A 42717-nucleotide genomic window follows, 5' to 3' on the forward strand; every position below is an offset into this window, starting at 1 on the left:
GCCAGCGGGATCATTTCGCCGAGGTTGTTGCGTACCTTCAGCTGGCCGATCTGTTCGGCATCGAGGCGGAACTGCTGTTCGGCCTGGACATTGACCTGGTAGGTACGGCCAAAGCGGTTGAAGTCGTTGGTGTACAGCGAGCCCAGGTAGACCTGCAGGGTATCGAAGATATCGGTGATCGCCACGCCATGGGTCTTGGCCTTTTCCCGGTCGATGGCCGCATCCACCTGCGGCACGTTGACCTGGTAGCTGGTGAACAGGCCCGCCAGCTCCGGCACGTTGCGGCTCTTGGCGATGATGTTCTGGGTTTCCTTGTACAGCGCTTCGTAGCCCAGGTTGCCGCGGTCCTCGATCTGCAGGCGGAAGCCGCCAATGGTGCCCAGGCCTTGTACCGGTGGTGGCGGGAAGATCGCGATGTAGGCGTCCTGGATATCGGCGAACTGGGCATTCAGCGCTGCAGCGATCGCAGCGGCCGACTGGCTCGGGTCCTTGCGCTCGTCGAACGGCTTGAGCGGGGTGAACACAATGCCGCTGTTCGGGCTGTTGGTGAAACCGTTGATCGACAGGCCAGGGAAGGCTACCGAGTCGGCCACGCCAGGCTGCTTCAGGGCGATTTCACTCATGCGCTTGATCACCGCCTCGGTGCGGTCGAGGCTGGCCGCGTCAGGCAACTGGGCGAAGGCTACCAGGTACTGCTTGTCCTGCGCCGGCACGAAGCCGGTCGGGGTGGACGCGAAGCCCAGGTAGGTCAGGCCCATCAGGCCGGCATACACGAACAGGGCGATACTGCTGGAGCGGATGACCCGGCGCACGCCACCGACGTAGCGGTTGGAAGCACGGTCGAAGAAGCGGTTGAACGGCGCGAACAGCCAGCTGCCCAGCAGCTTTTCCAGGAACCGCGAGAAACGGTCCTTGGGCGCATGGTGGTCCTTGAGCAGCACCGCTGCCAGGGCCGGCGACAGGGTCAGCGAGTTGAAGGCCGAGATCACCGTGGAAATCGCGATGGTCAGGGCGAACTGCTTGTAGAACTGCCCGGTGAGGCCGGAGATGAACGCGGCAGGCACGAACACGGCGCACAGTACCAGGGCGGTGGCGATGATCGGGCCGGTCACTTCGCTCATGGCCTTTTGCGTGGCATCCAGCGGCTTGAGGCCCAGGCCGATGTTGCGCTCGACGTTTTCCACCACCACGATGGCGTCGTCCACCACGATACCGATGGCCAGGACCAGGCCGAACAATGACAGCGCGTTGAGCGAGAAGCCGAACAGGTGCATGACGGCGAAGGTACCGATCAGCGAGACCGGCACAGCCAGCAGCGGGATGATCGAGGCACGCCAGGTCTGCAGGAACAGGATCACCACCAGCACCACCAGCACCAGCGCTTCGAAGAGGGTGTGCACCACCGCTTCGATGGAGCCCCGGACGAACACGGTCGGGTCATAGACGATGCTGTAGTCCATGCCTTCGGGGAAGTCCTTCTTCAGCTCGGCCATTTTCGCCCGTACTTCATCGGAAATCTCGATGGCGTTGGAGCCGGGGCGCTGGAAGATCGGGATGGCGACCGCCGGCTGGTTGTTCAGCAGCGAGCGCAGGGCGTACTGGCTGGAGCCGAGCTCGACCCGGGCGATGTCCTTCAGGCGGGTGATTTCGCCATCGGCACCAGCACGAATGATGATGTTTTCGAACTCTTCCTCGTTGACCAGGCGGCCCTGGGTGTTGATCGACAGCTGGAAGCTGGTCGAACCCGGGGCGGGCGGGGCGCCCAGCTGGCCGGCAGCCACCTGGCGGTTCTGCTCGCGGATCGCGGCCACTACATCACTGGCGGTGAGGTTGCGCGAGGCGGTCTTGTTCGGGTCGAGCCACACGCGCAGCGAGTAGTCGCCCATGCCGAACAGTTGCACGTCGCCCACGCCGCCCAGGCGCGCCAGCTCGTCCTTGATGTTGAGGATGGCGTAGTTGGACAGGTACAGCATGTCGTAGCGGTTGTCCGGCGAGGTCAGGTGCACGACCATGGTCAGGTCGGGCGAGGCCTTGTCGACGGTGATACCGATACGGGTCACTTCCTCGGGCAGCTTGGGCTGGGTGCGGGTGACGCGGTTCTGCACCTGCACCTGGGCGTTGTCCAGGTCGGTGCCCAGGGCGAAGGTGATGGTCAGCGTCAGCTTGCCGTCAGCGGTGGACTGCGAGGACATGTACAGCATGTTCTCGACACCGGTGATGGCCTGCTCCAGCGGCGCGGCAACGGTCTCGCCGATGACCTTGGGGTTGGCGCCGGGGAAGTTGGCGCGCACCACCACGGTCGGCGGCACGACTTCGGGGTATTCGCTGATCGGCAGCTGGAACAGCGAGATCGAGCCTGCGATCAGCAGTACCAGCGACAGCACCGCGGCGAAGATCGGCCGGGTAATGAAGAATTTCGAGAAGTTCATCGGTGGGGTCCCTTAACCGCGTGGCGCCGGGGCGCTGGCGACTTTCACGTTGTTGCCCGCTACCTTCGGCGCCGGGTTGCTGGCCTCCAGGGCCTGGCGCTGTTGGGCGAGGGCGGCGAGGGTCTGTTCACTGGCCATCGGCGTCTCTTCCGGCGTGACCGGCGAACCCGGGCGTACACGCTGCAGGCCCTTGACCACGATGCGGTCGTCCTTGCCCAGGCCGCTGCGCACGATGCGCAGGCCTTCCAGCTTCGGTCCCAGTTCGACGGCGCGGTAAGTGGCCTTGTTGTCCTTGTCCATCACCAGCACGAACTTCTTGCCCAGGTCGGTGCCTACCGCTTCGTCGTTGATCAGCACGGCGTGGTACTGGGCGCTGCCGACCAGCTTCAGGCGGGCGTACAGGCCCGGGGTGAACTGGCCGTCGCTGTTGTCGAATACCGCCCGGCCACGGATGGTGCCGGTGCGCGGGTTGACCTGGTTGTCGACGAAGTTCATCTGCCCCAGGTGCGGGTTGCCGGTTTCGTTGGTCAGGCCCAGGTACACGGGGGTGCTCTGGCCACGCTGGCCTTCGCGGGCCAGTTGGGTGTACTTGAGGTACACGCGCTCGTCGGCGTCGAAGTAGGCGTACACCTTGTCGGTAGACACCACGCTGGTCAGCGGGGTGACATCGGCAGTCACGATGTTGCCGGCCGTGAACAGGGCACGGCTGACCCGGCCGCTGATCGGCGCGGTGACACGGGTGAAGCTGAGGTTGAGGCGGGCCAGGTCAAGCTGGGCCTGGATTGCGTCAACCCCGGCGCGGGCTTCGGCGGCGGCGCTGCTGCGCGATTCGGCCAGTTCCGCAGAGATCGCGTTGCTGTCACGCAGGCGTTCGCCGCGGCGCGCTTCGTTGGCACTACGGATGGCAGTGGCCTTGGCCTGCTGCAGTTGCGCTTCGAGGCGGCGGACCTCGGCCTGGAACGGGCGTGGGTCGATCTGGAACAGCAGGTCGCCTTTCTTGACCTGGGCGCCTTCGGTGAATGCCACCAGGTCGATCTGGCCGGACACCCGCGGGCGTACTTCGACGGTTTCCGGGGCCTCGAGGCGGCCGGTGAACTCGTCCCATTCATTGATCGGTTGCTCGATCACCTTCGCCACACTGACCTTCGGCGCGGTGGGAGCCTGCACAGCGTCGGGGGTTCGGCCGCAAGCGCTGATCACCACCACTGCCAGGGCAGCGAGGGGCAAGCGCAAGGGTTTGAGTGATTGTTCCATGGAGAACTCCGCCAGAATATGAATAGTGGGCGGAGTGTGAGTGTCTTGCGCGCAAGGCACGAATCGAACGGGACGAAGGTTATTATCACGCCGAATGATATCTGCGGAGCGATCATCGACGGCAACCTCGGTTTGCCGGTCGGGGCGCATTGCAGAGCGCCGCGCGGCGTACAGGCGCAGCTGCCCACGCCTCAGTGAATGCTCGACGCCAGCTCGAAGATCGGCATGTACATCAGGACCACGATCAGGCCGATCAGCAGGCCGATGAACGTCATCAGCAGCGGTTCGAACAGTTTGACGAACCATTCCACCCAGCGGCCAATCTCCTGGTCGTGAAAATCGGCGCAGCGCTCCAGCATCTCGCCGAGGTTACCGGACTGCTCACCGGCCCGCAGCAGGCGCAGCGAGACCGGCGTCACCAGTTGCCCGGCCTCCAGCGCTTCGGACAGCGGCAGGCCCTCGCCGACCCGCTGGCAGGCCTGCTCCAGGCCCTGGGCCGCGACGCTGCCGAGCAGGCCGTGGGCCATGCCCATGGCGCTGAGGACCGGAATGCCGCCTTGCAGGAGGATGCCCAGCGAGCGGTAGAAGCGTGCCAGTTCGTACATCAGCAAGCGCTGGTGCAACGCCGGCACACGCCGCAACTGGCGGGCGGCCCAGCGCCGCACCCGCGGCTGGCGGCGCAGCAGCCACAGCAGCGTGAGCAAGCCGATGCCGCCCAGTGCCAGCGGCAGTTGCCGGGCATGCAGGAACAGGCCGACCTGCATGAGGCCGCGGGAAAGCCAGGGCAACTCGCTGCCCATGCCCTCGAACACCTGGCTGAAACGCGGCACCACGTAGCCCAGCAGGAACAACACCACGCCACCGCCGACCAGCAACAGCAGCAAGGGGTAGACCGAAGCGCCCAGCAGCTTTTGCCGTACCAGGTCCAGGCGTTGGCGATAGCCGATGTAGCGGGTGAGGGCATCAGCCAGCGCACCGGTGCGTTCGCTGGACTGCACCAGCGCCACGTAAAGCGGCGGGAACGCCCGTGGTTGCGCGGCCAGGGCCTGGGACAGCGAACGGCCTTCGTACAACTGGCGGACCAACTCGTTCAATACCTTGCGCGTGGCGCCTGCCGGGGACTTTTCCGCCAGGCTTTCCAGCGCGTCGATCAGCGGCAGGCCGGCGCCGAGCAGGGTCGCCAGCTCCTGGCTGAACAACACCAGCTCGAAGCTGGCCTCGCGGCGCCTGGCCAGCTGCCACAGGGCGCCACCCTGGCCATGCAGGCTGAGCACGCGCAGGCCCTGGTCCTCGGCCTGACGGCGGGCCTGCTCGGGGTCCTCGGCGTCGATCTGCAGCTGCACCACGCCCTGCCTGCCCAGGGCCTTGAGGACATAGCGCATGGCCGCGCTGCCTACTGCCAGCTGGTGATTTCGGCGTTTTCGCCGTCGCCACCCGGCTGGCCGTCCTTGCCCATCGACAGCAGGTCGTATTCAGCGCCGTTCTCGCCGGGCTGCCGGTAGATGTACGGCCGGCCCCATGGGTCTTGCGGCACGGCCTTCTGCAGGTACGGACCGGTCCAGCGCGTTTCGCCACTGGGCGCGACCACCAGAGCCTGCAGGCCTTGCTCACTGTTGGGGTAGTGGCCGACTTCGAGCCGGTACAGGTCCAGGGCCTTGCTCAGCCCCTCAATCTGCGCCCGCGCGACCTTGGCTTCGGAACGGCCGAGCTGGCTGAAGTACTTGGGCGCAACGATGCCGGCCAACAGGCCGAGCACCACCAGCACGACCAACAGTTCGAGCAGGGTGAAGCCACGCTGGGGGTTGGTTCTGCGCTGCATGGTGAAGCCCTCCGCTGCATCGGGACTCGTGTTGTGCAGGCACCATGCAACAGCCGTGCACGTCTGCCGCGGGGCCTTGCGCCATGCCGCAACGGAAGCGGCACAGTGCTTGCGTCGTGCTCATCGACCTTGGGTTTTCCGGGGCATTTCCCCCAGTTTGGGGGCACGACGAAGAGGCGACCGACATGCGTGGACTCATTCTCGGTTTGGTCTGGCTGGCCGCAGGCGCTGCCCAGGCCGATGTGTACGTGTCCATCGATGCCAAAGGCAGCTACATACTGACCAACGTCCATCGGCCCGGGCGCCTTTACGAAACCGTGATCAGCGAGCCGCAGGGCCAGGCCGGGCCGGCCAACGCGCAGTTGATCACCGGCCGCCCCTACGCCAGGCTGGTCGCCGCCGCAGCGCGCACGCACAATGTTCCGCCGGCGCTGCTGCATGCGGTGATCAAGACCGAGTCCGGTTACAACCCCAAGGCGCGGTCACCGGCGGGCGCGGTAGGGTTGATGCAGCTGATGCCGGATACCGCCCGTGAAATGGGCGTGCAAGACCGCCTGGACCCGGAAGACAACGTGCAGGGCGGGGCGCGCTACCTCAAGCGCATGCTCGACCTGTTCGACAACGACATCACCCTCGCGGTAGCCGCCTACAACGCCGGCCCCGAGGCGGTGCTGCGCCGCGGTGCGGTACCGCCGTTTGCCGAGACCCGGCGCTATGTGCCCGATGTGTTGCGGGAATACCGCAGGTTGCAGGGCCTGCCAGACAGCAGGCCCTGACCGACCAGCAGGCGCCAAGGCCCACCGGGCGCGCGGGCAGCCGGGACCAGGCAATACCCTTCGGCGGATAGCATCGGGCCGAAGCGATGGCTTCCCCGACTCTGGGCTAACCTTCTGAAGGTGCCCAGCCGTGGAGTCCGCCATGGACATCCCCCCTCGTTCCGACACTATCGAAGTGCCTGCCAGTAGCGAGCTGGCCACCTCGCGCAAACCGTTCGACCTGCTGCGCTGGTACGCCTGGGTCAGCCTGGCCATCATTCTTTCGGTAGCGGCCGGGCTGGGGCTGATATCCAGCCGGTTCATCATCGACGAAAGCGTCGAGCGCGATGCCTTGCTCACCGCGCAGTTCATTACCTCCATCGCCGACGCCGAAGTGCGCCATGTGTCGATCCCCAACGTGCGCACCATGGGTGAGCTGCTCGACCCGCGCAATGATCGCGACAACCTGCTCGACGTCGACCCGGACGCCCGGCGCAGGGCGCGTGGCGAGTTCCTCGACCATATCGCCCACCTGCCCGACATGCTGCTGGTCAATATCTATGCGCCGGACCGAACGGTGATCTGGTCCACCAACCCGGCGCTGGTCGGCAAGCTGGTCGAAGGCGATGCCGACCTGGAGCGGGCCTTCGAGTACCGGATGCGGGTCGCGGCCAGCTATCAGGACGTCGACCAGGTGCGTGCCGAACGGAAGTTCGTCGCCCCGCCCGAGCAGCTGTTCATCGAGAACTACATTCCGCTGTTCACCGCCGATGGTGAGCAGGTCACGGCGATGGTCGAGATCTACAAGGAGCCCCGTGACCTGATCGGGCGCATCGAGCGTGGGCTGGTCCTGATCTGGCTGGCGATCGCCGTCGGCGCCGGCCTGGTCTATTTCGGCCTGTACGGCATCATGCACCGCGCCGCGCGGCTGCTGGCGGTGCAGCAGAAGCGCCTGGTCAACAACGAAACCTATGTGGCGCTGGGCGAGGTGTCTTCGGCGGTGGCCCACAGCCTGCGTAACCCACTGGCCAACATCCGCTCCAGCGCCGAACTGGCGCAGGCCTTCGACGATGGCCCGGCGCAGCGCAACGTCAACGAAATCATCAGCCAGGTCGACCGCATGTCGCAGTGGATCCGCCAGATGTTGCAATCGCTGCGCCCGATCGACGATGAGGCGGTGGCGGTGGACCTGCCGCAGGCGCTGCAGGATAGCCTGCAGGCCTACGCGGTACCGCTGGCGCGCGGCGGGGTGAGCCTGGATCTGCAGGCATTGCCGGCCGTGCAGATACTGGGGCACCCGGCGCTACTGCGGCAGGTTTTCAGCAGCCTGATCGCCAATGCCCTGGAGTCGATGGAGCAGGGTGGGCGGCTGCGTGTCGAGGTGGTGCGGCATGACCGGCGGAGCCTGACCCTGCGCCTCTGCGACAACGGCAAGGGCATGAGCGAAGCGCAGCAGCGCATGGCCTTCCGGCCCTTCTTCACTACCAAGCAGGGTGGGCTGGGTGTGGGGCTGGTGCTGGTGAAACGCATCATGGAACGCTTCGGTGGCACGGTCCGGCTTAGCAGCCGCGAAGGTCTTGGCACCCGGGTTTCGTTAGGTTTTCGTCTGTTCAATGCTTCTGAAAAAAATTAGAAAACCTTTATAAGCTGCTGTTTTTAAAGGAAATGATCGATATGGGTGAGATACCCCAAATGTGGGGCTTTTCCCTCTACTGGGACTTAAAAAAATTGTCTAACTCTTTGATTTAGAAAGATTATTAAGTGTTATTCATGGCTGGCCGGATTTTTGCTGCCCGCTAGGTGAAGCGCGACAATGTATGGCAGTTGCGGCTGCCAGGGTGGATGCACATGCAGACGCTGCAGAACGACGTTCATGGCAAGGCCAATACGACCGCTCGCGGTCTGGCCATGCCATTGCTCGAGTTCAACCTGCTGCGCTGGTTCTCGCTGATCAGCCTGCTGATCATTGCCGCCGTGGCGGGCGGGCTGGGTTATGTGTCGACGCGTTTCGTGGTGCGCGACAGTGTCGAGCGCGATGCCATGCTGACCGCGCAGTTCATCCAGGCCATCGCTCAGGCCGAGGTGCGCCATTCGCAATTACCGCCGGGCAGCACCATGGGCGAGCTGCTCGATCCGCGCCTGGACCAGCAGCACTTGCAGTTCAGCCCGGCGCTTGCCGAATCGACCCGGGTGGAATTCCTCGACCATGTCGCGCACCTGCCGGACATATTGCTGGCCAACGTCTATGCCCGCGATCGCACCATCATCTGGTCAACCAACCCGGCGCTGATCGGCGAGCGCATCGAGGCCGATGGCGACCTCGACCGCGCTTTCCACTCGCGCAAGGCTGTCTCGGCCAGCTACCACCAGGCCAACGATGACCGCGAAGAGCAGAAGTTCCAGCGTGAACCGCGTTCGCTGTTCATTGAAAACTACATTCCGCTGTTCGACAGCCAAGGCGAACAGGTGCTGGCCATGGTTGAAATCTACAAGGAGCCCCAGGACCTGGCCCGGCGCATCCAGCGCGGCTACGTGTTGATCTGGGCCTCGACTTTGGTGGGCGGGGCGCTGATCTACTTCGGCCTGTTCTGGATCGTGCGGCGTGCCGCGCAGCTGCTGCACCTGCAGCAGGACCGGCTGGTGGCCAATGAAACCTATGTCGCCCTGGGCGAGATGTCGTCTGCGGTGGCGCACAGCCTGCGCAACCCGCTGGCGAACATCCGCTCCAGCGCCGAACTGGCCCAGGAAATCGCCGCCCCTGCGGCGCAAAAGAACATCGCTGACATCATCAGCCAGGTCGACCGCATGTCGCGCTGGGTACGCGATTTTCTGGTGTCGCTGCGCCCCACCAGCGACGAGGCCGAAGCCGTGGACCTGGTGGCGGCCATCGAGGATACCCGGCTGGCTTTCGCCCAGCAGATCGACCGCAACGGCATACGCTTCCGCTACGAAGGCCCCGCTTTGCAGTGGGTGAACAGCCAGCCGCTGCAGCTCACGCAGATTCTCAACAGCCTGTTTTCCAATGCCCTGGAAGCCATGCCTGAGGGCGGCCTGCTGTGTGCCCAGGTCAGCGTGCAGGATGGCCAGCGTGCCGAGTTGGTCCTGGTCGACACCGGCAAGGGCATGAGCCAGCAGCAGGAGCGCATGGTGTTCAAGCCGTTCTACACCACCAAGCAGGGCGGCCTTGGCGTAGGCCTGGCCCTGGTCAAGCGCATCATGGAGCGTTTTGGCGGTTCGGTCAGCCTGAGCAGCCGTGAACAGGAAGGAACCCGTGTCAGCCTCACATTCAACATTGCAGCGGGAGGGGCCCATGGAGCACAGCATCCTGGTCGTCGAGGATGATGAAGTCCTCGCCGACAACATCCGTACCTACCTCAGCCTCAAGGGCTTCGAGGTCACCCTGTGCGACAGCGCGGAACTGGCGCTGGAGCACATCAAGCGGGCCCGACCCGATGCCGTGCTGACCGACAACTCGCTGCCGGGCATAAGCGGGCACGACCTGCTGCGCACCCTGGTGGCACAGGTGCCGGACCTGAAAGTGATCATGATGACCGGTTACGGCAATGTCGAAGATGCGGTACAGGCCATGAAGGAGGGGGCTTTCCATTACCTGACCAAGCCGGTGGTACTGGCCGAACTCAAGCTGACCCTGGACAAGGCCCTGGCCACCGAACGCATGGAGCGCACGTTGTCGTTCTACCAGGAGCGCGAGGCGCAGAAGTCCGGCTTGCAGGCGTTGATCGGCGAATCGCCGAGCATGCTTGGCCTCAAGCACACCTTGCGCCAGCTGCTGGACGCCGAGCGGCGCATGACCAGCAACGACTTGCCGCCGGTGCTGATCGAAGGCGAGACCGGTACCGGCAAGGAACTGGTGGCGCGTGCCCTGCATTTCGACGGTTCACGCAGCAAAGGGCCGTTCATCGAGTTCAACTGCGCCTCGATCCCGGCCAACCTGCTGGAAGCGGAGCTGTTCGGCCACGAGAAGGGTGCTTTTACCGATGCCAAGGAGCGCCGGGTGGGCCTGGTAGAGGCGGCCGATGGCGGCACGCTGTTCCTCGACGAGATTGGCGAGATGGACCTGACCTTGCAGGCCAAGCTGCTCAAATTGCTGGAGGACCGCAGCATCCGCCGCATCGGTGCGGTGAAGGAGCGCAAGGTCGACCTGCGGGTGATCAGCGCCACCAACTGCAACCTGGAACAGATGGTGCAGCAGGGCAAGTTCCGCCGCGACCTGTTCTTCCGCCTGCGCATCATTGCCCTGAAAGTGCCGCGCCTGTATGCCCGTGGCCAGGATGTGCTGCTGCTGGCGAGGCATTTCCTGGCCCACCACGGCAGGCGTTATGGCAAGCCGAACCTGCGCTTTTCCGCCGAAGCGGAAAACCTGATGCTCGGCTACAGCTGGCCGGGCAATGTACGTGAACTGCGCAACATGCTGGAGCAGACCGTGCTGCTGGCTCCGAACGACGTGGTGCAGGCGCACCAGCTGAACCTGTGCCTGACCCTGATTGACGAGCCGATGGTGCAGCAGCCGGCGCCTGCGACGTTCGACACCCCCCGGCATGAGCCCGAGCCAGGGACCAGCCTGCCGGACATGGAGCGCGACCTGGTGTGCCGGACCCTGGACCGCACGGACTGGAACGTGACCAAGTCTGCGCGCATGCTCGGCCTGTCGCGGGACATGCTGCGCTACCGCATCGAGAAGCTGGGGCTGACCAGGCCGGACAAGCGCCAGTGGTGATGCGCTGCCACAGGGTAGGTGGCAGCTTCCGGCTTTGGCTCAACGTTGGTTGTCGGCGCCACCCTGCCGCCCGGTTCCTTCCGAGCCGCTGCCATCCATTCCCGGCAAGTCCCGGTTGTCATCCTGCTTGGCCGGCGGGCTGTCGGGGTCGTTGCCCTTGATCCGCGGGTCGGTATCGCGTGGCATGGGCTGCTCGATGGGGTTGAGGGTGCTGTCCACACCCGGCTTGGGCGCCGGGTTGTGCGGGTCGTCGGGGTAGGTGGGGCCCGTGCCGGCGGCGAGGGCCAGCGGCGCTGCGAACAGGGTGATCAGCAGGATGTTTGAACGGGGCATGGCAGGCTCCTTGGCTTCGGGTAGGGCTGATACTTCGTTTCGGCCCTACCCGGCGCTGCAGGGTGCCATCACCCCGATCAACGGTCACACCACCAGTGACAGCAACAGGATGAAGATGATGCCGACGATCGACAGGATGGTCTCCATCATGCTCCAGGTCTTGAAGGTTTCCGCCACGGTCATGTTGAAGTACTGCTTCACCAGCCAGAAACCGGCATCGTTGACATGCGAGAGGATCAGCGAGCCGGCACCGGTGGCCAATACCAGCAGCTCACGGTTCACCCCCGGAACCAGGTCAATCACCGGCGCGACGATGCCCGCGCCAGTAATGGTGGCGACCGTGGCGGAACCGGTGGCGATGCGGATCACCGCGGCCACCAGCCAGGCCAGCAGAATCGGCGAGATCTCGGCCTGCACCGCCATCTGCCCGATCACGTTACCCACGCCGGTGTCCACCAGCATCTGCTTGAAGCCACCGCCGGCGCCGACGATCAGCACGATCGCGGCGGTCGGTGCCAGGCTCTGGTCGAGCATTTTCATGATCTGCTGGCGGTTGAAGCCACGGGCCGCGCCGAAGGTGTAGAAAGCCAGCAGCAGGGCCGCGAGCAGCGCGGTGATGGGGTGGCCGATCAGGTCCATCCACTGGCGCACGATGTGCTCGGCGGGCAGTACCACGTCGGCGAAGGTCTTCAGCAGCATCAGGACCACCGGCAGCAGCACGGTGACCAGGGTGATGGTGAAGCTCGGCAGGTTGCCCTGGTCGGACTCCTTGGCAATCTGGTCCATCAGCTCCTGCGAGGGGCTGCCCGGGATGTAGCGGGAGATGAAGTTACCGAACAGCGGGCCGGCGATGATGGCGGTCGGCAGGGCCACGATCAGGCCATAGAAGATGGTCTTGCCGATGTCGGCATGGAAGATGCCGATGGCCAGCAGCGGGCCCGGGTGCGGCGGGACCAGGCCGTGCACCACCGACAGCCCGGCCAGCAGCGGAATGCCGATCTTGATCAACGACACGCCGGAGCGCCGGGCGACGATGAACACCAGCGGTATCAGCAGCACGAAGCCGATCTCGAAGAACAGCGGGATACCCACCAGGAAGGCGGCGAACATCATTGCCCAGTGCACGTTCTTCTTGCCGAAGGCGCGAATCAGTGTTTGTGCGATCTGGTCGGCGCCACCGGAGTCGGCCATCAGCTTGCCGAGCATGGTGCCCAGGGCGAGCACGATGCCGACGAAGCCCAGTACGCCACCGAAGCCGTCCTGGAACGATTTCATTACCTTGGCCACCGGCATGCCGGAGGTCAGGCCAAGGAAGCCGGCCGCGAGGGTCAGGGCGACGAAGGGGTGGACTTTGAAATGGGTGATCAGCAGGATCAGCCCGACGATGGTAACCAGCGCGTCGAGCAGCAGGAAGGTATCAGTAGCCAGTCCGAACATGGTTTGAAGGCCTCGGTCTTATCGTTGTTTTGGCGTAGATTTTTGAAACTTTGCCCGCAGGTACGGGTCGGGTAGCGCTGTCTTTGCCAGGCCGATGAAGCCGCCGGGTCAGGCGGTCTGGGCCAGGCTCCGCTCACCGCGCTGCTTTAGCCAGCTGTCTACCGCTTCGGCCAGCGCGTCGATGGGTTGGGTAGCATCCAGTGCCAGGGTCAGGGGTTCGCCACGCGGCGATTCCAGCGCAGCGAACTGGCTGTCGATGAGGCTCGCCGGCATGAAATGCCCGGGACGGGCCAGCACGCGTTTTTCGGCCTCGGCGGGCGACAGTTCGAGGAACACGAACACCAGCCCGGGCATGGCCTCGCGCAGGGTTTCGCGGTAGCGGCGCTTGAGTGCCGAACAGGTCAGGATCGGGCGCTCCCCGGCCTGGGTGGTTGCCTGCAGTTCCTGGCCGAGGCGCACCAGCCAGCCGGCGCGGTCGCCGTCGTCCAGGGGGATGCCAGCGCTCATCTTGCGGATGTTCTCGGCAGGGTGGAACGCGTCGCCTTCGATCAGGCGGCCACCGCTTCGTGCGGCGATGGCCGCGCCGATGCAGCTTTTGCCGCAACCGGCCACGCCCATCACCACGATGGCAGACAGGGGAGAATTCATCAGTACCTCCTGCGGGTGAGATAGCGCTGTCTCGTCATCGACGAACAGTCACCTCCCCGGTGTTATTGATCTTGTCATACGCAGTATGGACGCTCGGCGGCGAGCCGGTGGCGGCTGCGACCAAAGATTACATTGCCTGCGTCCTGAGACAGCGCTACCTTAGTGGCCGTTCCCCTTCCTTGCAAGTAGTAAAATTACAACATCCATGTCCCGCACCGGCTCGCGTACCACAGGTCGTCCCACCCTGGCAGAAGTCGCCAGGCAATCCGGGGTTTCCCCGATCACCGCATCGCGCGCCTTGCGTGGTGTCAGCACCGTTGCCCCGGCACTGGTCGAAAAGGTCGTTGCCGCAGCGGCGAGCCTCGGCTACGTGGCAAACCCGGCAGCCCGGGCCCTGGCCTCGGCCCGCAGCCAGTCGGTGGTGGTATTGATTCCGTCGCTGTCCAACCAGCTGTTCATCGACACCCTCGAGGCGATCCACGATGTCATGCGTCCGCGTGGGCTGGAGGTGCTGATCGGCAACTACCACTACGATCTCGCCGAGGAAGAGAACCTGATCCGCAACTACCTGGCCTACCAGCCCTGCGGCATGCTGTTGACCGGCTTCGAACGCAGCGAGGCATCGCGGCAGATGCTGGCGGCCAGTGGCGTGCCCTGTGTGCACATGATGGAACTCAACGGCGACGCCGGGGCACTGTCGGTCGGCTTTTCCCAGCAGCAGGCCGGGCGCGCTGCGGCACGCCACCTGATCGAGCGCGGACGCAAGCGTTTGGCGTTCATTGCAGCGCAGCTCGACCCGCGGGTGATGCAGCGCGCCGAAGGCTTCCGCCAGGCGCTGGCCGAGGCCGGCCTGCAGGCAGCCGAGCTGGAGGTGCTGGCGCCGGAACCTTCGTCCATCGCCCTGGGCAGCGCGCTATTCAGCCAACTGTTGCAGCAGGCGCCGGACGTCGACGGTATTTTCTTCTGCAACGACGACCTGGCCCAGGGCGCGGTCCTGCAGGCCTTGCGCCAAGGGGTCGAGGTGCCGCGGCAGGTCGCCATGGTCGGTTTCAACGACCTGCCGGCGTCGGCGCACATGGTGCCGCGGCTGACGTCGATTCGCACGCCCAGGGCCGCAGTCGGGCGAGGCGCAGCGCAGGCGCTGCTGGCGTTGCTCGACGGCAAGCGAGTAGCGAACGCCCAGCAGGACCTTGGCTTCGAGTTGATGGTGCGGGAAAGCTCCTGACCTGCAACGCTGCAGAACAACAGCATTGGCTAATGAACCCATAGCGATTTCTGCAGTGGTAGCACTGTGCTTGCATGGCGCTGGCGGCGATCTATGCTCAGGACACCGCGCATACAGGAGTCCGGGGTCATGTTCGATTTCCATCGCAAAGCCGATCTGGTCGAGATTCAGCGCAGCCATCAGGCGCTGGCCGGTTTGCAGGCCAAGCTGGCGGCAATCAGCCGTTCGATGGCGATGATCGAGTTCGCCCCCGACGGCACCATCCTCGATGCCAACGAGCGCTTCTGCCAGGCCATGGGCTACAGCGTTGACGAATTGCGCGGCAAGCACCACCGGCTATTCTGCGACCCTGCCTATGCGAAAAGCGCCGAATACCAGCAATTGTGGCGTGAACTGGCGCAGGGCAAGGCCATCAGCGGTACGTTCGAGCGCGTCGACAAGGCCGGCCGTGAAGTCTGGCTGGAGGCCAGCTACATGCCGGTACTGGATGAGCAGCAGCAGGTCAGCAGCGTGATCAAGGTGGCGTCCGATATCAGCCAGCGGGTGGTTCAGGAGCACGAGAGCGAGAGCCTGCTAAAGGCCATCAGCCGCTCGATGGCAGTGATCGAATTCACCCCGCAAGGGCGGGTGATCACGGCCAACCAGAACTTCCTCGACACCATGGGCTATCGCCTGGAGGAGGTGGTCGGTCGTCACCACGGGCTGTTTTGCCTGGCGCATGAGCGTGAGTCGGCCGGCTACCGCGAGTTCTGGGCGTCGCTCAACCGCGGCGAGTACCATTCGCACCGTTTCGAGCGCGTCGACAAGCACGGGCGGACGGTCTATCTGGAAGCTTCCTACAACCCGATCTTCGACAGCAAGGGCCGCTTGTACAAGGTCGTCAAGTTCGCCAGCGACATTACTCGCCAGGTCAGCACCCAGCAAAGCGCTGCCGATGCCGCCCACGCCAGCTCGGTGCAAACCGATGCCTGCGCGCGCAAGGGCACGCAGGTGGTACAGCAGGCTGTGCAGGTGATCGAGCAGATTTCCCATGAGTTGAACGACGCCGCACGCAGTATCGATGCGGTGAGCAAACAGTCGGATGTGATCGGCCAGATCGTGCTGACCATTCGCGGGATCGCCGACCAGACCAACCTGCTGGCCTTGAATGCGGCCATCGAGGCGGCCCGTGCCGGGGAGCATGGGCGCGGTTTTGCCGTGGTCGCCGACGAGGTACGCAGCCTGGCGGCGCGGACCAGCAAGGCGACCCTGGAAATTGTCGATGTGGTGCGCCAGAACCATGACCTGTCGTTGCTGGCAGTGGCCAGCATGCAGTCCAGCCTGAACCGCACCGGTCATGGCGTGGCGCTGGCCAACGAGGCGGGTACGGTGATCATGGAGATCCAGCAGGGCTCACGGCACGTGGTGGATGCCATCAGCCAGATCAGTTCGACGTTGCAATTGCACTGAGTGCATCGCCCAGTTCGACCAGCAGGTCCTGCAAGCTGTCCTGCAGCTGCATGCGCAGTTGCGCTGTCGGGCGGCCTTGGTCGTGAGCCTGCTCGATCGCTTCGCAGGCCTTGACCAGCGTGCGCACCTTGAGCATCTTCGCGCCGCCCTTGATCCGGTGAGCCAGGGCGCGCAACGCCTCGCCGGGGGCGTCTGCGGGCAGTGCGCGCAATGCCGCCAGGTCGTCGCTGACGCTTTGCAGCAGTTGCTCCAGCAGATGCCGCGTCAGTTGTTCATCGTCCTGGGTCAGGTGACGCAGTTCGTCGAGGTTGAACCCGCTGCCAGGTCGCGCTGGTGGTTGTTGCTGCGGCTGCGGCGGCTGCTGGGCCTGAGGCAGATGGGTCTTGAGCGTACGCAGGCCGATCGGCTTGAACAGGCATTCGTCCATGCCGCTGGCCAGGCAGCGGGCACGCTCCTCGGCCTGGGCGTTGGCGGTCACCCCGAGAATGCGGCATGGCGGCAGGCCGCGCTCGCCTTCGAGGCTGCGGATACGACGGGTCAACTCATGGCCGTCCATGACCGGCATGCTGCAATCGGTTATCACCAGGTCGAAGTGGTCTGCCTGCCAGCGTGTCAAAGCGGTTTCGCCGTTCTCGGCCAGGGTCACGCGATGGCCCAGGGTATGCAGCTGGCGCTCCAGCAACAGCAGGTTGGCGGGGTAGTCGTCGACGACCAGGATGTTCAGCGGGCCGCTGCCGCTTTCCAGGGCCGGGGCGTGCTGTTCGGCCGGCGGCGGTGCCGTGCAGGCGGGAAGCCGCAGGTTGACCTGCACCCTGGTGCCCACGCCTTCTACGCTTTGCAGGCTCAAGGTGCCGCCCATCAACTCGGCCAGGGTGCGGCTGATGACCAGGCCCAGACCCGCGCCCTGGCGGGCCCGTGGGCCGTCGGCCTGGACGAATGCATTGAACAACCTGGCCTGGTCGGCAGGACTGATACCGATGCCGGTGTCGCGCACGCTCAGTACCACCGCCAGGCGCTCGGTGTCGTGCGCGGAACACTGCAGGCTGGCCTGCACTTCGCCACGGTCGGTGAATTTGATGGCGTTGCTGATCAGATTGGACAGGACCTGCTTGAGCCGCAGCGGATCGGCCAGGACCCAGACCGGCGCGGCAGGCAGTTCGCCGTGCAGGTGCAGGCCTTTGGCCCGTGCATTGCCTTCGAACACCCGCACGCTGGCGCGTACCAACTCGACCAGGTTGGTGGGCACCGGCTGCAGGGTGATGTGCCCGGATTCGATACGCGAAATGTCCAGGATATCGCCGATCAGTTCAAGCAGGCCGATGGCTGAATCATGGGCAGTCTGCAGGGTCTGGGCGTCGCATCGGCCGCTGCGGCTGTCTTCCAGGGCCATCTCCAGCAGGCCGATCACGGCATTCATCGGGGTGCGGATTTCATGGCTCATGGTGGCCAGGAAGGTGCTTTTGGTCTGGCTGGCCTGCTCGGCGTCGTCCTTGGCCTGGCGCAGTTGCTCCAGCAGGCCCCTGCTCAGTGCCAGCTGCGCTTGCAGCGCATGCTGGGCCTCGGTGCGCTGGTTGATGAGTTTGCGCAGGTAGCTGTTCCAGAACACCACCCCGGCCAGCAGCAAGGCCGATAGCACCAGGACCTGCAGGGCCAGGGTGCGGTAGTCGCGCCAGGGGCTGTCGCTGACCAGCGTGCTGGTGCGCCAGCGGTTGCTCAGCTGGTCCAGCTCTTCCGGGGGAATACTCAGCAGCGCCTTGTCGAGGATCGCCTGCAGTTGAGGCTGGTCTGCGGCCACGGCAAAGGCGGCGACGGCGGGGTCGTCATCAAGCACGCTGGCGATGCGCAACCGGTCCTTGAATACATGGTTGATGTAGTAGGCAGCATTGATGTGGCTGCTCAGGGCGACGTCGGCGTTACCGTTGGCCACGGCCTCCATCAGGCCGAGCGGGGTGTCCACTTCGACCACCTTGGCCTGCGGGTAGCGTCGCTGCAACAGGGCCTGTTGCGGAGAGCCGCGTATCAGGGCAATACGCTGGTCTCGCAGCGCGCTGGCCACCACCGCTGGCGGAGTGTCGCTGCGCGACACCAGTACCCGTGGGCTGACCAGGTAGGGGCGGGTATAGCGCAGCTGCTTCGAACGGTCTGCGCCATAGCCCAGGGCACCGATCATCTGCGCGTCACCGCGGACCAGTTGCTCGATCATGGTCTGAGCCGAAGGGCTTTCGACCGGCTTGAAACGCAACCCCGTGCGCAGCGATATCTGCTTGAGCAGATCGAGGGTGATGCCGCTGGGGCGATGCTGGGTGTCGTTGAACGTCAACGGTGCCAGCGACGTGTTGACCAGTACGCTGATGTCGGGGTTGGCCGCAATCCAGGCCTCTTCTTCATCGGTCAGTGCGGCGAGATGGCGCTGCAACAGCAGGCTGGTGTTACCGCTGCTCCAGCGGCGCAGGATGTTCAGGCGTTCGCTATCGCTGATGCGCGCCAGCGCCGCGTCGACCAGCCGGCGCAGGCGTGGGTTGTCATTGGCCAGGGCAAAGGCAAACGCCCCGGGGGCGACCGGGCAGAAGTGGTCGATCTTCAAGGTGCCCTGGTAAATCTTGCCAATCGTGAAATCAGTACTGATGGCATCGCCCAGGTAGGCGTCGGCCTCACCCAGCTCGACGGCGGCCAGCCCGGCGAGGGTCGAGCGATACAGGCTCAGTTGCGCCTTGGGGTACAGGGCGCGGACGTTGCCGGCGGGCAGGTAATGGTCGACCATGGCCAGGCGCAGGCCGGCGAGATCGGAGGTGTGCTTCAGGCTCGCCCCCTCGCGGGTAACGATGACCGGCAGGTCATCGGCGTAGCGCGCGCTCAGGCTTAGCTTGGCGTCGGCCGCCTCGAACGCATTGGAACTGCCCAGCAGGTCGATCCGGCCGTCCCGCAGCGCAGCAATGGCTTCATGACGGCTGTCGAAACGGCGCACTTCGATGTCGATACCTAGTTGCTCGGCAATGATCCCTGCGTAGTCGGCGCTGAGGCCCTCATAGTCGCGCTGGCTGACGTTGATTTCCAGCGGTGGGTAGTCGGGCCGTGAACTGCCCAGCACCAGACGCTGGCGTTGCCGCAGCCATTGCCGGTCCTCGCTGGACAGGGCCAGAGGCGCGGCGGCGCTGACCGAGCGGGCCAGCAACTGGCGGGGTTCGCTGTTGGCCAGCAGCGCGCCGGAGCTGACCAGGCTGATGGCCAGAAGGGCGCTTGCCAGCAGGCGCTTCATGGCAGTCGCACGCTCAGTAGACGCTGTTGCGCTTGGCCAGGTCGACCATTTCCACCAGGGATTCGGTCTTGAGCTTCTCCATGATGCGGCCCCGGTAGGTGCTGATGGTCTTGGCGCTGAGGTTCATGCAGGTGCCGATGTTCTTGTTGTTTTCGCCGCGTGCCAGGCGCCGCAGCACTTCCATTTCCCGGTTGGAGAGGCTGGCCAGGCGCACGGGCTCGCTTTCCAGGGAGTTGCTGTTGACCGACATCTGCGGAAAGGTCGAGTAGCCCTTGACCAAGGCCTTGAGGGCAAACAGCAGGGCTTCGTGGTCTTCTTCCTTGGTGACGAACGCACCGATCCCGGCGTCCAGGCAGCGGCGCACGTACAGGTCGGTGGCCTGCCCGGTCAGCACCATGATCTTGGGCACCGGCTCCAGGCATTGCAGGCGCTTGATCACTTCCATGCCGTCCAGGCCAGGCAGGCCGATATCGAGAATGACTACATCCGGGCGCAGCTCGCGGGCCACCTGTGCCACCTCGCTGCCATTGCCGACCTCGCCGACGACGTTGAAACGCTCGCGCTCGAGTAGTAGGCGCAACGACAGCCGGACGATGGGGTGGTCGTCAACGATCAGCACGGTTGTCATGAGGAAAACTCCTGTGAAGATGTGGTCCGCTTCCTGGATCACTCAGGAATACGTCAACAAATGGGGTTATCGGACGCGCTGCACGATACGATCATTCCGAACATTTGGTAATGCCGAGTATAGAAGTGTTGAAAGTCCCCGCGCTTGTTGTTGAAAAGTCCTACAAAGGAGGAGAAGCCACCGGCCTGGCAACGCGGCGATGCCGGTTTTCAGGCCGTGCTGGCGCAGGCGGGATGCGCCTTGTTCACGCGCTGGGTAGCGGCGGGGTTATTGGCCAGGGCCTGGCCGACCCTTGCCGGGCGGGCCACCAGCTGGCCGGAGCAGTTCGGGCAACGGCCCTGGAAACGGGTTTCAGCGCAGGCGCGACAGAACGTGCATTCGAACGAGCAGATTAGCGCGTCGCTGCTGTCACCCGGCAGGTCGGTATCGCAGCATTCACAGTTGGGGCGTAGCTCCAGCATTGCATGACTCCTGTTCGCAGGTGGGAACACGGAGTCTGCTACGCCCGCGACGCGCCTGGCAATGCTCAGTCGCCAGGGCGGTAAAGGTGGGCGTGCCCGGCACGGTACAAGGCCGACTCGGCAAAGGGTGTGTCGCCCAGCACATGGCCGACCAGGATCAGCGCGGTGCGCCGAAAGCCTTTTGCTGCCACGCGTTCGACGATATTGCCCAGGGTGCCGCGGACCCAGTCCTGGTCTGGCCAGGTGGCGCGATGCACCACCGCCACCGGGCACTGCGCGCCGTAGTGCGGCAGCAATTCATCGACAATGCGCGAAAGGTGCTTGACTCCCAGGTGAATCGCCAGGGTGCTGCCATGTCGCGCGAGGTCGCCCAGTTGCTCGCCAGGCGGCATTGGCGAGCTGTCGCCATAGCGGGTCAGGATCACCGTTTGCGCGACTTGCGGCAGGGTCAGTTCGCAGCCGAGCAGGGCGGCGCTGGCCGCTGTGGCAGTGACGCCGGGAACGATCTGGTAGTCGATGCCCAGTGCCTGCAGGTGGCGGATCTGCTCGCCGATGGCACCGTACAGGCTGGGGTCGCCACTGTGTACCCGGGCGACGTCATGGCCTTGCTCGTGCGCATTGCGCATGGCCGCGATGATCTGTTCCAGGTGCAGTTCGGCGCTGTTGATCACGGTTTCGGCCTGGTGGCCTTCGAGCACCGCAGCAGGCACCAGCGAGCCGGCATAGATGATCACCTGGCACTGGCGGATCAGCCGTTGCCCCTTGATCGTGATCAGTTCCGGGTCGCCGGGCCCGGCGCCGATAAAATAGACCGTCATGATAGTCCTTGCAGGAAGTTGCGGTGGAACGTTCAACCGGCCAGGGCGAGGGTGGCCGGCCCCAGGACCTGGCGGGTCAGCAGCAACCTGGCGGTGCCCAGGCGCTCGCTGGCCAGGGCCAACGCTGCGCTTTCTGCGACCCCCCAGCAGCCGCTGTGGGCATGGGCGGCAGCAGAGCGGTGGCTGAGCAGCGCCTCGTAGGCTTGCAGTTGCAGGGTAGGGTACAGCACCAGCGGCACCGCAAGGCGTTCGGCCAGCTGGTGCAGGCCGGGCTCGTCGGCCTTGAGGCTGACACTGGCGATGCCATGCAGGTCGGCAAGCGCCAGGCCCTGGTTGTTCAAAGCCTGGCGCAGCAGTGCTTCCAGGGCATCCGCCGGGCAACCCCGGCGGCAGCCGAAGCCGGCGAAAAAAGCCTGCATCAGGCCTGGCGGGTGCGGCGGAACAGCCAGGCGCTGAGCATGCCCAGGGCCAGCCAGAAGGCGGCATTGGTCAGCCAGGAGGCCAGCTTGAACTGGTTTGCCAGTGCTTCGGGGGCAAGGCTTGCATGGACCTCGGGTTGTGGCGCGCCAAGCACATGCGGGATCACCAGCAGCGCGGTGCCCAGCACTTTCAGCAGCCAGTGGCGGGCGAACACCAGCAAGGCCAGGCCCGCGGCGGTAGCGCTCGCCGTGCCGACCCACCAGGCCTGACGTTGCCCCAGGTCGGCGGCAGCGGTACCTGGCAGTTCCGGCGGCAGGCCCAGGGTAGGGGCCAGGCAGAACACGGCGAAGCCGGCCAGGCCCCACAGTGCACCGCTGCCGATACGCCGCGGTTCGCGCAGGCTGTACAGGGCGGCGAGGATCAGGGCGAAGCCGACCGCGACCACCAGGTTGCCGCCGGTGGTCGACAGTACCCGTTGCCAGCCGTCTTGCGGTGACCAGGCTTCGGCGTCGTGCTCATGGGCTGGCACCTCGCTGCCATGCTCGTGGTGAGCCGCTGGTACCGCCGACTCGTAGGTTTCCGCCTCGAGAATCAGCGGGGCGACCCAGAAGCTTTGCAACAGGGTCAGCAACAAGGCCGCAAGCAGCCCGCTGAAACCCGCCGTGCGGGCAATGCGCATGATCATCAGGCGTACTCAGTGGCAGGGGAAGGCGGCGCTGTGGCGGGTGTCGTGGGCCGCGTTGTGCACGGCCTCGATGTGGGAAAAGCCGGCGAAGTACACCAGGCACAGGCCCAACAGGCTGGCGCCGACGGCGATGACGACACGCTGGCTGAGGGTGACCGGGGTGGTAATGCTGTGTGGTTTGGCACTGGTGACGGGCATGACGCGTTCCTCTGCTTTTTGGGGCAACGGGCAAGCGCGGCAGCCCCGGGCGTGACTGCCCAGGGGGATGCAACAGCGCCCGCCCACCGCGGGGTGTTCATGAACGCCAGGCCGGTCTCCGGGCTTGCGAGGAGGAGCCGGGCTCCTGGAAAGCATCACCTTCCCATGCTCGCCTACGGGCACAGTGGTATTGACGCTTCGCTCGCTTACCGTTGCGGGGGCAGCACCGGCTTTGTCCGGCCCTGCTCGAGGGCCTGTGACGCACCGGTTTCCCGTTTCACCCCAAGGGGGGCACCTGAACGCGAGGTGTAAGAAGAGCATGGGTTGAGCGTGGCGTCAATGTGCAAAGGGCTGGTTCAACCGCGCGCGAATGCGGCCAGCTTGTCGCCGTCCAGCCGGTAGCGCACCCACTCGTCCTGTGCTTCGGCCCCCAGCGACTGGTAGAAGCCTATCGCCGGCTCGTTCCAGTCCAGCACGCTCCATTCGAGCCGTCCGCACTGGTTGGCCACCGCTTCGCGGGCAATGTGCCGCAGCAATTGCCGGCCGGCGCCGTCGCCGCGCTGCTCCGGGGTCACGTACAGGTCTTCGAGGTAGATGCCGTTGCGCCCGAGCCAGGTCGAGTAACTGTAGAAATACACGGCAAAACCGATGGCCCGGCCGTCACGCTCGCAGATCAGGCTGTGCACTGTGCTGCCCGCGCCGAACAGGCTGTGCTCGATATCGGCAATACTGGCGACCACCTCGTGACGGGCGCGTTCATACTCGGCCAGCTCGGTGATGAAGGCCAGGATCTGCGCGGCATCAGTGGGGACGGCAGGGCGAATGGTGACGGTCATGGCGAAGGCTTCCTTGGGCGCTTTTGGTCGGTACAGTAATGTGTATCTACGTATTTTTCTAAAACTGTACCAGTCGCCGGCAAGGCGACTCCGTTAGTGTGACAGCACCCATGAAGAAAATGGAATGCCCGCCATGCTTGCCTCTGCCGACCTGCTGACCGCCTTTGTGCTGTTCGCCTTCGTGTCCTCGATCACCCCGGGGCCCAACAACACCATGCTGCTGGCCTCGGGGGTGAACTTCGGTGTGCGCCGCTCGATTCCCCATGCCATGGGCATCAGCGTCGGTTTCATGGTGATGGTGCTGGCCGTAGGCCTGGGCCTGGGCGAGGTGTTCAAGGCCTGGCCGGCGCTGTACACGGTACTGCGCTACAGCGGCGCAGCCTACCTGCTGTACCTGGCCTGGAAGATCGCCACCTCCGGGCCGGTCGGCACGGCCTCGTCCGCCGCCCGCAAACCGCTGGGCTTCTGGGGAGCTGCGGCGTTCCAGTGGGTCAACCCCAAGGCCTGGGTGATGGCAGTGGGAGCCATTACCACCTACACGCCGGCGCAGGGCTATGTGGCCAACGTGATCGTGATTGCCGCCCTGTTCGCCCTGGTCAACCTGCCCAGCGTCGGCGTGTGGGTGATGTTCGGCAGCGCCCTGCGCAACCTGTTGCAGAACCCGCGCTGGCTGATGCTGTTCAATGTCCTGATGGCCTTGCTGCTGGTGATTTCACTGTACCCGCTGCTGTTTGTAGAATCGGCGTTTTCCTGAGCCTGCGAGCACGCCAAACCGATGCAGTTGATTCCCTGGTCACACGAATGCGCTGAAGGCTTCACCCTGCGTGGCTGGCGAACCCCGGCCAGTGGCCGGCCGCTGCTGCATTTCTTGCACGGCAACGGCTTTTGCTGCCTGACCTACCAGCCCTTGCTGATGCGTCTGGGTGAACATTTCGACCTGTGGCTCAGCGATGTCCAGGGCCATGGCGACAGCGACCATGGTGGGGCATTTCGCGGCTGGAATCGTACCGCCGCGTTGGCGCTGGAAGCCTTCAGCGCCGGGCGCGGCGAGTATGGCGAGGTACCGCGGTTTGCCGTGGGGCACAGCTTCGGGGGCGTGCTCACCGGCTTGATCCTGGCCAGTGAACCGCACCTGTTCAGCCGTGCCGTGCTGCTTGATCCGGTGTTGTTCAGCCGGCGCATGCTCGGGGTAATGGGCGCGGCTGCATTGCTTGGCCTGCACCGGCGCCACGGCCTTGCACGCAAGGCTGCCAGCCGCCGCAGCCACTGGCCCGATCGAGAGACAGCGCTGGCTTCGCTGCAGGGCCGCGGCATCTTCAAGGGGTGGACTGATGCAGCGCTGCAAGCGTATGTCGAGCATGCCATTGGTGATTGCGGCGAGGCGGTGGTACTCAAGTGCCGGCCCAGCCGCGAAGTGGAAATATTCAGCTCGTTCCCCCGGCGTCTCTGGGCCAGCCTGGCGGCGATCTGTACACCCACACAGGTCTTGTATGGTGAGCATACGTACCCCTTCGTGCCCCATTCGGTCAACCGCCTGGCAGCGCTCAATGCTCGGGTGACCAGCAGGCAGGTTGCCGGTGGGCACTGCTTCATGCAGGAACATCCCGAGGCTTGTGCCGATGCCGTGCAGGCATTCCTGTTGCAGCAACCGGCGGGATAGTTTTCCAGACAGCGTTGCGCAGGACGGCGTGGGTAACCTTGGGCTTTTCCCGAGCCTATGTCCATGACCAGCCAGACCTTGCTGACCCCCGCCTATCTGCAAAAGCGCTACGACTACTCCTGTGCCGCAATCGAGGCGCTCAGGAAAACCATGCACAGTACGCTGGCACCGCTGACAGCCTGCTCGCCCCTGGCTGTGGTCAGCGTGGGCTCCTACGGCCGATGCGAAGTTTCCCAGGTTTCCGACATCGACTTCTTCATCGTGCATGACAGCAGCTTGCCGGTGCAGCGTCTGGACCAGATATTGCGCCAGGTCGGCGACATCCTGCGGCCTGTCAGCCACCCGGGCGAGAGCGACGTGGCCAAGTTCGGCCGGGAAGCGTTGGCCCGCTATGCGGACCTGAGCGAGCACATAGGCTGGAAGCGTGAAGGCAGCAGCGCGTTGACCAGGCGCATGTTGCTGCTGCTCGAAGGCCGCCCCCTGTATGGGCAGGCCGCCTTTGCCAGGTGGCAACATGACCTGCTGCGCCGTTATGTGCCTGATGACCATGGCCACGGCCTTGCCAGGTTCCTGCTTAACGACCTGATTCGCTACTACCGGACCCTGATGGCAAACTTCGAGGAGAAAAGGGCCGAGGGCAAGGCCTGGGGGGTACGCAACGTCAAATTGCTGTTTTCCCGGAAACTGCTTCTCGCAGGCGGCATCGTAGCCATTGCTGAAGCGCATGGCCTGCCTGCGCCAGCCAAGGTCGACCGCCTTCGACAGTTGCTGGCCCTGACCCCGTTACAGCGCCTGGCCACGCTCGGCGCTGACAACCCTCATAGCGACGCGCTGTTCGAAGACTACGCAGTCTTTCTCGAGTTGATTTCCTCGGCGGAAAACCGCCGCTATCTGGACCGACTGGCGCCTGAGCAGGCAATGGCGGATCCGCTTTATCGGCAGCTGCGCAAGCGCGGGCAAGCCTTTTCGTTGCAACTGGAGCATTGGTTGAGGTCGCAATACCCGGGGCACCCGATACTCCACGCCATGTTCTTCTGATTGTCCCTCAAGTAGGACGATGTATGCCATTTCTGCCGGCTACTGCCTGATTGGCATCGCTGGTAAGGTGATCGCAGCCAAGAGAGGAGCCTTCTCATGAAAAGCATACTGGGTATCCACCGCAGCCCTCACGCCCATTGGGTGGGTGATGGCTTCCCGGTGCGCAGCCTGTTCACCTACGACAACCTGGCCAGCCAGATCAGCCCGTTTCTGTTGCTGGACTATGCCGGCCCTCATCCGTTCACCCCGACCAGTGCGCGGCGTGGCGTCGGCCAGCATCCACACCGCGGCTTCGAAACCGTGACCATCGTCTACCAGGGCGAGCTGGAGCATCGTGACTCCACGGGTGCCGGTGGCTTGATCGGCCCCGGTGATGTGCAATGGATGACCGCCGCCAACGGCATCATCCATGAGGAGTTCCATTCCCCAGGCTTTGCCCGCAGCGGCGGCATGCTGGAAATGGTTCAGCTGTGGGTCAACCTGCCGGCGCGGGATAAACGAGCAGCCGCTGGCTACCAGACCCTGCTGGCCAAGGATATTCCGGTGGTCGAGTTGGACGGCGAGGGCGGTAGCCTGCGGGTGATCGCGGGTAACTATCGCGGGCATCCGGGGCCGGCGCGCACCTTTACCGCCATGGACGTCTGGGACTTGCGTCTGCATGCCGGTGCCACGCTGCGCCTGCCGGTGGCGGCCGGGCGCAACGCGGCGCTGGTGGTGTTGCGCGGCAACGTGCGGATCAACCACGAGCGCGAAGCTGGCCCGGCCAGCCTGGTGTTGCTTGACCGGGCCGGTGAAGATGTTGTCGTGCAAGCGCTGGAAGGCGCCAGCGTGCTGTTGCTCAGCGGTGCGCCGATCGACGAGCCGATCGTCGGTTATGGCCCGTTCGTGATGAACAGCCAGGCGGAGATTGCCGAGTCGTTCGATGATTTCCATGCCGGGCGGTTTGGGCAGATGCAGGCCGCGCAGGCCCCCGCGGCCACCTGATCGACACTGCGGCGGCGACAGGGCCGGTACAGGTCACGCATTTGCTGGCATGATGCAACCATGGCCAAGCTCAGTTCGTTGCACATGTTGCGCCGGTCGCTGCCCGGCGCCCGCCAGGAGACCCTGTGGCTACGCTACCGTGCCCCTTACCACTGGCCTTCGATGCTGGCGTTCCTTGCTGCGCGCTGTATTCCCGGCGTAGAAACCTGTGTGGACGGCAGCTACAGCCGTTCGCTGGTGGTTGCCGGCCGGCATGCCGTGGTGCACGTTACGCCTGCGGGCAACCAGCACCTGCGCATTTGCCTCGAGGGCGTTCCGGCGCGGGCGCTGCCTGGTGTGATCGCCAGGCTGAGGCGAGTCTTCGACCTCGATGCCAACCCTGCGTGTATCAACGCCGGGCTTTGCGCCGATCCGCTCATGGCCCGCCTGATCAAGCAACGCCCAGGCTTGCGCCTGCCGCAAGGCTGGGACGCCTGTGAGCAAGCGATGCGCACCGTGCTGGGCCAGCAGATCAGCGTAGCCGGGGCCATGACCCTGGCTGGCCGGCTGGTGCAGCGCCATGGTCAAGCCCTGCGCCTGCCTGTGCCGGGCTTGAGCCACGTGTTCCCGACGCTGACGGTTTTGGCGGCGGCGCAGTTCGACAACCTCGGAATGCCGCGGGCTCGCGCCGCAACCCTGGGCACGCTGGCCAATGCCTTGCTGGCCGAGCCCGGCTTGCTGCGGCGCGGGCAGAGCCTCGATGCACTGCTGTGCAAGCTGTGCCAGCTCAGGGGCATCGGGCCATGGAGTGCGCACTACCTGGCGCTGCGCCAGGCGGGTGCGGCGGATGCTCTACCGTTGGGCGATGTTGCATTGGTCAAGGCGTTGCGCAGGCTGGAAGGAGACCAGGCGCAACTGGCCGAACGGGCCCTGGCCTGGCGGCCGTGGCGGGCTTATGCGGCCCAGCACCTGTGGGCGTCGCTGGGGCCTGACAAGACCGCTCGTCGTTAACTTTGTCATCGCGTCCGAACACCCGGCCCGCACCGGCAATCTTCCACTAAGGTGCTAGAGGATTCCGGCACCATCATTGCCCCGGCGCATGGACACCTGCCGCGGCATGCGCAATATCAATTGGCACCTCGCCTGACAAAGGTGTACTCACACACAACAGGCCATCCCACAGAGAGGGTCGTACCATGTCGTTGATAGGAGTTTCGATGCTGGAGATGCGGCAGATGATCGAGCAGGCCTGCCTGCCCGACCGCTGTGAAGTCAGCTGCCCGGACGGCGCCAACCTGACCATCCGCCTGGGTCAGGGTCAGAGTCTCGACGAAGGCGTGACCCTGAGCGGGGTCCCGCTGCAAAGCCTGAACAGTTGCCGCGACCTGGTCAACCTGGTAGGTCAGCTGCACGCGCTGCGTAGCACTCACCCGGCGCCACTCAAGGCGATTGCCTGAGTGGCCCATCGCGTTCCGGTCAGCCCAGGCTGGCCGGGCGCACATATTCTGGCATCAGGCCATTGAACCAGAACAGGATCATCGCCACCAGGATGGTCACCAGCAGCAACAGGCCCACCCCCCAGACGCAGGTCGCGAACAGCATGGCCTGTTCTTTCTTCAGCCGCAGGAACGTCTGCAAGCCGCCATACAGCAGCACGCTGGCATACGCCGAGGCCGCCAGCAGCGCCGCAACGGCCAGCCAGCGGATCGGCAGCAGGCCGACCACGCCAGCGAAGAACCAGGGCGTGGCGCAGTAGGCAGCGAAGCCGATGCACTGGTTGAGGCTGGGCTGGGTATCGAAGCCACGCGCCATCCAGCGAATCATCACGCCCATCAGCATGACCCCGCCCACCGTGGTGGCATAGAGCAAACCTGCCAGTTGCGCGGCACTGCCCATGCTCAGGCGCACCCGCTCCTCGGCGGCAAGGCTCCAGCCGAAGGTGGTAGTGCCGACGAACAGGCACACGGCGGGGATCAACGCCAGGGCCAGCAGGCGCGGCAGGTATTGCTGCGGGTGGTCTTCCTCGGCCCGGCGGATGTCCAGCCAGGCGTCGGCGGGGTGGGTGAAGAGCTTGAGCAACGGACTGTTCATGGCATTCTCCGGCAGGCATGGGCTCTTTTGTATGGAGGCATGCTGCGCCCGGCAGGTTCAGCCGGGTTGGTCACCGTCGATCGGCTTTACTGCAGTTCCAGCAGCAGGTTCAGGCCGCCATCCCCGCACTTGCCCTGGTCGCGGACCACACCGTGGTAGCTGCGTCCATCCCAGACAAACGCCACGCTGTGGGCGCGTTCCACCTTGTCGGGCAACGGCGGGCAGATGTGCAGGCGCAGGCCCGGGCGACCTTGCAGGTTGAGGGCGGCAATCTGGCACTGGCATTCCATGCTTTGTGCGACCGGGCCGAACAGGGTGTCGCGTACGTAATCGAGTTGCAAGGAAGCACTGGGCGCGCGGCAGGGCATTTTCATGGTCGCGCTGCTCCGTTGCGAAGACGGTTGGCAGAGTACAGGTAGGGCATGGCGGGCTCCAGGCTGAAATGGCATGGCCTTTCCTTTGAAGCTTGCCAGGCCAAGATGTTCAACCTGTTTCATGCGCGTTCATCCTGCTTGCACAGGTCCGCTTCAGCGCCCGGCCTTGCGCAGGGTCAGGTTGATCCGCCGTTCGCCCAGGCGCGGATGTACGCCGGGTTTGACCGGTAGCACACCGTGGAAGCGCAAGCGGTCTTCGCCGCCCCAGACCAGCACGTCGCCATGGCTCAGGGCAATGCGCCGGGTCTTGTCGGCGCGCTGCAGGCCGCCGAACAGGAAGATTGCCGGCAAGCCCAGGGACACCGACACGATCGGTTGGCCGAAGTCCACTTCGTCGCGGTCCTGGTGCAGGCTCAGGCGGGTGCCGGGCAGGTAATGGTTGACCAGGCAGGCATCCGGGACGAAGTGGTCGAAACCGGCCATGGCCGCCGCCCGGGTGGCCAGGGCCAGCAATACCGGGGGCAGGGCGGGCCAGGGTTTGCCGCTGAGCGGGTCGCAGGGGCTGTAACGGTAGCCCTGTTCATCGCTGACCCAACCCAGCGTGCCGCAGTTGGTCAGCCCTACCGCCATGCGCAGGCCACCCGGGGTATGCATGTGCCGGAACGGCGCCGCGCGCAGTACCGGGCGCAGGGCGTCGAGCACGGGCTCGACTTCGGCCAGGGCGAAGCCGGGCAGCAGCACGGTATGACTGGCCAGGCGTTGTGCCTGAGGGCCGAACAGGTCGAGGTCGGACTGGATCATGTGCTCGGTATCGGGTTGGATGGCGACCATTGTAATGCGCCTGGCAGGCTTGGCCTATCTGCGGGTTTGCAAGGTCTTCAACACCTGTACCAGTGCCGTGGGCCTGCCCACGACAGGGCGAAACAAAACCGGACGCCACGAAAAAAGGAACCGCGGCACCAGGGAGAGGAGCACCGCGGTTCAAGGGGGAAAGCTGTACTGCTGGCTCACAGTGGCCAGGTTGTCACTGCCGAACTGGCTGACGGCGGTGCCGACAGATGTTTCCTCGCGACCTCCGACAGTTACCGCACAGCGACGTTGACCGTGCGCGTGGTGCCTTGGCTGGTGGTGATCGTCGCCGTCGGTGTCGCAGTCGGGATGAGCGTGGTGCTGTTGCGCACCGCCAGGCGCCAGCGCCCGCCCAACGCCACTGTGGCGGTGCCCAGGGTCTGCACCCCGCTGGTCGTGGTGGCCCGCACGGTGACGGTATTGCCGGTGGCTACCGACGAAGTGCCGCTGAAGTCCCAGTTGTAGCGGTTGTTCGAGCGCGCCGTGACGGTGGCTTCCGTGACCGTGAAGGTTTCGACGACGGGCCGTGGCGACACGTTGACGGTGACGGTGGCGGAATTGGACAGCGCCCCCAGCGAGTCCCGTGCCTGGTAGCTGAATGTCGTGGTGAAGGCCGTGGTGACCGTGGCTGGCGGGGTATAGGTCACCGTGGTGCCGTTACTGCTGACGCTGCCTCGGCCGGCGGCTGGCTGGGTCACAGCGGCAACGACCAACGGCAGGTTGCCTTCCGGGTCGGTGTCGTTGGCCAGCACGTTGATGGTCAATGGCACGCCGAGGGTGGCGACCGTTTCCGGGTTGGCTGTCGGTGCCCGGTTGGGTGCAACGTTGACGGTGACCGTGGCCGGTAGCGACTTCAGGCCTTTGGCGTCTACCGCGCGGTAGCTGAAGCTGGCTACCAGCGGCTGAGTGGCTCCGGCGGGTGGGGTATAGGTGACCGCAGTGGTGCCGTTCATCACTACGCTGCCCAGCCCCGTACCGGGTTGGGTCAGGTCGCTGATGGTCAGCGGTACGTTGCCGTCCGGGTCGCTGTCGTTCTGCAGCAGGTTGAGGGTAATCGGAATGCCGACACTGGTGCTGCCGCTGTCGGCCTGGGCCAACGGCGGCTGGTTGGCCGCCTCGACCGGGGCGTTGCCTATGACCACCACCGGCTCGATATCGCTGCCGCCGTGTGCCGACTTGACGGTGATGCTGGCCGGTGGCTGCGCTACGTCGTTGATAGTCAGGCTCTGTAGCGTGCCCGACCTGGACAGCCGGCCATAGCCTTGGGCGATCAGGTCGGGAATGGCCACTTCATCGCTGGAGCTGGCCTCGATCAGCAGGCGTTTGCTGGCCCATTCGTAGCGTGCGGTGCTGACCTTGACCACGTCGCTGAGCTTGCTCGACAGCGCTGTCGGCCGGGTACCGGCGGTGCTGTTGCTGGCGGTCACCACCACCACCGGCGGCGGCGCGTCAGGGCCAGGCTGCTGGTGGAAGAACAACCCGTTGTTGTCGGCGGTGAGGGTGAACTGGCACGGCGAAGGCGGGTTGCCGGCCAGGGCCAGGCCGTTGCGCATGCACAGGCTGGCTTCCTTGGGGGCGTTGGCGAACACTTCGGTGCGAGTGCCGCTCGCGCTGCGTGAATAGGTAGCACGCTGCAGGGTCACCGGGGTCTGGGCGCGTGGGTCCAGTACCTTGCCAGAGACTGCGAAAAGGCTGGTCTGAAGGGTGCCGGCGGGGCCTTCGATGCGCACGAAGTTGGTGTTGAACGGGCTGCCGGTCACCGCTTCGGTGATGTTGGGGTCGCCAACATAGGTTTCGCTGGCGCCCGTATCGGGATTGACCTCGATATAGGGCCCGCCGACTCCTTTCAGCCAAGGGCCGATCGCCCCGGCCAGCGCGCCCCGGAAGTTGCCCGGCGCACCAATGCCTATGTCACGGGTGATATTGATCGCCCGCCGGCCGGCGGCGGTGACGTTGACCGTCTCCACGCCGTAAGGGTGGGTGATGGTGTAGGTACCAGTACGTGGCACGGAAGCCCGGATACGGATGCGGGCGAAGCTCTGTTGATCGCCGTCCACCGGGTTTCCCGCTGCGAAAGCCGCCTCCAGCCCGGCGACGTAGACTTCCAGCTCATAGCCACTGTTGCCCACTGCGGGGATCGAGGTTTCCGCGAGGAACCAGAACATCTCCGGCGGCCAGTTATCCGGGAATACCAGCGGCAGGGTATCGTCATAGATGCCGGGTTCGGGCAACAGGGTGCACATATACGCCGGTGCACCTGCCGCGCCTGGCGCGCGCGTGCTGGTCGCACGTGACTGGCACAGCTCCAGGGACTGGTCAAGGCTGTCCTTGTACCACATCGGGTAGCCACCGGTGGCGAAGGTGTAAGGCCCCGGGTCGACGTCGGACAGCACGGCAAAGGCAGTGCCGGTAACGCCAAGAGAGAGACCGGCGGCCAACAGTGCACGGCGCGACCAGGTGTTCATGCTACCTCCTTCAAGGCTCGGCCTTTGTCTGTTCATGGCACCAGCACCACGTCTTCGGTGTCGCTGCCGCCGCTGGCACTGGTGACTGTCACCTTGGCCGGCGGGATGGGGGACAGGCTTGTATTCAGGCTCTTCAAGGCGCCGTCGCCGCTGAGGTCGCCGATCAGCGTGCCGTTGCCGGTGCGCGCGGTGAGCACCGGCGGAGTCGTTTCGTCGCTGCTGCTGGCCACCAGGGTCAGCTGGCCGGTGGACAACCGGTACTGGGCCTGGATGATGGTGACCAGGTCGGTCAGCGGCACGTTGGCGATGGTCGGGCTGCTGGTGGGGATCGCCGCGCGGTTGTCGGCATTCAGGGTCAGCACCGCGCCCACGCTTGGGTTGAGTACCGACTGCGCGTACCAGGCGCCGGTGCCGTTGGCCTCGGAGAGGTTGAGCTGAGGGGCCTGGCTGGTCAGGCTGACGCTGGCCGGTGGCGGCGGGGCCATCACGAAAATGTCCTGCTGGGCACGCAGGTCGCCGTTCTCGGTATGCCGCGAGTAGGTGCTGCGCTGCGGCATCAAAGGGGTTGGCAGGGCCACATCGGAGAGCTTGCCCGAGACCGCGAACAGCTCGGTGCGCAGGTCGATGCCGCCCGGGCCCTCGATGCGCACGAAATTGGTCTTGAACGGGCTGCCGGTCACCCGCTCTTCCAGGTTCGGGTCGCCAATGAAGCGCTCGCTGCCTTCACTGTAGGGCCCATTGACGCTGCGCAGGAAAGGCCCGACATCGCCTTTCAGCGCGCCGCTGAAATCGCCCGCGCCGGCAATGCCGATGTCGCGGGTCATGTTGATCGCCCGGCGCCCGCCGGCAGCGACATCGAACACTTCGACACCATAGGGATGGGTAATCACGTAGGTGCCGGCGGTGGGGACGTCGACCCGGATTCGCACCCGGGCGAAGCTGACCTGGTCACCGGCGAGCGGCTCTCCCGAGGCAAACGCCGCTTCGACCGCCGTGCCGTAGCTTAGGTTTATGCCGCGGCTGGCATCGACGATGGCGGCGTCGGCGGTGAACCAGAACGCCTCGTCCGGGAAGTTGCCGGGGAAGACGATCGGTTGGGTATCGTCGAACACGCCAGGGGTAGGCAATAACGTGCACATATACGCAGGGGCGCCAGGGGCCCCCGCAACACGCGAGCTGACCGCCTTGGTCAGGCACAGGTCAAGGGCGCGACCATGGTTGTCCTGGTACCAGGCGGGGAAACCACCGTTGGCGGCCACGTAGGCGCCTGGATCGACAGCGTTCAAGGCAGCCTGTGCCGGAACCTGTAGCATGCCGATGAAGATCGCCATAGCCAGCGGGCGGGGAAGCGATCGGTGCATGAGTCATTTCCTCCTGCAAACAGGCCCATGGACTTGGGGCTGGCAGGAGTTGGGCAATAGCTATGCCAGGTAGCGGAAATCGTGCTGCAGGCCTTGCGTTGCAAGGCCCTTGCCTTTCGCGCAGGCAATTTTCAGGCGTGTCGGGTGGGCCGCGTTGCCCCAGCATTGGGGGCAACAGCGGGCCTATCCCCGACAGCCACCTCGGCGTAAAGAAATAATTGGAAAAATAAATGCCACTTTTTTGCCATCGGCCACCTCTTACCCAGACGAGCTAATCCTTTCGGGTGGGAGGGCCATTGCCATGTCGTTGAGTTTCACGCCTGCACAAGCGTTGCGTGCCAACAGCCTGTATCGGATGTCGCCGATGGTGGCGTGGTTGATCGAGGAAATAGGCACGGCCCTCGCGGTGTCAGCCGACCTCGCCGGGCGACACGAGATGGTGGATACCCTGTTGCAACGTATCGAGGACGTAATGGCCGGTAAGCCGCAGGCTTGCACGTTCTTTGCCTATCAGCTTCAGGCCTGGAGCCGGGAGTGCCACTTGCCGTCTGAACGGGTGGCCGAATTCTACATGGCCGCACGCGCGCTGAAAGCGATGGTCGAGTCAATGTCAGGGGCTGCTCCCGATTCGCTGGACAAGAATGGCTCCAGATTTACTCGATAGGAATTTTGGCCGGTTAAAGTCTTTTCATTCAATGGCATAGCGCCGCTAGTTAAAGTTCCAGTTAAGAGTCTGCGCGTCTTGCCGACCAGCGGCGGCTTGACGAACGGGTACGGTTTTGCTGTATTGAAACCGGTTTCATCGGTACCACTACAATCATAAGGACCGCCCATGACCGACGCGCCTGCCCATGCCCGCGAACGGGTCACCATCAGCGAAGTAGCGCGTGTCGCTGGCGTTTCCAAGGCCACCGTCTCGCGGTATATCGGTGGCGATCGCCAGCTGCTGGCCGAGGCCACAGCCAAGCGCCTGGAGCAGGTCATCGAGCGTCTCGGTTACCGCCCCAACCAGATGGCCCGAGGCTTGAAGCGCGGCCAGACGCGGCTGATCGGCATGCTGGTGGCCGACATTCTGAACCCCTATTCGGTAGCCGTGATGCATGGCGTGGAAACCGCCTGCCGTCAGCACGGCTACAGCCTGGTGGTGTGCAACACCAACCGCGACGACGAGCAGGAGCGTCATCACCTGATGGCCCTGCAGTCGTACAACGTCGAAGGGCTGATCGTGAACACCCTCGGCCACCATCCCGGCGACCTGCTCAACCTGCAGCGTGATATCCCCATGGTACTGGTCGACCGGCAACTGCCCGAGCTGCATGTCGACCTGGTCGGCCTGGACAATGCCGACGCGGTCGAACAGGCCCTCGACCACCTGCAGGCGCAAGGCTATCGCGATATCCTCGCGGTCACCGAGCCCCTGGATGGCACCAGCTCACGGCTGGAGCGGGTCGAGGCGTTCGGCGCTTCGATCGGCCGTCGGCCCGGCATGCGCCAGCAAGTGCTGGAAATCAACCCTGGCCTGGACGGCCAGCTGGCCTCGTTCCTCGCGGGCAACGGCCATGGTCCGCAGGCCATCTTCACCTTCAACGGCATTGCCACCCTGGCCGTGACCCGGGCGCTGCACCAGGCCGGGCGCAACCTGTTCGCGGAAGTCGGGCTGATTGCCCTCGACGACCTCGACTGGTACCCGCTGGTCGGTAGCGGCATCACTGCGCTGGCCCAGCCCACCGAACGTATCGGCGTGGCGGCATTCGAGCGCCTGCTCGGTCGATTGCGCGGCGACAGCGGCGCCGCCAGGCGCATCGACTTCAAGGCCAACCTGATCATCCGAGGTTCAACCCAGCCACGGTAATTGGCAGCAGGCGACTGCTGGCGGTTACTGGATAAAAATGAAACCGGTTTCAGAGGGATAACAACAATGTACGCGAACCCCGTTTCCATCAGCCTCTCCAGCTATGGCGCCGAGCTGGTCAGGCAGCATGGCCAGGCGCATTTCCTCGACCTGCTGGCTGCCGCTGGCGTTACCCGCGTGGAGCTGCGCGAAGAGTTGTTCAGCTGTGCGCCAGACACTGCAGCACTGTCTGCAGCCATGGCTGCGTTGCGCCTGGAGTGCCTGTATTCCACACCCCTTGAGCTGTGGACCGAGCAGGGCCTGCCTGACCCGCAGCTCGCGCCGAAGCTGGCGACCGCGCATGCTCTCGGTGCTGTGGCGCTGAAGGTTTCCCTGGGGCACTACCGGGACGGCTGCGATATGGCGGCGCTGGCGCGGTTGTTGCCCGGGCCCGGGCCGCTGCTGCTGGTAGAGAACGACCAGACGGTGCAGGGTGGCAGAATCCAGCCGCTGCTGAGGTTCCTGCAGCGCGCCGAAGACCTGGGGCTGAGCCTGGGCATGACGTTCGACATCGGTAACTGGCAGTGGCAGGGCGAGCCTGCCCGACAGGCTGCACGCCAGCTGGGCCGCTGGGTGCGTTACGTCCATTGCAAGGCCGTGCAGCGCCTGGGCGATGGCCGCCTGGCTGCCGTACCGCCCAACGCCGCGGACCTGCAGGAATGGGCTGCACTCATGGCCGAGTTCACGCCTGGCGTGGTGCGTGCCGTCGAATACCCCTTGGTCAGCGACGACCTGCTGGCACTGACGCGCGCCCAGGTGCGCGCGCTGGCGGCGCTGGGGCGCCGTGCGGCAGCGCGCGAGGTGCCGAGCCATGCGTGAACATGACGTGCTGTGTTTCGGCGAGACCATGGCCATGTTCGTCGCCGAACAGGCCGGCGACCTGGCCAATGTCAGCCAGTTTGGCAAGCGCATCGCAGGTGCCGACAGCAATGTGGCCATCGGCCTGGCGCGGCTCGGCTTCAAGGTCCGCTGGCTGAGCAGGGTGGGCGACGATTCGCTTGGCCGTTTCGTGCTGGACAGCCTGCGCCGTGAAGGCCTGGATTGCTCGGGCGTGGAAGTCGATCCCGGCTATCCTACCGGCTTCCAGCTCAAGGGCCGCTGCGACGATGGCAGTGATCCGGCGGTGGAGTACTTCCGTCGTGGCTCGGCGGCCAGCCGACTGTCGCCAGCGCTGCTCCGCCCGGGCTGCCTGCAAGCTCGCCACCTGCACGCCACCGGCATCCCGCTGGCCTTGTCGGAAGGCTGTCGGGCGCTGTCCCATGCACTGGTTGATGGCATGCGTGCCGCCGGGCGCAGCATTTCCTTCGACCCCAACCTGCGGCCCTCGCTGTGGCCTGACCCGGGCAGCATGGTGCGCGAGATCAATGCGCTGGCGGCCAAGGCTGACTGGGTGTTGCCAGGCCTGGAGGAGGGCCGCTTGCTCACCGGCCAGCACACCCCGGCAGACATCGCGGCCTTCTACCTCGACCTGGGGGTGGCCCGGGTGGTGATAAAGCTGGGCGAGGCGGGAGCCTACTTCCGTAGCGCCGAAGGCGAAGGCCTGGTCGCGCCAGTGCCGGTCAGCCGGGTCGTGGACACCGTCGGCGCCGGCGATGCCTTCGCCGTCGGCGTGCTCAGCGCGCTGCTCGAAGGCCGGCCCTTGGCCGACGCAGTGGCACGCGGCAACTGGTGCGGCAGCCGCGCCGTGCAATCGCGGGGCGACATGGAGGGGCTGCCGCTGCGCCATGAACTGGAGGTTCACGAACTGCGCAAAAGCGCGTGAACACCTCATACCCCGAATCACCTGTTGCAACAAAAACAACAAGCTCAGGAGAAGCACACATGCACAAGCAAAGCCTGGCACCTCGCCGCTGGTGGTACCTCATCCCGATCGTCTTCGTCACCTATAGCCTGGCCTACCTGGACCGCGCCAACTACGGCTTCGCTGCCGCTTCCGGCATGGCCGAAGACCTGCAGATCACGCCCGTGCTGTCCTCTTTGCTGGGGGCACTGTTCTTCCTCGGCTACTTCTTCTTCCAGGTACCTGGCGCCATCTACGCCGAGAAGCGCAGCGTGAAGAAGCTGATCTTCGTCTGCCTGATCCTCTGGGGCGGCCTGGCCACGCTCACCGGCATGGTCAGCAACGTCTACATGCTGGTCGCTATCCGCTTCCTGCTCGGGGTGGTGGAGGCGGCGGTAATGCCGGCGATGCTGGTGTACCTGTGCCACTGGTTCACCCGCGCCGAGCGTTCGCGTGCCAACACTTTCCTGATGCTTGGCAACCCGGTGACCATCCTGTGGATGTCGGTGGTATCGGGGTATCTGATCAAGCATTACGACTGGCGCTGGATGTTCATCATCGAAGGTTTGCCGGCTGTGGTCTGGGCGTTGTTCTGGTGGCGCCTGGTGGACGACCGCCCGGCGCAGGTGAAGTGGCTGAGCGCGCAGGAGAAAGACGCCCTGCAGCAGGCGCTGGCCGCCGAGCAGCAAGGTATCAAGCCGGTGAAGAACTACCGCGAGGCGTTCCGCTCGCCACAGGTGATCATCCTTGCGCTGCAGTACTTCTGCTGGAGCATCGGCGTGTACGGCTTCGTGTTGTGGCTACCGTCGATCCTCAAGCAGGCGGCGAAGGTCGATATCGTGGAGGCCGGCTGGCTGGCGTCGGTGCCTTACCTGGCGGCGGTACTGGCCATGGTTGGCGTGTCGTGGGCGTCCGACCGCCTGCAGAAGCGCAAGCGCTTCGTCTGGCCGCCGCTGCTGATCGCCGCTGTCGCCTTCTATGGCTCGTACGCCCTGGGCAGCCAGCATTTCTGGCTGTCGTACACGCTGCTGGTGGTCGCCGGTGCCTGCATGTACGCACCTTATGGGCCGTTCTTCGCGATCGTGCCCGAGATCCTGCCAGCCAATGTCGCCGGCGGCGCCATGGCGCTGATCAACAGCATGGGGGCGCTGGGGTCGTTCGGCGGTTCGTGGCTGGTCGGCTACCTCAATGGCGCCACCGGTGGGCCCGGTGCTTCTTACCTGTTCATGTGTGGCGCGCTGCTCGCCGCAGTGGCACTTACCGCCGCACTCAATACGTCGCGGACCTCAGGCCGAGCCAAGCGCGGCGGTTCACGTCTGGCCATGAGCCAATAGGAAACCTGTGATGAAGAAGCGAATCGTCCTGTACAAACGCCTGTCCGGGCAGTTGATGGCGCGCCTGCAAGCGCACGTCGAGGTGACTTGGGTGGATATCAACCAGCCCGACGGCCTGGCGCGCCTGCGCGACGCCTTGCCGGGGGCACACGGGCTGCTGGGGGCCAGCCTGCGGGTGGACGACAGCCTGCTCGATCTGGCGCCACAACTGGAGGTGATAGCCAGCGTTTCGGTTGGCGTGGACAACTACGACATCGCCGAGCTCAGCCGGCGCCGGGTGATGTTGACCAACACTCCCGACGTGCTGACCGAAACTACCGCCGACACTGGCTTTGCCTTGATCCTGGCCACCGCGAGGCGAGTTGTGGAACTGGCCAACTGGGTCCGCGACGGCCGTTGGCAGGCCAGCCTCGGCCCGGCACATTTCGCTAGCGATGTGCATGGCAAGACGCTGGGAATCGTCGGGATGGGCCGTATCGGCGAGGCCTTGGCCAGACGCGCCGCAGCCGGCTTCGGCATGCGTGTGCTGTATCACAACCGGCGTGCCAGGCCTGAAGTGGAAGCGCGTCATGGTGCACGGCAGTGCAGCCTGGATGAGCTGTTGCAGCAGGCGGATTTCGTTTGCCTGACCGTGCCACTGAGTGCCGGCACAGAAGGCTTGATCGGAGTGCGCGAGCTGGCGCTGATGAGGCCTGAGGCGATCCTGGTGAACATTTCCCGCGGTCGGGTGGTGGATGAGGCCGCATTGGTCGAAGCGCTGCGTGAGCGGCGCATACGCGGCGCCGGGCTGGATGTGTTCGTACAGGAACCGTTACCGCTGGACTCGCCACTGCTGCAGCTCGATAACGTGGTGGCGACCCCGCATATCGGCTCGGCAACCGAGGAAACCCGCGAGGCGATGGCACGTTGCGCGGTGGATAACTTGCTCAGCGCACTGGCAGGTGAACGGCCGGCGAATCTGGTCAATGAAGTACCCAGGGTCTGAGGTTGCGCCTGCTTCGCGGATACGTCCGCTCCTACGAGGTGAACCGCGCCGGCCAAGGCTGACGCCGTAGCTGCAGGAGCGACTTCAGCCGCGATCACCGGCAAAGCCGGTGCCATCCACCATCCCTTCCAGAAGCTGGCTTACCGGCAGTTGCCCGCCTTGCGGTAGCCCGCCGCTTGCGCCTCACCCTCGCTGGCGAAGGTGACCTGGTTCTTCGGGGTGACCTGGGCATACCCCGGGCAGCCGCTGGCCAGGTGATAAACGTGGCTGTTGCGGTTGCCAAGCACCACCCCCACCGACCCGCCGCCGGCCAGGCTCGGCTTGGCCTCGGCCTTGGTGGGCTTCGCCGTTACCGCTTGCACCACACCGCTACCTTGCGGTTTGTAGTCGGCGGTCCATTTGCGCTCGCCGGTCACGAACGGGTTGGCGTGGCCCATGATCGCCGCAATGCGGCGCTCACGTTCTTTCTCCCAGGCCGATACCGGGTACTGCCGGTCCCAGGCCATCAGCACCTGCTGCTGCTGGCGCGACATGTTCAGCTTGTAGCGGTCGTACATGTAGAACGTGGTGCGCGCCACCAGGCCTTTCACTTCATCCCGCGGTTCGGCGGCCCGCTGCACGAAGTCGACCTTGGTGCTGCACTGGCCGTACTGCCCGGCATTGCCATTCACCATGGCGTAATTGAAGTTGCTGCGGTCGCCGTTGACCTCGCCCACCGCCGGGTAGAGGTTGAACAGGTCGGCTTCCATGGCGCGGAACACCGGGTCATCGTCGACGCAGTGTTCGCGGCCGCCGTTCTTCCAGCACTGGCGCTGGCTGCCGAAGGTGTAGGCGGGCACGATGTGCTCCCACTCGGTGCGCTCGGCGCGGTTTTGCTGCTTGCGCGTCTGGTAGCCGCACGAGGCGGTATCGATACGCCCGCCGGACTTGCCCACCCAGGTCCATTTGCAACCGCAGTACAGGTCGCCCATGGCACTGCTGGCCTGGTCGAGGTACACCTTCTGCTTGGCTACCACTTTGGCTTCGGTGAAGGTCGCCGGGGGGCTTGCAAGGGCCGGCAGGGTGAAGGAAAACAGTAAGGTTGCAGCGTAAAGCAGTGATTTCATGGGAAAAACATATTTCGCGGAGGGGCCGGCATTGTAATGGTTTCGCCGAGGCTGGCCAGCCTGCTGAATCAAGGCCCGGCCTTGACCCGCCGCGCAACCTCACCGCCTTGCCCCCCAAAAGGTTTTGCCTCAGCGCTCCAGATAATGGGTTTGCGCGGCAAAGTCGATGAACCGCTTGCTGGCCAGCGACAGGTATTCCCCCGACCGCCAGCACAGGCGGAAGCTCATCAGCTGCGCCGGTCGGAACGGCACGCCGACAATGCCTGGTGTGCGCTGCTGCACCGAGCGCAGCAGGGTGGCCACGCCCATGTTGTCCAGTGCGGCCTGCACCACCAGCGAGACGAAGTTGCTCTGCAGCGCCACCTGGTAAGTGATGCCGTGTTCGGCGAAGAACGCGTCCAGCAGGTGGCGCTGCACGAAGGTGCGATCGAACACCACCATGTCGGTATTGCGCAGGTCCTCGGCGGTGAGGAAGGCCTTGTCGGCATACGGGTGGTCGGGGTGCATGCACGCCAGCATCTCGTCGCTGCCCAGCAGGATCGATTCCTTGTCTGGCGGAACACGCCTGGACTCCAGTAGCGCCAGGTCGATTTCGCGCTGTTCCAGGCGCTGGCCAATGTCCTCGGCGCTGCCTTCGAATACGGTCATGGCGATGCCCGGGTAAAGCCGGCGGAAGGCGTTCATCAACCCGGGCACATAGTGCAGGCCGAACATGGGTGGAATACCCAGGCGGACTTCGCCGCGCTTGAGGTCAGCCATGTCGCGCAGTTCCTGGCGGGCCACGTCCATTTCGCGCAGGGCCGAAGCAATCCGCGGCAGGAACCGCTCGCCCTCGGCGGTGAGAATGACTTTGCGTGTGGTGCGGTTGAACAGGGTCACGCCCAGTTCTTCCTCCAGGCGGGTAACCGCCATGCTCAGCGCCGGCTGGGCGATGTGCAGGTGTTGCGCGGCTTTGGTGAAGCTGCCTTGGCGAACGATTTCGACGCAGCAACGCAATGCCTTGAGATTCATGGTCGGGGACTACTCATCAGAGGGGTTCATTCATAACGAACTGTGATCTCAGGCATCATAACAATATATTTATTATTATTAACCGGAGGGCCTACGATGCGCGCCACTGAGACATCCTGCAACATCTCAGTCACGCAGCTTGATAACGCTGCATCCCACGAAGATTTTGAGGTAGTACCCTAAATGGCCAAGGCCGCCGATGTCGTTGTGCAATGCCTGGAAAACGAAGGTGTCGAGTATGTATTCGGCATTCCCGGTGAGGAAAACCTCGACTTGCTGGAATCCCTGCGCAAGTCGAAGATCAAACTGGTACTGACCCGTCACGAGCAGTCCGCAGGTTTCATGGCCGCCACCTACGGCCGCCTGACCGGCAAGACCGGCGTCAGCCTGTCCACCCTCGGCCCCGGCGCGACCAACCTG

General features: G+C 64.8%; 40 protein-coding genes, 2 pseudogenes and 1 riboswitch (1 of these 43 running past the window's edge). Of the genes and pseudogenes, 20 read left to right on the top strand and 22 right to left on the bottom strand.

Features of this window, described 5'->3' with window-relative positions; all coding sequences use genetic code 11:
* The 4 genes from ACLEJP_RS02715 to gspG form a co-directional block, all read right to left on the bottom strand.
* Positions 1–2429, bottom strand: the 5' portion of a protein-coding gene (locus ACLEJP_RS02715; protein ID WP_440804383.1) for an efflux RND transporter permease subunit. The gene continues 751 nt to the left of window position 1, outside the view; only the first 2429 of its 3180 coding nucleotides appear in the window; it begins with the start codon at positions 2427–2429; its stop codon lies beyond the left edge, outside the window.
* Positions 2430–2441: 12 nt separating this feature from the next.
* Entirely contained in the window at positions 2442–3683 is a 1242-nt protein-coding gene (mexE, locus tag ACLEJP_RS02720) for a multidrug efflux RND transporter periplasmic adaptor subunit MexE (protein WP_440804384.1), read from the bottom strand.
* Between the two features lie 191 nt (positions 3684–3874).
* Complete coding sequence (locus ACLEJP_RS02725) at positions 3875–5065, bottom strand: type II secretion system F family protein (protein ID WP_440804385.1); 1191 nt, start codon at positions 5063–5065, stop codon at positions 3875–3877.
* An 11-nt stretch (positions 5066–5076) separates the two neighbouring features.
* Positions 5077–5502, bottom strand: a complete 426-nt coding sequence (gene gspG, locus ACLEJP_RS02730) for a type II secretion system major pseudopilin GspG (protein ID WP_440804387.1) — start codon at positions 5500–5502, stop codon at positions 5077–5079.
* A 185-nt stretch (positions 5503–5687) separates the two neighbouring features.
* Between gspG and ACLEJP_RS02735 the strand changes: the two genes are divergently transcribed.
* The 4 genes from ACLEJP_RS02735 to ACLEJP_RS02750 all read left to right on the top strand — a co-directional run bounded on the left by ACLEJP_RS02735 (position 5688) and on the right by ACLEJP_RS02750 (position 10995).
* A complete protein-coding gene (locus ACLEJP_RS02735) occupies positions 5688–6278 on the top strand; it encodes a lytic transglycosylase domain-containing protein (RefSeq protein WP_440804388.1) in 591 nt (196 codons plus the stop codon).
* Positions 6279–6420: 142 nt separating this feature from the next.
* On the top strand, positions 6421–7890 hold the full coding sequence (locus ACLEJP_RS02740) for a sensor histidine kinase (RefSeq protein WP_440804389.1): 1470 nt from the start codon (positions 6421–6423) through the stop codon (positions 7888–7890).
* A gap of 215 nt (positions 7891–8105) precedes the next feature.
* Complete coding sequence (locus ACLEJP_RS02745; protein WP_440804390.1) at positions 8106–9599, top strand: sensor histidine kinase; 1494 nt, start codon at positions 8106–8108, stop codon at positions 9597–9599.
* The gene (locus ACLEJP_RS02750) at positions 9568–10995 is read left to right on the top strand and encodes a sigma-54-dependent transcriptional regulator (protein WP_440804392.1); all 1428 of its coding nucleotides are present in this window, start codon (positions 9568–9570) and stop codon (positions 10993–10995) included. Before ACLEJP_RS02745 ends, ACLEJP_RS02750 begins: the two co-directional genes overlap by 32 nt.
* Positions 10996–11034: 39 nt before the next feature.
* On the opposite strand, the gene ACLEJP_RS02755 is transcribed toward ACLEJP_RS02750, so the two are convergent.
* From ACLEJP_RS02755 to ACLEJP_RS02765, 3 genes are all read right to left on the bottom strand, one after another.
* The gene (locus ACLEJP_RS02755; protein WP_440804393.1) at positions 11035–11328 is read right to left on the bottom strand and encodes a hypothetical protein; all 294 of its coding nucleotides are present in this window, start codon (positions 11326–11328) and stop codon (positions 11035–11037) included.
* Positions 11329–11412: 84 nt separating this feature from the next.
* The gene (locus ACLEJP_RS02760; protein WP_170030110.1) at positions 11413–12765 is read right to left on the bottom strand and encodes a GntP family permease; all 1353 of its coding nucleotides are present in this window, start codon (positions 12763–12765) and stop codon (positions 11413–11415) included.
* A gap of 108 nt (positions 12766–12873) precedes the next feature.
* A complete protein-coding gene (locus ACLEJP_RS02765; RefSeq protein WP_440804395.1) occupies positions 12874–13413 on the bottom strand; it encodes a gluconokinase in 540 nt (179 codons plus the stop codon).
* 205 nt (positions 13414–13618) lie between these two features.
* Between ACLEJP_RS02765 and ACLEJP_RS02770 the strand changes: the two genes are divergently transcribed.
* The 3 genes and pseudogenes from ACLEJP_RS02770 to ACLEJP_RS02780 all read left to right on the top strand — a co-directional run.
* A complete protein-coding gene (locus tag ACLEJP_RS02770) occupies positions 13619–14638 on the top strand; it encodes a LacI family DNA-binding transcriptional regulator (protein ID WP_440804397.1) in 1020 nt (339 codons plus the stop codon).
* A 228-nt stretch (positions 14639–14866) separates the two neighbouring features.
* Positions 14867–15550: pseudogene (locus tag ACLEJP_RS02775) on the top strand (PAS domain-containing protein); the annotation flags it as partial.
* Positions 15551–15655: 105 nt separating this feature from the next.
* A pseudogene (locus ACLEJP_RS02780) lies at positions 15656–16087 on the top strand (methyl-accepting chemotaxis protein); the annotation flags it as partial.
* Here the strand turns inward: ACLEJP_RS02780 and ACLEJP_RS02785 are convergent.
* The 8 genes from ACLEJP_RS02785 to ACLEJP_RS02820 form a co-directional block, all read right to left on the bottom strand.
* A complete protein-coding gene (locus ACLEJP_RS02785; protein ID WP_440804398.1) occupies positions 16062–19343 on the bottom strand; it encodes a transporter substrate-binding domain-containing protein in 3282 nt (1093 codons plus the stop codon). The pseudogene ACLEJP_RS02780 and the gene ACLEJP_RS02785 sit on opposite strands and share 26 nt — an antisense overlap.
* 13 nt (positions 19344–19356) lie before the next feature.
* Positions 19357–19971: a response regulator gene (locus tag ACLEJP_RS02790; RefSeq protein WP_440804399.1), complete on the bottom strand. Its 615-nt coding sequence runs from the start codon at positions 19969–19971 to the stop codon at positions 19357–19359.
* Positions 19972–20180: 209 nt separating this feature from the next.
* Positions 20181–20432: a DUF1272 domain-containing protein gene (locus tag ACLEJP_RS02795; protein ID WP_440804400.1), complete on the bottom strand. Its 252-nt coding sequence runs from the start codon at positions 20430–20432 to the stop codon at positions 20181–20183.
* A 65-nt stretch (positions 20433–20497) separates the two neighbouring features.
* Positions 20498–21250: a precorrin-4 C(11)-methyltransferase gene (gene cobM / locus ACLEJP_RS02800; protein WP_440804401.1), complete on the bottom strand. Its 753-nt coding sequence runs from the start codon at positions 21248–21250 to the stop codon at positions 20498–20500.
* Between the two features lie 32 nt (positions 21251–21282).
* Complete coding sequence (locus ACLEJP_RS02805) at positions 21283–21669, bottom strand: cobalamin biosynthesis protein (protein WP_440804402.1); 387 nt, start codon at positions 21667–21669, stop codon at positions 21283–21285.
* Positions 21669–22355, bottom strand: a complete 687-nt coding sequence (locus ACLEJP_RS02810) for a CbtA family protein (protein WP_440804403.1) — start codon at positions 22353–22355, stop codon at positions 21669–21671. Before ACLEJP_RS02810 ends, ACLEJP_RS02805 begins: the two co-directional genes overlap by 1 nt.
* A 9-nt stretch (positions 22356–22364) precedes the next feature.
* On the bottom strand, positions 22365–22553 hold the full coding sequence (locus ACLEJP_RS02815; protein WP_289135100.1) for a CbtB domain-containing protein: 189 nt from the start codon (positions 22551–22553) through the stop codon (positions 22365–22367).
* Between the two features lie 92 nt (positions 22554–22645).
* A riboswitch (cobalamin riboswitch) is annotated at positions 22646–22867 on the bottom strand.
* Between the two features lie 42 nt (positions 22868–22909).
* Positions 22910–23389, bottom strand: a complete 480-nt coding sequence (locus ACLEJP_RS02820; protein ID WP_440804405.1) for an N-acetyltransferase family protein — start codon at positions 23387–23389, stop codon at positions 22910–22912.
* Positions 23390–23513: 124 nt separating this feature from the next.
* Between ACLEJP_RS02820 and ACLEJP_RS02825 the strand changes: the two genes are divergently transcribed.
* The 6 genes from ACLEJP_RS02825 (at position 23514) to ACLEJP_RS02850 (ending at position 28507) form a co-directional block, all read left to right on the top strand.
* A complete protein-coding gene (locus ACLEJP_RS02825; protein ID WP_289135105.1) occupies positions 23514–24143 on the top strand; it encodes a LysE family translocator in 630 nt (209 codons plus the stop codon).
* 21 nt (positions 24144–24164) lie between these two features.
* On the top strand, positions 24165–25049 hold the full coding sequence (locus ACLEJP_RS02830; protein ID WP_440804406.1) for an alpha/beta fold hydrolase: 885 nt from the start codon (positions 24165–24167) through the stop codon (positions 25047–25049).
* A 63-nt stretch (positions 25050–25112) separates the two neighbouring features.
* The gene (locus ACLEJP_RS02835) at positions 25113–26087 is read left to right on the top strand and encodes a hypothetical protein (RefSeq protein ID WP_440804407.1); all 975 of its coding nucleotides are present in this window, start codon (positions 25113–25115) and stop codon (positions 26085–26087) included.
* 96 nt (positions 26088–26183) lie between these two features.
* Positions 26184–27071: a pirin family protein gene (locus ACLEJP_RS02840; RefSeq protein ID WP_440804408.1), complete on the top strand. Its 888-nt coding sequence runs from the start codon at positions 26184–26186 to the stop codon at positions 27069–27071.
* Positions 27072–27131: 60 nt separating this feature from the next.
* Positions 27132–28061 carry a DNA-3-methyladenine glycosylase family protein gene (locus ACLEJP_RS02845; protein ID WP_440804410.1) on the top strand — a complete coding sequence of 310 codons (930 nt, stop codon included), beginning with the start codon at positions 27132–27134 and terminating at the stop codon, positions 28059–28061.
* Between the two features lie 185 nt (positions 28062–28246).
* Positions 28247–28507: a DUF1652 domain-containing protein gene (locus ACLEJP_RS02850; protein ID WP_440804411.1), complete on the top strand. Its 261-nt coding sequence runs from the start codon at positions 28247–28249 to the stop codon at positions 28505–28507.
* A 19-nt stretch (positions 28508–28526) separates the two neighbouring features.
* On the opposite strand, the gene ACLEJP_RS02855 is transcribed toward ACLEJP_RS02850, so the two are convergent.
* From ACLEJP_RS02855 to ACLEJP_RS02875, 5 genes are all read right to left on the bottom strand, one after another.
* Entirely contained in the window at positions 28527–29141 is a 615-nt protein-coding gene (locus tag ACLEJP_RS02855; RefSeq protein ID WP_440804413.1) for a Yip1 family protein, read from the bottom strand.
* A gap of 86 nt (positions 29142–29227) precedes the next feature.
* Complete coding sequence (locus tag ACLEJP_RS02860; RefSeq protein ID WP_225777660.1) at positions 29228–29515, bottom strand: hypothetical protein; 288 nt, start codon at positions 29513–29515, stop codon at positions 29228–29230.
* A 153-nt stretch (positions 29516–29668) separates the two neighbouring features.
* Positions 29669–30316 carry a DNA oxidative demethylase AlkB gene (gene alkB, locus ACLEJP_RS02865; protein WP_440804441.1) on the bottom strand — a complete coding sequence of 216 codons (648 nt, stop codon included), beginning with the start codon at positions 30314–30316 and terminating at the stop codon, positions 29669–29671.
* Positions 30317–30597: 281 nt separating this feature from the next.
* Positions 30598–32829 carry an Ig-like domain-containing protein gene (locus ACLEJP_RS02870; RefSeq protein WP_440804414.1) on the bottom strand — a complete coding sequence of 744 codons (2232 nt, stop codon included), beginning with the start codon at positions 32827–32829 and terminating at the stop codon, positions 30598–30600.
* A 32-nt stretch (positions 32830–32861) separates the two neighbouring features.
* Complete coding sequence (locus ACLEJP_RS02875) at positions 32862–34190, bottom strand: hypothetical protein (RefSeq protein ID WP_440804415.1); 1329 nt, start codon at positions 34188–34190, stop codon at positions 32862–32864.
* 301 nt (positions 34191–34491) lie between these two features.
* Here ACLEJP_RS02875 and ACLEJP_RS02880 point away from each other — a divergent pair, with 301 nt between their 5' ends.
* The 6 genes from ACLEJP_RS02880 to ACLEJP_RS02905 all read left to right on the top strand — a co-directional run bounded on the left by ACLEJP_RS02880 (position 34492) and on the right by ACLEJP_RS02905 (position 40180).
* Positions 34492–34854, top strand: a complete 363-nt coding sequence (locus ACLEJP_RS02880; protein WP_440804416.1) for a hypothetical protein — start codon at positions 34492–34494, stop codon at positions 34852–34854.
* Positions 34855–35022: 168 nt separating this feature from the next.
* A complete protein-coding gene (locus ACLEJP_RS02885) occupies positions 35023–36042 on the top strand; it encodes a LacI family DNA-binding transcriptional regulator (RefSeq protein WP_440804417.1) in 1020 nt (339 codons plus the stop codon).
* A gap of 66 nt (positions 36043–36108) precedes the next feature.
* Positions 36109–36900, top strand: coding sequence for an AP endonuclease (locus ACLEJP_RS02890; RefSeq protein ID WP_440804419.1), 792 nt, complete (start codon positions 36109–36111; stop codon positions 36898–36900).
* Positions 36893–37843, top strand: coding sequence for a sugar kinase (locus tag ACLEJP_RS02895; protein WP_440804420.1), 951 nt, complete (start codon positions 36893–36895; stop codon positions 37841–37843). The genes ACLEJP_RS02890 and ACLEJP_RS02895 overlap by 8 nt, the downstream gene beginning before the upstream one ends.
* 59 nt (positions 37844–37902) lie before the next feature.
* Positions 37903–39195 (top strand): MFS transporter, encoded by a 1293-nt coding sequence (locus ACLEJP_RS02900; protein WP_440804422.1) that lies wholly within the window; start codon positions 37903–37905, stop codon positions 39193–39195.
* Positions 39196–39205: 10 nt separating this feature from the next.
* Positions 39206–40180 carry a 2-hydroxyacid dehydrogenase gene (locus ACLEJP_RS02905; protein WP_440804423.1) on the top strand — a complete coding sequence of 325 codons (975 nt, stop codon included), beginning with the start codon at positions 39206–39208 and terminating at the stop codon, positions 40178–40180.
* Positions 40181–40320: 140 nt separating this feature from the next.
* Here ACLEJP_RS02905 and ACLEJP_RS02910 read toward each other — a convergent pair whose 3' ends face one another.
* The gene (locus ACLEJP_RS02910) at positions 40321–41286 is read right to left on the bottom strand and encodes an endonuclease (RefSeq protein ID WP_440804425.1); all 966 of its coding nucleotides are present in this window, start codon (positions 41284–41286) and stop codon (positions 40321–40323) included.
* A gap of 129 nt (positions 41287–41415) precedes the next feature.
* On the bottom strand, positions 41416–42297 hold the full coding sequence (locus ACLEJP_RS02915) for a LysR family transcriptional regulator (RefSeq protein ID WP_186685860.1): 882 nt from the start codon (positions 42295–42297) through the stop codon (positions 41416–41418).
* Positions 42298–42480: 183 nt separating this feature from the next.
* Between ACLEJP_RS02915 and ACLEJP_RS02920 the strand changes: the two genes are divergently transcribed.
* Positions 42481–42717: thiamine pyrophosphate-binding protein (locus ACLEJP_RS02920; RefSeq protein WP_274079936.1), on the top strand; the 237-nt coding region annotated here is incomplete at its 3' end.

It is taken from the genome of Pseudomonas sp. SMV7 (genome assembly GCF_052041995.1).
In the GTDB taxonomy this organism is placed as follows: Bacteria; Pseudomonadota; Gammaproteobacteria; order Pseudomonadales; family Pseudomonadaceae; genus Aquipseudomonas.

Excerpts from the sequence above, each read along its gene's own strand:
- mexE (WP_440804384.1), bottom strand. The coding sequence starts at position 3,683 with ATGGAACAATCACTCAAACCCTTGCGCTTGCCCCTCGCTGCCCTGGCA.
- ACLEJP_RS02725 (WP_440804385.1), bottom strand. The coding sequence starts at position 5,065 with ATGCGCTATGTCCTCAAGGCCCTGGGCAGGCAGGGCGTGGTGCAGCTG.
- gspG (WP_440804387.1), bottom strand. The coding sequence starts at position 5,502 with ATGCAGCGCAGAACCAACCCCCAGCGTGGCTTCACCCTGCTCGAACTG.
- ACLEJP_RS02735 (WP_440804388.1), top strand. The coding sequence starts at position 5,688 with ATGCGTGGACTCATTCTCGGTTTGGTCTGGCTGGCCGCAGGCGCTGCC.
- ACLEJP_RS02740 (WP_440804389.1), top strand. The coding sequence starts at position 6,421 with ATGGACATCCCCCCTCGTTCCGACACTATCGAAGTGCCTGCCAGTAGC.
- ACLEJP_RS02745 (WP_440804390.1), top strand. The coding sequence starts at position 8,106 with ATGCAGACGCTGCAGAACGACGTTCATGGCAAGGCCAATACGACCGCT.
- ACLEJP_RS02750 (WP_440804392.1), top strand. The coding sequence starts at position 9,568 with ATGGAGCACAGCATCCTGGTCGTCGAGGATGATGAAGTCCTCGCCGAC.
- ACLEJP_RS02755 (WP_440804393.1), bottom strand. The coding sequence starts at position 11,328 with ATGCCCCGTTCAAACATCCTGCTGATCACCCTGTTCGCAGCGCCGCTG.
- ACLEJP_RS02760 (WP_170030110.1), bottom strand. The coding sequence starts at position 12,765 with ATGTTCGGACTGGCTACTGATACCTTCCTGCTGCTCGACGCGCTGGTT.
- ACLEJP_RS02765 (WP_440804395.1), bottom strand. The coding sequence starts at position 13,413 with ATGAATTCTCCCCTGTCTGCCATCGTGGTGATGGGCGTGGCCGGTTGC.
- ACLEJP_RS02770 (WP_440804397.1), top strand. The coding sequence starts at position 13,619 with ATGTCCCGCACCGGCTCGCGTACCACAGGTCGTCCCACCCTGGCAGAA.
- ACLEJP_RS02785 (WP_440804398.1), bottom strand. The coding sequence starts at position 19,343 with ATGAAGCGCCTGCTGGCAAGCGCCCTTCTGGCCATCAGCCTGGTCAGC.
- ACLEJP_RS02790 (WP_440804399.1), bottom strand. The coding sequence starts at position 19,971 with ATGACAACCGTGCTGATCGTTGACGACCACCCCATCGTCCGGCTGTCG.
- ACLEJP_RS02795 (WP_440804400.1), bottom strand. The coding sequence starts at position 20,432 with ATGCTGGAGCTACGCCCCAACTGTGAATGCTGCGATACCGACCTGCCG.
- cobM (WP_440804401.1), bottom strand. The coding sequence starts at position 21,250 with ATGACGGTCTATTTTATCGGCGCCGGGCCCGGCGACCCGGAACTGATC.
- ACLEJP_RS02805 (WP_440804402.1), bottom strand. The coding sequence starts at position 21,669 with ATGCAGGCTTTTTTCGCCGGCTTCGGCTGCCGCCGGGGTTGCCCGGCG.
- ACLEJP_RS02810 (WP_440804403.1), bottom strand. The coding sequence starts at position 22,355 with ATGATCATGCGCATTGCCCGCACGGCGGGTTTCAGCGGGCTGCTTGCG.
- ACLEJP_RS02815 (WP_289135100.1), bottom strand. The coding sequence starts at position 22,553 with ATGCCCGTCACCAGTGCCAAACCACACAGCATTACCACCCCGGTCACC.
- ACLEJP_RS02820 (WP_440804405.1), bottom strand. The coding sequence starts at position 23,389 with ATGACCGTCACCATTCGCCCTGCCGTCCCCACTGATGCCGCGCAGATC.
- ACLEJP_RS02825 (WP_289135105.1), top strand. The coding sequence starts at position 23,514 with ATGCCCGCCATGCTTGCCTCTGCCGACCTGCTGACCGCCTTTGTGCTG.
- ACLEJP_RS02830 (WP_440804406.1), top strand. The coding sequence starts at position 24,165 with ATGCAGTTGATTCCCTGGTCACACGAATGCGCTGAAGGCTTCACCCTG.
- ACLEJP_RS02835 (WP_440804407.1), top strand. The coding sequence starts at position 25,113 with ATGACCAGCCAGACCTTGCTGACCCCCGCCTATCTGCAAAAGCGCTAC.
- ACLEJP_RS02840 (WP_440804408.1), top strand. The coding sequence starts at position 26,184 with ATGAAAAGCATACTGGGTATCCACCGCAGCCCTCACGCCCATTGGGTG.
- ACLEJP_RS02845 (WP_440804410.1), top strand. The coding sequence starts at position 27,132 with ATGGCCAAGCTCAGTTCGTTGCACATGTTGCGCCGGTCGCTGCCCGGC.
- ACLEJP_RS02850 (WP_440804411.1), top strand. The coding sequence starts at position 28,247 with ATGTCGTTGATAGGAGTTTCGATGCTGGAGATGCGGCAGATGATCGAG.
- ACLEJP_RS02855 (WP_440804413.1), bottom strand. The coding sequence starts at position 29,141 with ATGAACAGTCCGTTGCTCAAGCTCTTCACCCACCCCGCCGACGCCTGG.
- ACLEJP_RS02860 (WP_225777660.1), bottom strand. The coding sequence starts at position 29,515 with ATGAAAATGCCCTGCCGCGCGCCCAGTGCTTCCTTGCAACTCGATTAC.
- alkB (WP_440804441.1), bottom strand. The coding sequence starts at position 30,316 with ATGATCCAGTCCGACCTCGACCTGTTCGGCCCTCAGGCACAACGCCTG.
- ACLEJP_RS02870 (WP_440804414.1), bottom strand. The coding sequence starts at position 32,829 with ATGAACACCTGGTCGCGCCGTGCACTGTTGGCCGCCGGTCTCTCTCTT.
- ACLEJP_RS02875 (WP_440804415.1), bottom strand. The coding sequence starts at position 34,190 with ATGCACCGATCGCTTCCCCGCCCGCTGGCTATGGCGATCTTCATCGGC.
- ACLEJP_RS02880 (WP_440804416.1), top strand. The coding sequence starts at position 34,492 with ATGTCGTTGAGTTTCACGCCTGCACAAGCGTTGCGTGCCAACAGCCTG.
- ACLEJP_RS02885 (WP_440804417.1), top strand. The coding sequence starts at position 35,023 with ATGACCGACGCGCCTGCCCATGCCCGCGAACGGGTCACCATCAGCGAA.
- ACLEJP_RS02890 (WP_440804419.1), top strand. The coding sequence starts at position 36,109 with ATGTACGCGAACCCCGTTTCCATCAGCCTCTCCAGCTATGGCGCCGAG.
- ACLEJP_RS02895 (WP_440804420.1), top strand. The coding sequence starts at position 36,893 with ATGCGTGAACATGACGTGCTGTGTTTCGGCGAGACCATGGCCATGTTC.
- ACLEJP_RS02900 (WP_440804422.1), top strand. The coding sequence starts at position 37,903 with ATGCACAAGCAAAGCCTGGCACCTCGCCGCTGGTGGTACCTCATCCCG.
- ACLEJP_RS02905 (WP_440804423.1), top strand. The coding sequence starts at position 39,206 with ATGAAGAAGCGAATCGTCCTGTACAAACGCCTGTCCGGGCAGTTGATG.
- ACLEJP_RS02910 (WP_440804425.1), bottom strand. The coding sequence starts at position 41,286 with ATGAAATCACTGCTTTACGCTGCAACCTTACTGTTTTCCTTCACCCTG.
- ACLEJP_RS02915 (WP_186685860.1), bottom strand. The coding sequence starts at position 42,297 with ATGAATCTCAAGGCATTGCGTTGCTGCGTCGAAATCGTTCGCCAAGGC.